This is a genomic window from Leptospira sp. B5-022, assembly GCF_000347035.1.
GTDB classification, from domain to species: Bacteria; Spirochaetota; Leptospiria; order Leptospirales; family Leptospiraceae; genus Leptospira_B; species Leptospira_B cinconiae.
Window position 1 is genome coordinate 1 of record NZ_ANIJ01000040.1, and the last position, 50905, is coordinate 50905.

Genomic DNA, 50905 nt, shown 5'->3' on the forward strand with positions numbered 1-50905 from the left:
ACGAAATCATAACTTTAACGATAACACACTCGTAGACGAGTGGAATTACCAATATTCCAACCACCAAGTCACACATATAGATTCCACACAAAGTGGAAACAATCGTCTGGTCATGAGTTACGATTCCTCCGGGAACATGACCTACCAGAGAGATAACTTCAAAGATCTCACTAAAACAATCACAGTAGATTCTCAAAACAGGATTACCCAGGTCCAAGATGCACTGAGCACAACGATTGGAAATTACTGGTATGATGAAGGTGGATTTAGGGTTCGTAAGAAAGCATTAGTACCAAGTGGAGCTTCCTTCAAAAACCAAGAGATCCTATATCCAAGTAAATTCTACGGACTCGAATACTCGGAAGAAACAAATATCTTAAGTTCGATCAACAACGTTTATCTAAACGGAGTCCGGATCGCTGCTCTGAATGAAGATGGAGTCACTGCGTATTTCTTAACAGACCAAGTAGATTCAGTAGCTCATGTATTGGATGAAGGAGCTCATACTCTCTCAAGGATGCAGTATGAGCCTTATGGAGAGACTCTTGTCCAGAGAGGAACTCTGGACTTTGCTCCGAAATATAACTCTCAGGAGTTGGACAGAGAGACGAATTTCTATTTTTATAATGCAAGGTATTATGATCCGCAGATTGCGAGGTTTACAAGCGCGGATACGCTTATTGACGGGGCGCGGAGCACGCAGGGGTGGAATCGGTTCTCGTATGTAGCAGGGAATCCGATTCGGTATAAAGATCCGACTGGGCATGAAGCTATAGATGCTTGGAATGCCTTCATTGATCAAGAAGGCCAGTTTCTGAAAAACACAGCCGAATCTCTTAAAGGACCTGCTACTGCAGCTCTTTTTGGAATGCCAGGTGTAATGGTTTGGTCTGGAATGCAAACTGCTTCAGCTGCAAAAGGTACTTATGATATATACCAAGAGGGCTGGGATGTAGCGAAAAAGAGATTTTCAGATGTTACTATAAATTATCAAAATCTGCTTAGTGATAACGATTCCAAACGAGATGATGCTATAGGAAGAGTAAGTGGGGATGTAGTTAATACAATTGCGACTTTCGCTTTGACAAGGAAAATTCCAATAGGAGGTGAACTCCCTTCAAAGGTTGCAAAAACCTTCGCGAACGGAGAGTATACAAGCACTATATTAACAAAGGATACTCTTCTTTATAGATATCATGGTGGAGTATCGAGAATTGCTGGACCTTTTTTGAGTTTTAATAGGTTTATAAATAGGGGGCGCGCTATAAACTCATTGGCTATTAAACCTGAATGGGGAAATAAAATATCAAAAGTTTCTGTTATGCGAGTTCCTAAAGGAACAAAAGTCTATATAGGTAAAGCGGCTTCACAAACAGCAAAAAATGGGCAAGTGTATAGTGGAGGAGGAAGCCAAGTTTACATACCAAAAGTCAAAGAGTCTTGGGTAGTAAAAACTAAGGGGATAAAAAATTGAATAAAGCAGAGAAAATAGTGGGGCAAATCCGCGATGAGCTTAATAAATTACGAAATAAGGAATATCAAAGTCAGCAAAATATAGAGTTAAACAAAGAGCAGCTTCTTTTTTTACAGGAATTGCTCGATAAAATTTCGCCAAAATTTGAATCAGGTGATGTTTTTAATTTTTGTAGAGTATTGACTGATTGCAATGTTTATGGGTCAAAGATCGATAAATTATCTGATGATTTATTTGTTTTAGTTGAAAAAATGTAAGACAAAATCAGCCTATCCCCTGCCAAATTGCAATGTACAGCTAATAAACGCACCCCTGCGCTTCCCTAAATTGAAGTTCTTGGAAAATATCCGTTTCAACTGTCACAAATTAAATCGCCATAATAAAATTTCCGTCGTATAAAATCCGTGGATTCGATGAGCGTTGTCAAAATGAAGTAGTGGGTTTGTGTTTGGGTGGGAACTTTGCTGTTGAGCTGGAGGTGGATGGGCATTTTTCAATTTGGAAATAAATTATTTCATACTACGGCGATTCTGGGCGTTCTCGAATGATCAGTGGAGTTGTAGTTTTCGCTTAAATGAGATCGTATTATAGAAAATTGATATTCCTGTCGACGATGCTGGGTGTTTTGCTGTAGGAGCTCCTACGGATGGGAAGGTTAGTTTTGTGGGCGGTTTTGCGCATGTTCGCCCATGCAGGCGGAGAACGAAAAAACTTATCCCAAAACCGGTAAGCCCCAACTAGACTTTGCTAAATAAAATCACCGCTTCCCCTTCTCTGTGAACTCCGTGCCCTCTGTGGGAAAAGAATAGCTTAAGGTAAATCCGGTCCGGGGTTCGAAGCAGAGGATTCCTGGAGATATGGAGCTTGATTTAATTGCAGGTTGTTTGATTGCAAATTTGACTTCACTTTCCTTGCATAGAATATCCGCAGATTCCCCAAAATGCTAATCAAGTTCACTTGGAATGATTACTGAAACGTCTCTGCAATTCCGTTGGATCAAAAAATGCCTTTCTTTCCAAAGCTTTTCCATTAGCTAACAAAAACCGATCAATGTTATCCCAAGCGAATGATTCACCCGCGATGGTCGCCTTGAAAGTCATCTCTATGAATAATATATCGTCTCTAAATGCATAACGATGTATAGTTGCGTGCAGGTCAGGCATCTCTTGGAATGTTTTTTCAAACAACATTAGCGCACACCTCAACCCGCGCACTGTTGGTGTTCCTGGTGCAATCAATTTGATATTTTCTGCAAATAGGGAACGCAATAATTCAAACCGGCTTTGAGGCGCCGCCCAAAACCGAATAAAATTTTCCAACCATTCTTTTTCCAGGGTATTCATATAGCCTCGAACACTCCAATATGTGTATATACACACTTTTATTCTACACTCAGATAGTCAACAAAAAATACACATTTCTTAAATCCTTAGTATTCTTAATAATATGGAGAAACGCTTTCATTCCACCCAGGATTGTAATCCCAAATGTGGCCCTCCCCCCTTTAGACCTGAGAGCTGTGAGACTCTTCTAATTGATTTTACTGCGGTCCGGGATTAGAAAATTAGTTCCTTTATAAGAGTTTCAGCAAAATTCCTGCCTTGTTTCGGCCGATTATCCTTTCTTAAATGTATAAAATGAATGAATTATACTTCTCTTACATAAGCAACAAAAACATCTAAAGTAAAGATCATGAAGTATTAACACCAAAATTGTAAGCAAATAAAAACCATCTGATGTAAATACTAACTTTAAAGAAAAAATCCCGTATCACAAAAAAATAATTTTGAATCGGAACCACCCAAGCTTCATTCTATTTGAACTTTAGCAATCACTGATTGTTCTCGCTTGGCGGTTTTTGCACATGTTTTCCCAAACAGAAGCAGGCTCCACACATCAGCCGCTCACCATAGTCCAAATTTTAAAATCACTACTCCATCATAATTCACGACTGAAATAATCCTCTTACAATTCACTTATCTCTCTCGATTAATAAAAAATAACGAGATGAATAAATAAGTTCGTCTTTTTTAAATTAATTTCCACTTCATTAAAAATTTCTTTCCATTCGAAATTTTTCATCTCAGATCGCTACACATGACTCCTAAGCTCTATATGAAAATACTAATGGCATTGATGATTGTTTGTTTCTCTTCTTGTGGGAACGTAGGCTCAGGCAATATCGATAATTCCGTTTTTTCTTTGTTAAACATATCCGAATCGGAAGGACAAACAAACAAATACGAAGTAAATGCCGCAACAGACTCCGCAACCGTTTCTCACTCTCTGGATTATATAGGTTCCGAATCCGATCGGAAAATTCTACTGGGAACAAAATCTTATTCCGGGTCAACGGATCGGATCTTCGTGGATGGTTTAGGAAGGGAAACGTATTTCAGAGGGTTTAATTTAGCTGGGAATACGAAACTTCTTTCCGATGGATTTAAGCCATTTCGAAATACTGCGGATGCGGAGAATGCTTTCTCTCTTCTTGGTCAATCTGCAGGCTCCAATATGGTTCGATATTTAATCGCTTGGGAAGGAGTCCATCCTTCCGTGGATACGATCGACTATGCATATCTGGATGCTGTCATCCTTCAACTTAAAGCGGCCGCAGCGCGCAGAATGTACATCTTATTGGATTATCACCAGGACTTATTCTCCAGATATTTATTTAATAAAGGTTCTTGGTATACCGGAAACGGAGCTCCTGCGTGGATAATTTCAGGCGGATCTTACCCTCAGGAATCCTGCGGGATCTGTTTTACTTGGGGCCAAAATCTTTTTACCAACGAAGCGGTCCGCCGAGGATTCCGTAATTTTTGGAATAACGCCCCGATCTCGGTTCCCAATGGTACTAGGAACATGCAAACGGAATATATCTGGCAGATCGGAAAAGTTTTATCCTATATTAAAAATAACTTATCTAGTCAAGAGTTCGATTATGTTCTCGGACTGGATCCATTCAACGAACCGGCAGACGGAGGTATGGAAGGCCTTTCGCCCGCTCAATGGGACAACCAGAAACTTTGGCCTTTCTATTATAAGGTAAGACAATCCTTGGACCAAAACGGTTGGGAAAACAAATGGGTGTACGCGGAGCCGATGGTATTCTGGAATACCAACTTCGGCGGAATTGCGACAGGCGGAGGTTATTTGACTTCTAAACCTGGCCAAGGTTTTGTTTTTAATTCTCACTTTTACGATGCAGGTAGATTGAGTTTGGATCTAACGGGGATCGATAATGGAACGTACTTCAAAGCATTGGATGAGATAAGAAAAGAAGCTAGATTTTTGGATATTCCCGTTTTCTTAAGCGAGTTCGGAATGAAATTGAAAGGAGTAGGAGCTCAGGACACTGCACGTTTAATCAGCGGAGTCTACCAAGCCATGGAAATCTCCGACCAGCAACAGTCTAAGAAAACTCGATTCGCCGATTTCTATAACCCTGTCGTGTCCGGTACGGAATGGCATTGGGACTATTATTACGATAATCATAAAGAATACATGAATGGTAATACTTCCAAACTTCTGACCGCTAAGGATGCTTGGAACGACGAGGACTTCTCCGTAATCGGAAATTATGGAACCAAATCCAATATGGACTATCACGTCCTACAAAGAGGTTATCCAAGAAAGATCCAAGGTTCTCTCATGAGTTTCTATTATAATACGATCGGATATGATACATGGAATAATGTCTTTAAATGGGGAGCGGTTCGGACTACAGATACCGGCACAAATCATTTCGAAGATAGAAGATTTATCGTAGTGATCTGGACAGGTAAACGTTCCGATGCCCCTACGGAAGTATACATTCCTCCTCATTTTTCCGGTTCCGATCTAGTTCTGATCACCGACAAAGTAATCTATAATAAAGGAATTCCCACAAGCCCCCAAAATAGATCCAACGAAGCCGTTTTTTTCCCTGATCCGAGTAGAGTGAACGGTTCCGGAAATATTTTAGCGGTTTGGGACGATCTGGATGCGGATGAAGATCCGGAGAACTCGGTTCACTTCCTAGTAGCAGTAGATGCGGCAGGGACCAGCTATTCGGATACTCTTCTATCATCCATCCAAAACGAGCTCAAAACAAGAGTTTTGGTACAAAAGAAGAGTCCGATCTATATGATCGGAAAAATGACCTACGGAGGTTATCCTTCTAAATAATCGTTAGAAACGGTCGTATTCCGAATTTTGGTTACAAAACGGAATCAATTAAAACTCCAAAAAATGGAATGCGACCCTTACGCTCCCAAACTAACCAACCCGTAACCGCTTCGTAATAAATATGTAACTCAAATCTCGTAAAAATGTCTCATTACTTCTTATGGAGCTTCCGAAAGCTATGCATAATCGATATACTAATCTCTCTCTACGTCAATGGATCGCCATTGCACTTGTAGGAGGATTCGTTCTTACTGCAACTCTACCTACTTTCTCTCAAGATGCTGCGCCTACCGACGCAAATAAAACCGAACAACCGTCCGCAGAAAAACCTGCCGAACAACCTGCCCCGGTCGAAAAAAGCGGAACATGGGGATTTGTGGATCTGTTCAATAAGGGTGGATGGACGATGTATCCATTGGCTCTCTCTTCCATCATCGCTCTCGGAATTATTTTCGAAAGGATCTACTTTCTCACTACTTCCAAACTTCTTCCGAAAGGATTTAATATAGATTTAGGGGAGAAGGTGGATGAAAAAGGTTTCGAAGGTGCGAAAGAATTTATCGAAGCGAATCCTTCTTATAAAATTTCCGACATTCTGAAAAACGGTATCGATGTTTCCGCGGGTAACGCTGAAATTTTCGCAAAAGGTATCGAAAGAGAAGCTGCGGAAGTGATCGTGGTCCTGGAAAGAGGTCTTGTGATCTTAGCGGCTGTTTCGACTATCGCTCCTCTCATCGGGTTCTTAGGAACTGTTTCCGGTATGATCAACGCATTCGATGCGATCGCAAACGCGGACCAAGTGAACGCAAAAGTGGTAGCGGGCGGTATCAAAGAAGCTCTTATCACCACCGCGGCCGGTTTGATCATCGCGATCCCAGCGATGACTTTCCACCAATACCTGACTTCCAGGATCGACGGATTTACTTCCGAAGTAGAAGAAGCTGCAAACAGAATTTATAAAGAATTCCTGAAACGTAACGCAAGAGCTTAAGCTTAGTATTTCCAATTTATTAGGACAGGAATATGATTCAGCTTAGGAAAAAAAGAGGTTTGGAGGAAATTTCCGCCTCTTCCATGTCGGATATCGCGTTTCTTCTTCTCGTATTTTTTATGGTGACCGCGGTGTTTTTCGTGAAGGAGGGACTAAATATCCAACTTCCCCGAAAAAACTCCAACCCTACCTTAGTATTACGCGAGAATATCTACGAGATATTGGTGGCCGGCGAAACGATCAAGATGAGGAATAAAGTCCTCGGAACTCGTGATTACAAGGATCTGAAGGAATTCAGAAAAGATCTGAACGATCTGGAGATCCCGAACATCGATGAAAAAGTCGCTCTGATCAAAACGACCGGTGAAACAAAATACGGAAATATGCTGGATGCTCTTTCTGCCGTGCAGTTGAGAGGATTTAAACAAGTCTCCGTAAAAAGATTAAAATAAGATATGGCACTTAAAAAGAAAAAAGCTCCACCTTCTATTCCGGTCAGCTCCATGGCCGATATCGCCTTTCTTCTTTTGGTATTCTTCATGGTGACTTCGGTCCTGGATACGGACCCCGATCTTCCCATCGCTCTTCCGGATGTACCCGGTGGAGAGCAGCTTAATAAAAAAATCGCAAATTTATATTTAAGCGCGGATAAGGAGAAGTCCATATACTTCAACCAAGTAAGGATGCCCTTGAATGAAGCGATCAATAATGTTCGTGCAAAACTTGCAACAACTCCGGATCTGAAAGTTCTGATCCACGCGGATAAAGAATTGGATTACGCGGACCTGGACAATGTATTCGAACTTTTGAAAGAAGCAGGCGCTTTAAAAATTTCTCTAGTTACTAAAACCACACAAGGAGGAGGTCTAAAATGAACCAAGTTGTTTCTCCTCCTCCTTCTTCCAAAAAAAAGTCCGGTCTCCGCAGATTTGTGGACCGTTACAGAATGGAAACCTTCTTAGGTTCTTCCGCTGTTCTACAAATCGCAGCACTTCTTTTCTGGTACACTCCTCCTACTACGTATGATCACCTGGATAAGCTGATCGACGAAGTCGCTTTCGTGGAGAATCTTGTGATCCAGGATCCGAATGTGGGAGAAGCTCCAGATGATGGAGAATTCGAAGTTACAGATACTATCAAGAAAAAAGAGGATTCTCGGATCGCAGGAGCTCAGGATGCACTCTTACTAGGCGCTACGGAGCCGATAGATCTTACTCCGAATCTTACTCCTAAATATCCGGATGAAGCTCGATCTGCTGGTATTACCGGAAGAGTCACTCTTGAAGTAATTATTGCAGATACCGGAGAGGTTCTAAGAGTTAAACCCGTCGGAAAATCCTTAGGTTACGGATTAGAAGATGCAGCAGTTGAGGCTTTTTATAAGAAAAGATATTCCCCTTCCAAAGCGGACGGAAAATCGATTACAGTAAAAGTTTATATTCCGGTAAATTTCTCTCTCTATTAACACGATCGATCTTCTTCTTTCTTCTCCGTAAGAAGAAGATCCCTTTTCCCTTTACACTCCATTTATTTTCCCAAAAAGAATGAGTGAATTTATATATTCCGACTTTTAAATGAACGACTTCATGTTTCGTTTTCCGATCCTTTTGCTTACGGCAAGAATGCTCTTCCTTCTATCCGACCTTCATCGATACGAAGAAAAGTTTTGATTTGGAACCGAAGGACTTATCATACGATTAGATAATTTGGTATTATTTCTGTAACTTAAATGATACCTAAATTGCATAAAACCTCCAAAAACACGGCTTGTAACAAAATCCTTGCCTTTATGTAATCATTTTGTAACATAAAGAGGTCATTCTGTTACCTAAACGTAAAAAAGAATTCGCTCGAGCAAAAAACCTAGAAGCGAATCGAAAGGTAACTCTGAATGAAGCAGAAATCTAAAAAAAGAAAGAACTTAGAGGGGAAAAAACCCCATTTTCTTATTCTAGGACTTGTAATCTATTCCCAGGCGATCTTCTCCCAGGGAAGCTCTCCAGGAACGGAACTTGCGCAAGCAAGCGAACCTCCTAAAGTGGAAAAACCGAAGCCGGATGAATTCACTCTCTATGAAGACCAAGACGGACAATTATTCACCAAACCAGGTCCCGGTCGTTTTAAGAGCAAAATGGATAAGGCAATCAACAAGAACGATCCTAAATTCAACCCATATCCGAATCATTTAACAAACAGACCGGAAGAAATCCAAAAGGAAAGACTTACCGTTACTGGAAGAATGCAATTCAGGGGTATTTCGGCACAAACAGGGTCCAACTATAATAACGGAAGCGAGGATTTCAATTCAGTAGATTGGCATTTCAGACGTCTTCGTTTAGGGATCCAATACCAAGGCGGGTCTTGGTGGGGAATGATGATCAACCTCAGGGGAGAAAATATGCTGAACGCCCCTTATATCACTCAATCCAGGAACTCTACAGGAGAAGTAACCAATGTTTCCTTGAAAGAAGGGAGAGGTTATATCCAAGAAGCATTCCTTTTTGTGAATATTCCGATATTAGGAGCACGGTTGAGTTTCGGTCAATTACCTACTCAATTCCACAGAGAATATCTGATGTCTTCCGCAAACTTCATCGCATTAGAACGTTCTTATATGACTAACGCTTATCCCCAGTTCGATATGGGTGTGAATCTAAGACTTTCCCCTTTGAAAGATTTTTTCGAAGGGAAATACGAAAAATATCTGACCATCGATCTAATGGCAGGTAATGGACACGGTGCAGGGGGTGACTATGGAACAGGTAGACGCCAGGACCTAACGGTTGCAGGAAGACCACACCAGCCTATCTTAAATTCTCCTCTATATTTTGCGAGAGTCCAATGGAATGTTCTCGGAGGTCTTGTTAAGGAAAACGGAAGTAATGTCGGTTGGCAGGAAGGGGAAGAGATCTTCCAAAAAGATCTGAAAATTTCCCTGGGTGCCGCCGCCATGCAGACTAAGAACGCAAGCTTTAGTTCCGGTCCTGCGTCCACTCTTGCAGTGGACGGAGCAATCCCAAGAGGAGCTCCAACTCAATATCTTTTTACGACTCAAACGACTGCGGACAATAGCACTTACGATTGCACTGTTGCCAGCTACCAAACCAGTTACTGCCAAAAAAATCTGGACCTAAGAGGCTATACCTACGACGGAACCATGTCTTGGAACGGCATCTATTTGAGCGGAGCCTATACTACTTATACGGGAGCGGCTTCTAACAATCTTTCCGGATGGCAAGCGACCGTCGGTTATAATATTCAAATATTCGATAAGTATTATATTATGCCCGTTTTCAGATATGATCTCCTAAAAGGGGATTTTAATCGTAACGGTAAGATAGAAGAAACGGATATGAAAAAATACTATTGGGTCGGTTTGAACCTGTTCGGGGACAAACACTTGTTCAAGGCCCAATTGTTCTACCAGATCCCTATTTTAAAATTAGGAGTGGATCCGGTAACTCGTGAACCTGAGGTTATAAATAACCAAACCGTCTATTTCCAACTTCAGGCAACTTTCTGGACCGGAACAGTTTCACCGGACCACTTGAACACCAGGTTAGATTAAGAAGAGGAGAAGGTAAATTTTATGAAATCTAAACTTAAATTCATACTTCCACTTTTGGGATTATTGGCGATTTCTTGCTCTTCAGAGACAAAGGATGATTCGGCTTTATTAGGAGCCTTAGTTGGAACTCCCGACGATGGGAACCAATCCATAGTAGTGGTGGAGGCCGCGGGAAATTTCACGGACTATACCGGAGAATGTTACGATCATTTTACCGTATTAGGAACTTCCAATTCCACAATCTCTCCCACAAATTATTATCTTTACGTAATGTTCGGACATTCTCTGGATACGGAACTTAGGAAATCCGCTCTTTCCACTTCGACTTGCGGTAGTTTAGGCTTCTTGGGCTCAGGGATCCCTACAAATGCGAGTCCTGTGAATTTTAGGTATTATACCTGTGATCCAAACCTGGGGCAAGCCGGGGGAGATTGTGGTACTAAGATCAAAGCGGCGGTAGGATTTCCTAACAACTAATCCTAAAAAGTCCCTGTACTTTCTTGCAGGCAGGGACTTACTTTCGTAGAATGCGTTAGAATGCCAAATCTATGCAATAGAACAGAGTGTATCAGGATTGTAATATTTGAGAAATCCTTTCGTAACGGTTCTCGTTTACGATCCAAAAATATTTCAGGAGAAATATCAAATAGATGAAAAAGATAGGTTTAAGACTTATTGTCTTATTAGTATTCGTTCTTTCTTCATTTTCCGTATCCGGGGAAGAGAAAAAGACAATCACAATTAAAGGATCCGACACAATGGTTATCCTGGTCCAAAAATGGACCGAAACCTTCCCTGACAAATCCGTTCAATTCCAAGTAACCGGAGGAGGTTCCGGAACCGGGATTGCGGCTCTGATCAACGGGACCACGGATATTTGTTCCGCTTCTCGTCCTCTCAAACCTCAAGAAATCCAACAGTTAAAGGAAAAATATAAATCCAACGGCGTGGAAATCAAGGTTGCAATCGACGGTATTTCTCTTTATGTAAACAAAAAGAATCCACTTGCGAAACTTTCCGTAGAAGAGATCCGTAAAATTTTCACGGGAAAGATCACCAATTGGAAAGAAGTTGGCGGAGAAGATCACAAAATCGTACTCTATAGCCGTGAGAACAACTCCGGGACTTATGAGTATTTCAAAGAGCATGTTTTGGAAAAACAAGACTTTGATCCCTCTGCACAACATATGGTAGGAACTGCGGCATTAGTGAACGCGATCTCCAAAGATAAATGGGGCATCGGTTACGGCGGTGCGGCTTACGCTTCCGGAGTCAAAGATCTAGCGGTCTCTGCGGATGCAAATTCTAAAGCGGAACTTCCGACCGAAGCGAATATTTTGACCAACAAGTATCCGATCTCCAGATATCTTTATTTTTATCTAAGAGAAACACCAAAAGACCAAACCAAAAAGTTTATCGATTGGGTGATCGGAAAAGACGGACAAAAAGTAGTGAAGGACGTAGGTTACTTCCCTCTTAAGAAAAAGTAATATTGTGAGATCGTCTCCCGGAAACGGGAGCCGATCTTAAATCCAGAAATCGGAATATTCAATGAGCAAACTCGATCCTCTGCTGAGATATCTTTTACATCCGAGCAGAAGAAAAATAGACGTTTTCGCGGAAACCTTGGTAAAAGGAACCGCCGCAACCTCCATCCTTATTATTCTTCTCATATTTTTCTTCGTCTTTAGAGAAGCTTCTTCCTTATTCTTCTCGGATTCTCCGCAAGCCAGCTCTACTACACAAAGCTCCGAGGCCCCTACGGAATATAACCCTGATTCCAGTTCGGATACTCCTACGGAATACAATCCGGACGGAGATACATTGGAGTTGAATAAAACGGTAGCTGTCCCCTCTCCTGAGCCTGAAAAACTTTCCCTTTTCGAAAATCTTTTCAGCAAGGTTTGGCAGCCTGTTTCTTCCGTTCCTAAATTCGGTATTTTACCTTTGATCGTAGGGACTGCAAAAACTACGATCATAGCGATCTTACTCGGAGCACCTTTGGCTATTCTAGCTGCATTGAATATTACGTTTTTCGTACCTAGAAAAGTAAGAGAGATCGTTAAACCTGCCATCGAAATGCTTGCTAACTTCCCTTCCGTAGTGATCGGATTTTTCTGCTTAATGGACGTAGCCACCGTGGTAAAAGCAACCTTCGATATAGATTTCAGATTGAACGCTCTCACCGGAGGGATAGGCCTTGCGATAGCGGTTACTCCGATCATTTTTACGGTGGCAGAAGACGCATTAAGCACAGTGCCTCAATCGTATAGACAGGCCTCCTTGGCATTAGGAGCTACGGAATGGCAGACCGCTTATAGAGTGATGCTTCCTGCTGCATTGCCTGGGGTTTTCGCCGCTGTACTTTTGGGCGTCGGAAGAGCATTCGGAGAGACGATGATCGCCCTTATGGCTACTGGCAACGCTCCTATGATGAGTTTCGGCATATTTGATCCGAGCAGGACTTTTGCCGCCACGATCGGTGCGGAGATGGGAGAAGTTATCTGGGGATCGGAACATTATAATATTCTGTTCTTCCTGGGAGTACTTCTGTTCCTATTCACTTTTTCCTTGAACGCCATCACTGAGCTGTACGTCAAAAAGCGGCTTATGAGAAAGTTCCAAGGCTCCTAAGAACAAAATTTGGTAAACTTCTTTGAAATGGAAAAAAGTCAGACTCAAAAGAAAAAGAGTCATCCGAGATAAAATATATTCCATATTAGCTCTCGGAGCTCCCATGCTTGCTACGGGACTGATTCTATCAGCTGTCCTACTCATGCTCGGGAATATATTCTATAAGGGATTTTCAGGAGTCAGTTGGGAATTCCTGACCGAAGCTCCTAGGAATAATAACTTAGAAGGCGGGATCTTTCCGGCTATCTATGGAACAGTATATCTAGTTTTTATAATGGTCCTATGTAGTATTCCGATAGGAACAGCTACCGGCATCTTTCTTTCCGAATACACTGCAAGAGATTCCAGGTTCGCTATGACGGTCAGGTTTGCCATCAATACCTTGGCGGGAGTTCCTTCCATCGTATTCGGTTTGTTCGGTGTCGGTTTTTTCATCCAGTTTATCGGAAAAGGAATGGATTATGTTGCGAACAATACCACTCCTGTTTGGGGCAAACCGGCTCTAATCTGGGCTGCAGCTACACTAGCAATTCTCACCTTACCCGTAGTTATTATTTCCGTAGAAGAAACTATGAGAAGTATTCCGAGAGAAATGAGAGAGTCCAGTCTCGCGTTAGGCGCAACTAAGTGGCAGACTATCTGGAAATTGATCTTACCGAATTCTTTGACCGGGATCTTAACGGGAGCAATCCTTGCGATCGGACGAGGAGCTGGAGAAGTGGCTCCGATCCTATTCGTAGGAGTTGTGTATTCCTTGCCGGAATTACCTTCTCACCTTTCCGATCAATTTATGCAATTAGGCTACCATTTGTTCGTATTGGCGACCCAATCGCCGGACGTGGATGCTGCGATGCCGAAACAATATGCAACAACGGTCGTATTATTAACTCTTACCTTCGGGATGAGTTTTTTCGCAACATTCTTAAGATACAGAATCAGAAAATCCAGGGGTAAGACCCATGTATAACGTTTTTATTGGAGATGCGAGGAGTTAATCTCAGATGAAAGATACAAAAGTAAAAATAAAATCCCGCCATTTCAACTTTTTCTACGGTGAAAACCAGGCATTACATGATATCTCCTTGGAAATTCATGCGAAGAAGGTCACTGCGTTCATAGGACCTTCCGGTTGCGGAAAATCCACTTTTTTAAGATCGATCAATCGTATGAACGACGTGATCGACGGTTCCAAAGTGAACGGTAAATTGGAAATTGACGGTATCAACATTTATGATCCCCTCATGAACGTTGTGGAACTTAGAAAAAGGGTCGGAATGGTTTTCCAAAAGTCCTTCCCTTTTCCTAAATCTATTTATGAAAATATCGCCTACGGTCTGAAACTGAACGGCAGAGTCTCCAAGGACGAAATGGACCATATAGTCGAGGAAAGTCTGAGAAAGTCCGCACTTTGGAAAGAGGTCAAGGACAGGTTGAATGATAGCGCACTTGGGCTATCCGGAGGACAACAACAAAGATTATGTATCGCAAGAGCGATCGCAATGAATCCGGAGGTGATCTTAATGGATGAGCCTTGCTCCGCATTGGATCCGATCTCCACTAAAAAAGTGGAAGAGTTTATCTCCGAGTTCAAGGACTCTTATACGATAGTGATTGTTACTCATAATATGCAACAAGCAGCTAGGGTAAGCGATTATACCGGTTTTTTCTATATGGGCCGTTTGGTGGAATTCGATACTACCAAAAAGATGTTCCATGATCCTTCTAAAAAGGAAACGGAAGATTATATTTCAGGAAAATTCGGCTGATCCGAAGGTATATGTTTCCCGAGCAAAAGCGCCCGCATTCTGTGGGCGTTTTTTTATCCTATACTGTAACTTAAATCGTTACTATTCGAAGTTTCCCTCAATGAGGCAGACGAAATCAGATTTAATAGATTCTCTCGAGATCATCTTTTTAAGATTCGCAGAATTACTCCTTAGGCTCCCGGAAAGAAATTATGCTCGCCCTTTACATTTACTGTCCGGGGCGAGTATAGGTAAACAGGTCCGACATTGTTTAGAATTTGCGGAAGCTTTATTAAACGGATATGATATAAGGTTTGTTACCTACGACCAAAGAAAAAGAAATCCTATCTACGAAAATTCCCCCGAAGCAGCCGCTTATCGATTTCAAGAATTAGTAAGAGAATTCAAGCTAAAAGATTGGGAGGGAGAAGTTGAAGTTTCTTATTTAGTCCATTCTTCTTCCGGTTCGGAAAATGTGGTAAAATCTTCCTGGGATAGAGAATTACTTTATGTACAAGAGCATACGATCCACCATGAAGCGATCGTAAGAGTTGCGCTTGAGCACGATCTCGGGTTCGACGATATTCCGGAAAGTTTCGGTTTTGCGATCTCCACACTACAATACAAAGCGAATCTTTCTATTCTCGCTTGGGATCCGGTCATCTAAATGTTAGAGATACAAACCGAGCAAGATTTACTCGAACAATCCGATCCGATGGAATTTTGGCCCACTTGGAAGTTGTATCTACCTTTGATCCCATATATCGTTTTTGAATCCATTCGATCTATTCGATACGGTTCATTTTCCTCCTTAGGATTCGGGTCAATTGCAGCCGTCAATCCAGGCATTCCGTTAGGAGGTCTCGTAGGAGAATCGAAATATCAGATCTTAAAAAATTTGGATCCTCAGCACGTATTAAAATTTTTCCTAGTTCCAAAAGGTTCCAAAGACGTAAATTCTATTTTAGAAAAAATGAATACTTTTGGATTAGGATTTCCCATCATACTCAAGCCGGATTCCGGGCAAAGAGGACAAGGTGTCCGAAAGATCTTAAGTCAAAAACATTTGGAAGATTGTTTGTTAGAATCGAATGTGGATCTACTTATCCAAGAATACCACCCTGGTCCTTTCGAGGTTGGAGTTTTTTATTATAGATATCCGAACGAGACCAAAGGTAATATATTCTCCATCACTAGAAAAGTATTTCCAAAGTTGATCGGAGACGGGACCTCATCTCTTTCCAAATTAGTGGAAACCCATCCCAGATTTAAAATACAAAAGGAAAAATTCCGAAAAAGATTTTCAGAAGTTTGGGAACGAATCCCTGGACTAGGAGAAAATATACTTCTTACGGAAGCCGGAAATCATTGCCAAGGAACTTTATTTTTGGACGGATCTGAATGGATCACTCCTGAATTGGAAAACAAGATCCACGAGATCTCTTCCTCTTTTTCGGGTTTTTATTTTGGAAGATACGATATCCGATTTTCGTCTCTCAAAGATTTTTTGGAAGGAAAAGATCTGAAGGTAGTGGAACTGAACGGGGTCACTTCGGAATCCACCAACTTATACGATCCCAGATTTTCCATCAAAGAACGATATTCCATACTAATCTCCCAATGGAAGATATTATTTGAGATTTCCAGACAATCAAAAGCGAAAGGTGCGGGTCTATTTTCTATACTAAAAGTTTTGTACAATTTTTATTTCGGAGACAGGATTGTGTCCGATCTCTCCAGTTGAGACTTGCAATTTTTTCCGATTTATGAAAATTTTAGCCCTGCTCCGAATATTCAGACTTCTCAAGTTCCGGACAATCTTATGAAACAAAAGTTAATCCAGCTTATTTATTTGATCTTTGGGGACCCAAAGAAGAATTCGTTAGAGCATAGATTGTTCAATGCAATTTCCCTTGTAAACGGAAGTTTGAATATATTAGGCTCCTTCTTCGAAGAGAAAACAGAATATTCACATCGGGTCATTCTTCTAAATTTAATATCCGGTTCCATCCTCCTTATTATGTACTATTTTTCCAGATTTAGGAATATTTATTACGTTCTGTTCTGGCCTCTAAATCTGACAATACTAGTATATTTATCTTCTCTTTGGTTTTTACATGGGGGATCTAACGGAGGCAATCATTATTATTTTATTCCTGCATTAGTGATCGCCACTATTCTTTTAAAAAACCATAATATATTTCTTATTTATGGATTTTACGCATTTGTTACGGGATTTCTATATATATTCGAATACTTTTATCCGAATTTTATCGTTCCGCAGAAAGATAGAGACTCCGAATATATGGATCTCGGAGGAAACTATATTTTCGTTCAGATCCTGACCGGTATACTGATCTTCATACTCAGCAGGAACCTGAATATAGAGAGAAAAAAATCGGACAACCTGCTTCGGAATATTCTTCCCGAATCGATAGCGGACGAATTAAAAATGAACGACCGTGTCCAACCAAAACGTTATGATAGTGTTACGGTATTATTCACGGACATGGCGGGTTTCACGCAAATTGCCGAAAAAATGAGTCCCGAAGAACTTGTGAAAGAACTACACTTCTTCTTTGCGGAATTCGATAGGATCGCTAAAAAATACGGCTTGGAGAAGATCAAAACCATCGGAGATGCTTACATGGCGGTGGGTGGACTTCCTACTCCGAATCGTACTCATCCAAGAGATGCAGTGTTCTGCGGTTTGGAATTCCAACAATTTATGAAAAAGCAAAAGGAAGAAAGAATGAGATTAGGCCTTCCTACCTGGGAATTACGTTTAGGGATCCATACGGGAAGTGTGGTCGCCGGCGTCATAGGGACCGAAAAATTCGCCTACGATATTTGGGGAGACACGGTCAATACCGCAAGTCGTATGGAAAGTTCCGGAGTAGCAGGAGAAGTGAATATCTCCTTGGATACGTTCCATTTTGTGAGAGAGGATTTTATCTGCGAGTCCAGAGGATTGATAAAAGCCAAGAACAAGGGAGAGATCGAAATGTTTTTGGTAAAGGGAGCCAGAGAAGTATAATAGGTTCTTGACCTAAGGATTCCAGGAAAGAATTTGAACCAGTCAGATTTTCTTTCCTATGAATTTTAATAGTTTTGGATTTTTTTTATTCCTACTCATTACCTTTACTATTTATTATATCCCCTTATTAAAAAGATTTCAACTTCTGACAGTAGTCGCCGCGAGTTTTTACTTTTACGCATACACGGATCCTTGGTTACTCATCTTACTTTTATTCTCTATCTTTTGGAATGCGAGTATCGTATATCTGATCCAGTCCCCGGAATTTAGATCCAAAAAAGGGGTTTTAGCATTAGGTGTAGTCCTGAACCTAACCGTATTATTTTTCTTTAAATATAGCGGGCTATTCGCCAAAACTTTCTTGGGAAATTCGGGGACCTCGGATCTACATTGGATCTTTCTAATCCCGCTTCCGATCGGTATTTCCTTTTATACCTTCCATGGGATCAGCATGGTGGTGGATTTTTATAGGATAGGTCCGGAAATTTTCAAAGAGAAGGTTCCCTACCCTAAACTGATCCTGCAATCTTCTCTCTATATCAATTTTTTTCCCCAGTTGGTAGCAGGGCCTATCGTTAAGGCAAAGGAATTTTTTCCGCAGATCAAAACAAAATACTTCAAAGATATTCCATGGATCCAGGCTGCAAAAATATTGATCCTAGGTTATTTTTTAAAAACGGTGATCGCGGACAACCTGAACGATCTTACTTTCGTTATCGATTTTCCTTATAATTCCCATCATTCTACTCTTACTTTAATACTATTGATTTTCGGTTATTCCGCTCAGATCTTTGCGGACTTTGCGGGATATTCATTGATCGCGATCGGAACCGCATTCCTATTCGGTTATAAACTTCCTACAAATTTCAATTTTCCTTATATATCCTCCACCTTTTCGGAATTTTGGAGAAGATGGCATATTTCTCTTTCTACTTGGCTTAGGGATTATTTGTATATTCCCTTGGGAGGAAATAGAAAAGGAAATGTAAGGACCTATATAAATCTATTTTTGGTCATGGCATTGGGCGGACTTTGGCACGGAGCTGAATGGAGATATATGGTTTGGGGAATCGGTCACGGACTCTTGTTATTGATCGAAAGATTTTTAGAACAGAATTTTCCCTTCAAACTACCCGAGAATCGTTTTTTCTCCTTTATAAAGGCCGGATTCGTATTCTTAAGCGTTTCTCTTTTGTGGCTACTATTCCGGTTGCCTGATTTTGGAACAGCGGTGAAATATTTAAAATTATTAGGAACGAATTTAAGTTTGGGAACAGACTGGGAACTTTGCACATTCTTAATATTCTTTTCCATTCCGGTATTTTTATATCATCTATACGGATGGTTTAAGAGCCGGTCGGCTCTGGAAGCCCAGAACCGGATACATATCGATAACCTAACTTCTAGGACGGACTATAAAGAGAAGTATTCGGAAGAAACGATCGAAAAAGTTTCGATAATAGGTTATGCATTCCTACTCTTTCTGATCGTTTTAAACAAAGGACCATCTGCGGCATTTATCTATTTTCAGTTTTAACTATGAAATTTTTTATCCGACTCATTACTATTTTTCTGATTTTCTTAGGGTTGTATTCCGGTTTTGTGCATTTTTTTTCACCCTATAAAATACCCAAGCAGAGTTGGTGGCAGCATAATCGGGTCCGGGTGGAAAGTTTTTTAACGGAAGGAAAAGATTCCAAATTTGTGATCGTTGGATCTTCCATGTCGGATAGAATGTTACCAAAACCCGGCACTGGCTGGTTTAATCTTTCTCTAGTGGGAGAAGGTGCATTAACAGGATTATCTATATTAAAATATTCGGATACTTCTCCCAAATTCGTTTTGATTGAAGTAAATCAACTTTCCGTAAAAGAGAACGAAAAATTCTCCTTAGAGAATACCGATCCCTTTTTCGTTTTTACCAGACGGAATTTCCCGGTCCTCAGATCGGAAAAACAACCCTTAAACTATGCAGTCGGATTTGTGCTCCAATTTACGGATCGCCTTTTTGCCGCCGAAGCAAAACAAAATCCCGAAGCGGAAAAACAAGCTCTTGAAATTTCCAATCGACTAAAAGAAGAACATCTGCAAGAAGTAAAACGTTGGTATGGAGCTGCGGTAGAACAGAAAAAATTAGATGATAGAATGACGTATCTATCTTCCGTCTTAAAAGAATTAGAATCCAAAGGTGTCCGGCCCATTTTTTTCGAAATGCCTATGCATCCCGAAATCCTGGTCTCCGCAAAAGAAACAAGGACCAGAGAGACTGTTCAGAAATATTTTCCTCTTTCTCAATATCTTTGGTTTATCGATCATAAAGATGTCTACGAAGACAGCGATGCTCTACATTTGTCCTATCCGGAAGCAGATCGGTTCTTATCCAAATTGAAAGAATACGCAGAATCCTTACCTTAGAGAAGTTCCAATTGCTCCGTTAGAACGGTCACTTGTTGGATTGTACACATTCTAATGAGCATTCTTATATAAAAAGAATCCGCAAGGGTCCCTGCGGATCAAGTGCTGTGGTAATGAAAGCGGGATCTTCTCGTATTGCTGAAAACCGAGAAGATCCCGACCATTGCATATTCAAAAATATTAATTATCAAATGCACCCAGGGAAACCCATTCACTTCCTTCTTTTTTATATCTTAGAACTCCTTTTAAAGGAATGATCTGTCCGCTTTTTGCATCGTACCAGCGAGAAGAAGAAAGGTTCGCTAATAGCGAAAAATGTAATAACTTTTCCGTTCCGGATTTGTTTACGGAATTTTGCATTACCCAACCCACATATTCCCTGTGATACCTTCCTTCTTGGGCATGATGAACATAATTGCGAACATCTTCCTTTAGTCTTACTTTTGCGGAGAAGGGGACGTAGAGAAGATCCTTACTTCCCGAAGAGATGGATTCTTTTACTGAGACAGGTTTATCCGCCTGAATATCTTCCACAGTCCCAAACAAAGAGAGTCCTTTTTCCAGATCCGATTTACATCTGGAATCGCTGATCTCGGATCTGCAAAAAACCAAGGAGAGGGACAAAATCAAAAGGATCCCTAAAAACAAACTAGATCGGATCATATTCATTTCCCCTAATGTTTTCCCGGAGCCAAGACCGAGTTCCTTCTTTCATACATAATATATGCTTCCAGAGCGATCATCTTAGGATCGTCATACGCCAAAGGTTTTCCTTGCAAAGGGTTTTGGATACACCAGTTGATCATTTCCCTCAATGTGGAAACCTTTCCGATCTGTTTTTGGAACTTAGGATAAGTTTCCGGATGAGTATTCGTCGCATTCGGATGACACATGGCACATTGGACCGTATTTCCTCCCAATTGAGGCCCATGAAAAAGTTTTTCTCCGTGTGCAACCGTTTCCATAAAAGCTGCATTCCATTTATCTTCGTTCGATTTATCCCAATCGTCTCCGAAGACTAAGGATACCGTCCCGAAAATCAAAAAGAATACGGAAACACTGATCCCGACTAAAATTTTGGATTTAGATCGATCTCTAAAAATATGCGGATGGTCCATAAGATTCTCCTAATAGTGAGTCTGAGGAAGGATTCTAGATTCCGGTTTTTGGTATTCAGAATCCACCGGATGACCTGCAGAATCGTCGTATTTTACGATCCGATCCTTGTTTTCCCAAAGTTTATAATGCATTTCCTCTCTTGCATTATCCATGTTCACGAACGCCCAACCCGTTCCGTCTCTTTCATGAAATGGATCTTGACGGTTCATAAAAACAGTCATCTTTGGGATATAATTCGGTGACTGAGTATAACTCTCCGGATAAGGCCATGACCAAGCAGTGGACATCAATGCATAAAAACTAATATTTTTGATTTGGTTGTATAAAACTTGGTGAACATGCCCGTGAAAAACGGTTACATTATCAAATCTACTCAAAATAGATTGAATCGTTTCCGCATCGTCCGTCCAGAAATTCCAAGGTTTATAAATTTTATATAAAGGGGAATGAGAAAGAACCACTAACGGAGTTCCACTTTTTACGTTTTCCAGATCCTTTTTCAACCAGGTAATCTGGTCGTCACCCACCATAAACGGAGAACCGTTCGGATTATCCAAACGGGCCATCTCGTTCATTCTTTCTTCCGGAGTCTTCCAACGTTTGATCCATGTATCATAGGTTAAAATACTGTTCAAAACCACAAAATGAACCCCTTTATGATCGAAAGAATAATTGAGTTTGCTGATCTTATCCTGCCAATAATTTCCCAAATCTAAATAATAATCATGCTCTCCGATCACGTATTTAACAGGAACCTTAAGTTTGGAAAGAAGTTCCATACCGTGATCCAATTCTTCTCTTTTTCCTAACTGCGCCAGATCTCCTCCAAATACGACAAAGTCGGGCCTAGGGAACATCAGGTTGACCGTTTCGATCGCCTTATTCAGACCGCTATCGAAATTCCGAACAAAATTCGTTCCTTTAATATGCGTTAGGTGAGGATCCGATATAAAAGCGAAAGTAAATTTTTCATGAGTACCTTTCCCTCTTCCCCCGCAAGCAATCTCCACCAAACTCATCGGTACGATACTCGCAGCGAGTAGACCACCCGTTCTGCGTAAAAAATCTTTCCTACTTAGCTTTCCTTCTTCCATAACTCCCTCCTCGTGAAAACGTATAAGGTCCGTTTATTTCGGCATTTTAGGCAAAACCGGACTTGTTAAGGATTTTAAAAAAGACACCAGATCCGCTTTCTCTTGACCGGTCAGCCCCAACGGACGAATACCGCTGCTTAAAAACGGATTTGTTTCTCCGCCTCTATCATACAGATCAATGACCTGTTCTAAGCTCGCTAGACTTCCGTCATGCATATAAGGAGAAGTTAATGCGATATTTCGTAGACCGGGAGTTTTAAACGCTCCCAGATCCTCATTAATTCCCGTAACGGCAAATCTACCTAGCTCGGAAGATTCTAGATTCGTAAGTATTTCTTCGTCGGAAGTCGGACCGGTCTTGGATTCCGCTTTTTTTTGAAGGATCTCTTCCAGCTTAGGTTGGATCCTTTTAAAACCCACTCCCAGGTTATGGAATTTATCATCCGTAAAAATTGCGTTCGTTTCGCCTATCGTATGACAGTCTTGGCATCGTGCCTTTCCCATATACAAAGCTAAACCCCGGATCGCGGACTCGGAGAGAGCCTTCTCTTCTTTTCCGAACCTATAACGATCGAATGGAGAATTTCCCGAAATGATCGTCCTTTCGAAAGAAGCGATTGCTAAGGCTACATGATCTATATGGATCGAATCCGAATCGACCCCAAATACTGTCTTGAACCTTGCAGAATAATCCGGATCCGCTTTTACGATCTTTATTAGATCATCATGACTGGATAAGCCGTGTTCTACGGGATTTAAAAGAGGATCTTTGGATTGTCCCTCCAGATCTTTCCTTCTTCCGTCCCAAAACTGTGTTTTGTAATAGGCAGCGTTCAATACGGTAGGAGCATTTCTCGTTCCGGTAAAATTTTTAATCCCCTTAGAGACCTTCAATTTGTCTACAAATGCCTGTTCCGGATTATGACAGGTGGCGCAAGAGACTGTTCCATCCAAGCTAAATCGTTTGTCTGAGTATAATTTGGCGCCTAACGAAACTTTATCGGCGGATTGAGGATTATTTTTAGGGACAGGTAAATCCGGCAGTCCTAAAATCCCGCTCGGAACATAAGTCAGTTCGGTAAGATCTATCTCTTTTTTCTTCTGAGAATCACAACCTATACAATAAAATATGAATATAATAAATATATATCCTAAAAATTTGGAACGGGTTTGTGGAAACATAAGAACTTTCATTCGAAATGGCCGATAAAATTTTCGCTTAGAATAGTTCTAGAATTAAAATAGGTCAAGGCCCTAAGGCAGAAAAAACGATGTTTCTAAGAATTTTTTATCTTCCAACTTGAGAGCAAATGTCAAAATACATTAGCAAGTTAAAACATTCGTTTTATTTAAAGTATGTTTTATAATAAAAGACTAAACATTCTTACAGTAGAATTCAAGTAAAGCGACGTATCCCAAGCCGTTCCAATATATTAATAAGGAACTAATTTATTTCTTATTTATTTTCCAGTTTGCCAGGCTTTATCTTTCTTAAAAATTTTCTGAAGGTCCGCCAAGAGGTGATTGTGGCGAACCGGAAATACACTTCTAGTATCGAAGCCTAATGCAAGGCGCTTAACCTTTCATCAAATCTAAACCTTGTGCCACACTGACTACAGGTTTGTATCCTAATTCTCGCTTGGCCTTGTCTATGCGGATGGTACATTCTTTTCCCATAATATCCACAGGAAACCTCATCATCGGAGGTTCTTTACGAATTCCTAAAATTCTCCAGATCCCCTCAACTATCATCGCTAAAAATCCTGCTATAAAAGAAGGTATGGAAGCCTTAGGAAGTGTAATCCCTTGGGTTTGCATCATCTCGGTCAAAAAAGTTTTTACGGTTCTGACTTCGTCGTCTGTGATAAAATAGATTTGGCCCGGTGTTCCCTTGGTTAACGCAAGTTCGGTTGCATGCACTAAATTCGGGATGCAGGTCACGGAAGTTTTGGCTCTTCCCTGATCCAGCCACATAAACTTTCCTTCCGCCACCATCTTTTTCAAAACTGGGAGAACGGATGTATCTCCTGGTCCCCAAACAAGCCTAGGTCTTAAAACAATCGTTTCGAACCCGGGACGATTAGCAGAGACTACTCTTTTTTCCGCTTCCGCTTTAGTACGGCTATAATAGTAAGGAGTTTTTTTAGGATAAGGATAAGTCTCGTCTATCTGAATCATATCCTGCCCAAAAAATAAAGCCGCTTCCGTTCCCATATGAATAAACCGTTTGACCCCTGCTTTTTGAGAAGCCTCTAACAATCGAGTAGTTCCTTCCACATTTCCTTTCCAAAAATCTTGGTATGTTCCCCAAGGACCTACGAAAGCAGCACAATGGATTACGATATCGGTTCCTGCCAAATTTTGAGGAGTAATAGATTCCAAACTTCCGCTTACAATTTCAAAACCCTGTTCAGACAAACTAGAGTCCGTCTTTGGAGATCTGGACAATACTTTTATCTTATGTTTTTCCTTTAGATGGCGGGCAATTGCACCGCCTACGAAGCCGGACGCGCCAGTGATAAATAGATTCATATCTTCTCCAAAATCCAATTCTCCAAGAAAAAGTTTGGGAAGTATACTAGAAAATCCGAAGATCGGTCTTGCTGAAATTAGGACGGAGTATAACTGCAAGTATTGTTCCTTCTTCCTGTCCTTTGCATCGAATTAATGTTTCAGGTTGTACTTTTTTGAATTTATAGGGTCGCTATCTTGAAGGTTGATTCCGCAGAATATTGATTCCAGAGCATATTTTTACTTTGCAAGTAAACGAATAAATCTTCACCGACCTTTCATGATTTTGGGAAGAGCATATATCCATTGTTTTGGTTTTTACGTTTTTTAGTCGTGAAAACTTTGATAAAAATTATAAATCGGATCTTTCCACAATACTTCAACCTACTCATGAAATGATTTATATCAGGTAACTCGGCGTTAAATGGATCCGCCTTACGGTTTTTCGTTTTTTTTAAAAAAAATCTTATACAATTTTCTATACAGGTTTCTAGCGAAGAATAAACTGGAGACCAGATATCGGAATGAGGCCATCTATCTTTCATTTGCTATTCCTCTTGGCATTTATGGGATGCTCTCAAGAAGCCGAGATCTACTCTCCACAAGCAAAGGAAGGAATTTTAGATCTGAGAGATTGGGATAGAGATCGTTTCTCAACCGTTGCCTTAAACGGACATTGGGAATTTGCTGACAGGATCCTAACTCCGGAAACTTTCATAAAAGACGGATTTATCCCCGTTCCCGGCGCCTGGAACTCGTTTATAAAGAACGGCAAAAGACACGAGGGAGAAGGACTCGGGACTTATAAACTCACCGTCCTATTGGACAGACCGGTAAAAGACTTGGCTTTTCAAATAGGAGACGTCTCCACCGCATTTAAACTATTTCTGAACGGAAAATTATTGATCGAGAATGGAAGGATCGGAAGTTCCAGAACGGAAATGATCCCTTCGTATAAACATCCTATCGTTCTAATAGACGAAGGGTCCAAAGAATTAAAACTTACCTTACAAATATCAAATTTTTATCATATTACCGGTGGACTTCGTAAGCCCATCAAGTTAGGAAATACCTTAGCCGTATTCGAAGAGAAAAAAAGGCAGGTCGCTCTCGGCTGGGTGGTTTTTGGCGCCACATTCTTTATGGGATTATATCATTTGATCCTATTCCTGATGAGAAGAGTCGACAAATCAGCGCTTTGGTTCGGATTATTCTGCATAGATCTGAGTATCAGAGGATTTTTTACCGGATCGGTATTCATATACGAGGTCACACCGGATTCTTTTTGGGTGTATATCCATAAACTGGATATCCTAACTTTTGTCTTGGCACTTCCCTTATTTTCCGTCTTTCTAAAAGCAGTCTTTCCTGACGAACAATTCCATCGCTACTTCAACAATATATCCATAGGTGTCAGTGCCATATTCTTCGTCCTAGTCCTTGCACTTCCGTCCACGGAGTATATGGACTATATTCGAATATTCCAAGGTTTCGTGGGTGTAAGCATACTTTACTTTTTCGTAATGATCACCATTTGTATCGTGAGAAGAAGGGAAGGCTCAATCTTATTTACCGTTGGCTCATTAATCTTATTTTTAACCACATTAAACGATATTTTAAACCAAAGCCTGCTAATAAATGCGGAATATCTGGCAAGCTGGGGACTTCTCGCATTCCTATTCTCCCAAACCATAATGCTTTCGGTTAGATTCTCGAACGCTTTTGTAAGACTGGAAGAACTCCAAAAATCGCTGGAACAAAAGGTCACGGAAAGAACCAAACAATTAGCGGAAGCGAAACACGTCGCTGAAGAAGCGAATTCACTCAAGGACACTTTTTTATCTTTAGTAACCCATGACTTAAGATCCCCTATCACGACAGTGATCGGCATATTACAATTGATCCGGAACGATTACAAACAATTGGATGACAAGTCCTTATTAGAATGGATCTCAAGAGCGGAGAATACTTCGTCCCAATCATTAGAAATGATCTCGACACTTTTGGATCTAAATAGACTAAAATCAGGTTCTTTTCCTTTGGACAATAACCTAATTTATGTGTATCCGGAGGTAGAAGGAGTATTGGCAAAACTTCTTCCTCAAGCGGAAGCAAAAAAGATCCGGATCATTAACAAAATCCCGGATGACGTTAAGTTAAACGTAGATAGGACCTTATTTTCGGAAATATTCATCAATCTAGTTTCCAATTCCATAAAGTTCTGCAAAGAGAATGATACGATCAGTATAGGATTTTCCAACGAGAAGAATGATCCGGAATTTTTCGTAGAAGATACGGGGATCGGAATACCGAAAGATATGATCCCGAATCTGTTCTCCACGGAGATCAAATCCACTCGTCTAGGAACCAAAAACGAATCCGGGACCGGCCTAGGTTTACCTTTGGTCTATAGTATTATAAAAGCGTATAACGGGAGAATTTCAGTCGAATCGGAAGAGAAAAAAGGATGCAAATTTACGTTCTGTATCCCAAGAGTTTAAGAACAAATATCACAATTTCCGCAAGAATGAAAAGTTGCACCGAAATATCCGTATAAAAATTCCCTTCTACATTTCTCCGATTTCAAATACATGAGCATTTGATACAGACGGTTTAAACTCGCTTTCTTTCGCTCCTCCAATATTTTCGGATCCGTCAAAACTTCCGGTAATTCTCCACGTAACACCAGCGATCCCCTTTCTAATTCTCCGGAAGTAACTCCATGTCTTTCGAAAAGACTAAGCACCGTTTGCAGACGATGATCCCCTCTGTTTTTATGTACCACCATTGATTGCAATTCTTCGTAACCCAGGGAGGATAATTTTTCTCCCACTGATCTTAAAACCTGATAAACTCGGCTGATAAAATTTTTGTCCGGGTTCTGCCATTCGATAAAATCCATAAGAACGGACAGATCATCCTGATTATAAAACAGAAGACAATCCGATAAATTACCGTCCCTCCCCGCTCTTCCTATTTCCTGATAATAGGATTCCAAAGAAGAAGGTAATTCTGCATGGATAATTGTCCGAATATTCGCCTTATCCACTCCCATTCCGAACGCATTCGTAGCTAAAAGTAACGTATCTTTCGAATGTAGAAAATCGTTTTGTATTTTTTTTCTTTTATCGGCAGGAAGCATGCCATGATATACTTTATAACGGATCTTTTCCATATCTAAAGCTTCCGAAAAACTTTCTATATTTTTGATCAGATTAAAATATACGATCGTATTTCCTTTTAGATTTTTTAGATAAGAGATGAGTCCCTTCGATTTGGAAGAAGAATCCACAAAAGTTCTTACTTCTAAATAAAGATTCGGTCTAGAGATCCCTTCATTATAAATTTCAATCTCGGATTCGGATAATCCGATCTGTCGGATCATATCCTTTTGTATATCCTTAGTCGCCGTGGCAGTCAAAGCGATGATCGTAGGATATTTTAATATCTTTCTGAATTCGGAGATTTTTGTATAATCAGGTCTAAAATCATGTCCCCATTGACTGATACAATGCGCTTCATCCACCACCAACAAAGAGACTTTTCTGGTTTTGAAAATTTCCAAAAATGAGGATTTGCGAAATCTTTCAGGAGAAACATAAAGAATTTTGTATTTTCCCTTCTTTATATTTTCATAACGAAGTGTACGTTCCTCCTTTGAAATTGATGAATTCACAAATTCCGCGTCTATCCCCAAAGATTTTAATTTATCCACTTGGTCCTGCATGAGAGCGATCAATGGAGAAATTACTACAGTCAATTCTTCCAAGGCCAGAGCAGGCAATTGGTAACATAAGGATTTTCCCATCCCTGTCGGCATGATCACTAAACAGTTTTTGCCTTCTAAAACGTCTCTGATGATTTTTTCTTGAGAGGATCTGAATTCGGAGACACCGAACTTCTTTTTTAATTCTTGTAAATCGGGCATTCGGACTGGTTTCCTTTTTGGATCCGATCCACTTTTTGCCAATCCTGTTTTTTATTCTTTTCTAGAACAAAAAAGTTCCCGTCTTTAAATTTCTCTCGCGCTCCTTACAAAAATCCCGATCCTTTGCTAATAACTTTCAACTAAGGGAACGAAAATGAATCTTTCCACATTTAGAATTCTGCTGATCCTATTAGGCTCCCTATTTACCGCGGGCTTTTTGTATTTAGTGCTTCCACCTTTATCGCAAAACTTCGATATTATCGGCGCGTTTTTAGGAGGATTTGTGAATCCTTTCTCCAGCGCTTATGCACTGGATATCATTTTTACCTGGTTAGTATTAGCGGTTTGGATCGTATACGAAGCAAAAACAAAAGGGATCAAAAATGGATGGATCGCACTTTTACTAGGTGTGGTTCCCGGTGTGGCAGTGGGAGCGGCTTACTATATTTATCTCCGAGCAAAACAAGATCGAAATTGATACGGTTCTCTCCATTTGTAAGAATTCCAACATTCGGTTTCCGATTTACGGGAACCGACCCTTTTCCACTAAATCACAAAACCTTTCTTTCTTCTAAAATTGGTGTGGGCCAATCCATTCCCGTTTAATATTTTGGATAATCTCATAGCCCGTTCAAAAACTTAGGTTATCGATCAGTATTCGACCTCGGGCTTCAAGAGCCTGAACCTTTAGGATAGGCTCTTATAATTTATTGAACGGTTTGAAGGAATCGTATGAAGTCCAACTCCCCCATTGTTTCGATACAAAATCTCTCCAAATCCTATTCGAATGGATTCCAAGCCTTAAAAAACATAAACTTGGATATTGAAAAAGGAGAGATCATCGCCCTTTTAGGTCCCAACGGCGCCGGAAAAACCACTTTGATTTCCGTAATTTGCGGGATCGTTACTCCTAGTTCCGGTTCTGTTTCCGTAGGCGGTTACGATATTATCAAAAATTATAGGCAAACAAGATCCATGATCGGTCTTGTTCCCCAAGAACTCACCGTCCATGCATTTGAATCCGTTTTGACTACCGTAAATTTCAGCAGGGGACTATTCGGAAAATCGCCTAACAAAGAATATATCGAAGAACTCCTAACGTCTCTTTCTCTTTTGGAAAAGAGGGACCAGATGATTATGACCTTATCCGGAGGAATGAAGAGAAGGGTGCTTATCGCAAAGGCTTTATCACATGAACCGACAGTCTTATTTTTAGATGAACCCACCGCAGGAGTGGATGTAGAACTCAGAAAGGACATGTGGAATGTAGTAAGGGCCTTAAGAGACAAAGGTGTCACTATTATTCTCACGACACACTATATCGAAGAGGCGGAAGAGATCGCTGACAGGGTCGGGATCATGAATAAGGGAGAGTTAGTCCTGGTAGAAAAGAAAACAGAACTCATGCATAAACTCGGGAAAAAACAGATCTTATTGGATCTTGTTTCTCCTCTCCAAAGTTTACCGAACAACTTTAACGGTTACGAACTGGAATTAAAGAACGATGGAAAACAATTATTGTATACCTACGACGGCCAGGAAAAACAAACCGGGATCGCAAGTTTCTTGGAACAATTGAAAAAATCCGGAATTGAATTCAGGGATTTGAATACCACCCAAAGCAGTTTGGAAGAAATTTTCGTACAATTAGTGAAGGAATCCAAATGAATTTGAATGCAATCAAAGCCATCTATTTTTTCGAAATGGCAAGGACAAGAAGGACGTTGATGCAAAGTATTGCGTCACCGGTTCTTTCTACTTCTTTGTATTTTATCGTTTTCGGTTCCGCAATCGGATCAAGGATACAAGAAGTAAACGGAGTACCCTACGGTTCTTTTATTGTTCCGGGACTCATTATGCTTTCATTATTGACGGAAAGTATTTCAAATGCGTCATTCGGTATCTATTTTCCTAAATTTACCGGGACCATTTACGAAATTCTCTCAGCGCCGGTTTCCAGTATGGAAGCTGTCATAGGTTTTGTAGGTGCTGCCGCCACTAAGTCTCTGATATTAGGGTCCATCATGCTTGCGACCGCTTCTTTATTTGTGGAAATCAAGATCGCTCATCCGTTTCTGATGGTGTTCTTCCTGATACTGACTTGCGTTTCATTCAGTTTATTCGGTTTTATCATAGGGATATGGGCGGATAATTTCGAAAAACTACAAGTGATCCCGATGCTTGTCATCACACCTTTGGTATTTTTGGGAGGAAGTTTCTATTCCGCAAATATGCTTCCTCCTTTTTGGCAAACGGTTACTCTATTCAATCCTATCCTATATTTAGTCAGCGGATTCAGATGGAGCTTTTACGAAATCGGCGATGTTAGCCTGGAAATCAGCTTAACAATGATATTATTCTTCCTGATTTCTTGTCTTTGCGTTATCGCTTGGATGTTCAAAACCGGATATCATATTAAGAAATAATAAATTTATTTGCCGAAGGTCCTCTTATTTAGATTCCTTCGGCTGTCCACTCCCGTTCTCCAATCGACTAGAATACTTTTTAAGAAGTGCTTCCACCTTTAAAATGGATTCGTTGTGCGGATCCAAACGTAATGCGTCTTTCAAGATAGATTCCGCTCTGTCGAAATTTTTGACAGCTATGTAGATCTCGGCAAGATTTGTCAGATTTTTAATATGGGAAGGCTCCCTTAAACGTAGACGTTCGCTAAAATCCAAGGCCTTTCTGATCTGACCGGCCTTCCTTGCCGCAAAAGAAGCCACGTATAGGATCTCGCTGTCGATCGGATTCATCTTAAAATAATCCTCGGCGTATCTGGCAGCTTTCTGGTAATCCTTCAGTTTCAGGAATAATTTAATAAAATTCTTTTTCACCTCGGGAACCCTGCTATCCAAAGATTCCGCCTCTTCCAAATAACTAAGCGCTTCTTGAGTATCCTTATTCAAGAAGGTTTCCTTTGCATTCCTAAGCAGCTCCTTGATCCTCTGCCTCTTTTCATCCTGAGGGATCTGTTGTTTTCCGTTCCCTATAAATGACAATCGGATGAGGGATAGGTCGTCGCTCAATTTCCCATTATTTATAATAACATTATATATTTCCTGAAGATCCCCTCTTCCTTTTTCAACGGAGTCTAAGAATAACTTTTCGTCATCGTTTATGATCCTGTCCCCATCCGAATCAGTACCTACGATAATATCGTCCCGACCGTCGGACCCAACAAAGATAGAATCTCCGGGTTCCAATTGGAAAGTTTTGATAAAAATAGTCCCTTCTATCCCCGTAGTCCCCAATTTGCGGAACATGAACTCGTTCTCAATAAAACTTGCGATCCCGTCCCTATACAACACTGTCCAAGGGTGTTCCGCATTAATGTAATACAATATTCCAAGTTCATCATCTACTAATCCCATCACGGAAGAAACAAGCATTGAACCGTCAAAACTCTCGAATACTTTGTGCAATTCTATAAATGCGTTTTTTAACCATCGTTCCGGAGATTGTTTTTTGATCGTGTCCACTACTCTAGTTCGTTCTATGATCGATTCAAAAACGGATCCCAGAACCAAAGCGCCGCCTGCACCTTGCATGGATTTACCCATCGCATCCCCGTTCAGAAAAACGGTGTAAGATCTCCCTTGCAAATCTATATGATTGGAAATATTCAGGTCCCCGCCGATCTCATCCTCATGTTTCCTAAAAGTGAACCTTTTCTTTTGTTTCAAAAGAAATTCCACCTTTACGTTTTCCTGATTTGCTTTATTCGAACCTAACGGTTTGATCAGAAGAGAAGTTAAGAAATAATCCGCATCCTGTTGTTGTTTTAATTCCTGCACCTCGTTTAAGGTCTGTTCCAATTCTTTGGTTCTATCCTTTACTTTTTCCTCCAATTCGTTAGCATATTGTTCCAATCTTTTTCTAGCGGCCTGAATGGACCTTGCCATTCTGTTGAAAGAACGAGCGATAAATCCGATCTCATCCTCCACTCTCGGAACCAATCTATATTCCAAATTTCCCGAATTCACCTCGGTCAATCCTACCACAACCTCTTCCATCGGCTTTACGATCGCGTTTTGAAAGAAAAATCTGAATCCGAAACTGATAGTGACAACCATGGCCAAAAGACAGATCACCAATATTAAGGAAGGTGAATGTAGATATTCTCGGAAGGATTTATAAGTGAATCCGACTTCGTAAATTTTCCCGTTTTGAGGGTGGATTACCAAATAGGCCAAATAGAATTCAGGAGTTTTTTCGTTGGCCTTATTAAATTTGGCTCCTCTATACATTCTCTCACCTACTTCTCTTAAAGAAGTTAACGGAAGAATAAACGAAGTTCTGACTTCCAACTCGGATTTTCCGGAAGAAATATCCTTCTCCACTTTTTTGCGGACCTGCTCTAGGACCGACTTTAAACCGATCTCTTCCGAATTTAGAAGTTTGGATACGGCGGCCTGATCCGTTTTAGAAGGAAGATTGGAAAATTTATTTTTAACAATATTCAATTTTCGATTCAGAAACCTAAAAAAATCGACCAGCTCCGCATCTGATACTTTTGCATTGCCCTTTGATCCGTAAAAATCCTTTATCCCTTCGGAATAGGCGTAAAATTCCTTCGGAGAATCGGAAAGGATTACCTTGGATCTCTCCCATCTATCCTTTGCACTCAATGTCCCTAGATCGGTAAGTTTCCGAGTCAGATTGAAAAACTTGATCTCCAATCGATCTTCCGAATCGAATCGAGAGTCCTTCTCCCCCTTTTCCATGATGAATTCTTTGGATTCGGGATCGAAGGAGAGAAGATAGGCAAATCCTTCCGGCTTTTTTCCTTGGACGGCTGCAAGTTCGGAAGCTTGTCCTTTCAAGGAATCAAAAGCCGTATCGTAACCGTTTAATATCGCATAACCAACCAACTGAAACGCCAAAAGAAAAGTAGCCATAGTCACGGCTACGATCTTACTTAAGATGGTGGTCCTTTCTTTGGTGGCATTGGCATAAATGATCAGGACCAAAAAGAGACCGACTACGAGCGCGATGTCCGTAGTATGCTGGAAAACTTTCCTAGAAATGGACCCATCCCTGCTCATCACATTCAGGATACCCGGAATGATGGTGATCGTAGAATAAGCGATCGCAATATAAATGATCCATCTTCTTTCTTTTCCTTTTTCCACGACTGCCCTCCAAGTGGCGGAAGCTAAAAAGGAAAAGTTATATATCAAAATTATAATGGAAAAAATTTTATAGAACTTATGGGATTCGAAATCCCAATAATTACTTCCTATATTAAAACGATGATCCGATTGTAATGTCACTGCAATAAATGTAGCAGTTACGATCGCAAGCCCTGCATATAAAATAGAATAAACGGTTAAACCGAACTTAACGTTACGAGGATTCGGAAAATAAAAGAAGAATATGAAACATTGCGTAAATCCCATCATAGGAGAAGGAATTGCCAGCCAACGATGTATGATGGTCCATTGATCGAAAGAAATGAACGCGATAATATAAGCGAAATGAAAAAGGGTCATCGCCAAAGTGGAAAGACCCAAATGGAACGCGGCCTTACTTCTGTCCTTGATACTTAAAAAGAAGAAGGTAACGTAAATGGAAAAAAGACAGGCTAATAATGAACCGAAAAAGTAAAAATTGAAATAGAATTGATCCATATCGGAAGCCTAAAAAGAATCTTGAAACCGGTTTCCGTCAAGAAGATTGTTTGTAGATTAGAACCGGTTATAGGAGATCCCGTATTTAGACGATCCTATACGGAAGAAATCGACTATGCCCCCAATCTCTCCTGCTCGGAATTTCGAGGAGAAAGACCGTGGATCCTTTTGTAAGCTTTCGAAAAAGCAAATGCGGATGAATAACCGACAGTCCTCGCAATCTCTTCCAGAGTAAAATTCTCCTTCTCCATCAGAGTTTTCCCCTTCTCTATTCTTAATTTTGCCAAATAATCCATGGGAGTACATCCCAAAACTTCCTTAAATCGATTTGCAACGGAAGCCCGAGAAACTCCCACCGCTCTGGATAATTTTTCCAAGGTCCAAGGATAAGAAACCTTTCCGTGTAATGCCTCCAATGCTCTTAAGATCTTTTCGTCCTTAAAAACGTTTCTCCAACCGGGAGAAGTAGTAGGATGTGTTTCGAGCCAATGTCGGATTACGTAATAAAGAAGAATGTCGGTTAACCTCTGTAGTATTAGATCGGAACCGATACCCGAATCCAATTCTTGGGAAACCAATACTTGAGTGGTGTGTAATGGATGATGCGCCAGAACATCGGAAGACTTTACTAAAATATAATCCGGAAGTTCCAAGAAGAACGGATGCTGTGCCGATCCCGGGACCTCGTACCTAACGGAAACGAACGTAGTTAAGGGAAGTTTTTCGGACTTCTTTTGTTTTTCGGACATATCTCGAAATTTAGAAATATCCACAACCTTATCCTTTGGGGAATACACTAACTCATGATCTAAACCTTTCGCAACGAACAGAATATCCCCCTTTTCTAGAGGGATGAGTTTTTGTTTGATCCTAACATAACAGGAACCTTGGGAAAGAATGTGGAATCCACCACTCCTCTCGCATGGAAAACGAAATCCCCAGGGTTTATAAAGAGAAGTCCTGGCGAGTAAATCAGCCTTCCAACCCGCATTGGTCAATATTTCGGAGAGAATATCCATATTTTAAAAATAGACTAGCATATCTAAAAGTCGATTCATTTATACTCTTGGATATGTTTTTTAGTTCCTGAGACATAGCCTAATTTACAAACATCTTGTATCATCAAAAGTTACAGGAGAACAGATCGAATGAAAATTTTCGTTTATGGCGGAGCAGGACAGATCTCCGGTTCCGTAATTTCTAAACTACTGGACTTAGAACATGAAGTGTATGCGGGCACAAGAAAACCAGAAGCAGGCAAAGAAGTTCCCGGACTACATTGGGTATTTGCGGATGCAACCCAACCTACAAAAGGGGTAGAGATATTGGAAAAAGTGGAGAGAGCCTTCTTCCTTTCTCCCCCAGGATATACGGACCAATATGCGGTATTAAACCCTTGGTTCGAAAAAGCAAAGGAGCTTTCTCTAAAAAAGGTTGTCTTGATGAGTGCCATGGGAGTGGACTTCGCTCCACCTGAAGCTCCATTCAGAAAATTGGAAATAAGTTTGGAAAACTCGGGAGTTCCTTACACGATCTTAAGGCCGAATTGGTTCATGCAGAATTTCCAAACATACTGGCTCCCCGGAATCTTAAAGGATAAGAAGATATCTTTCCCGGCAGGAAATGCCAAGACCAGCTTTATCCATACGGAGGATATATCCTCTTCCGTGGTTTCCGCGCTTTTGAACGACCAATTTAACGGAAAAGGGATCACATTGACCGGAAAAGAAGCGCTCACGCACGAAGAAGTTGCCGAAAAAATTTCCAAACATACCGGTATAAAGGTCAGTTACTCTGATATTAGTCCGGAAACATTCAAGACAAACCTTTTACAAGCGGGTGTTCCAGAAGACTATGCAAGTTTTATGGTATTCATCGCAGGTGCTTTAAAAGAAGGCCATTCTTCTCCCATACTAAATACCGTTCGGGAGATTACAGGAAAGGATCCTATCTCTTTTGATGAGTATGCAAATCAAAACAAAAAGGTTTGGTTGAATTAAAACCGATTTTCTTGTTCGACCTTGATCGAATCCACGGTTCGTTTAAGGTCGAGCGCTTGCAAAATCTTCAATCACCTAATCTTAAAAAGACGAATGAAGAAAATAGTACGAAAGATTTAGTGCGCTCCGCAATTTAGCATAAATTCTGAAACAAATTTGAACTGATTTTCTAATATCTCTCGTTTTCACTTCATAAAAATCTTTTTGTCGATCAAACGATCGATAAAAATCCGAAATTACAATTTCGCTGCCTGCTATTTATCCAGTATTCCGGAATCCTCTTGACATTTAGTCATTTAATCAAAATCTAACAAGTCCGATATGGAAGCCTCCATTCTATTTTCTCATCATGCAAGCGGAGTTTTCTCCTTATTCCTTTTAACATTCGTTCTCAGCGGATTTTTGGTGTTCAAGAAGAACAGGACCCTGCCTACATATTATTTAATTATAATGTACATGGGATATGGGATCATGTTTTTGGGATACTTTCTTTCCTATTCCATATTTCATCCAGTAGCTGCATATCATAGATACTTAACCGTTTTTGTGATCTTCGGGATCGTCGGATTTATCGGTTTCTGTTATAATTTTCCAAGAAACATTCATCCGAAAGAATCCAAGGTTGTCATTCCGTTATCCTTAGTGATCGCCTTAGCAGCCTGGATACACTTTATCGTAAAAACCGCGGGGAAAGAGAAAATTTATCTTTTTTCTGCACACCATTATAGCTTCGATTTCGGAAAGGAAGCTAGCCTTGCCATCCTCCTTTGTTTTATCATCAGTACCGTTATTTTGATTAGAAAAACGATCCATTTCTCCCATTATTCCGGAATATTCCATAAATGGAATACTTCGGCGGATTTATTGGCTCTTCCCGCCCGCATTCTTGTAAAATCGTTTATTTTTCTGCCGCTCTATTTCATGAAACTCGCACTCCCGGCAAGAAAAGAAGGGATCGCCCTAAGGGCATTTTTACTTACCGTCACCCTAAACCTATTGAATGCTTACAATAACATACTAAATAAGTCCGGAGTTTTATCCTATGATACTTATGCGATAGCATACTTTATCCTATCGGTAATTACGATATTTTCCATTCAAAGTGCGTATCTGAACCATTCTCCGGAACCGACAAGCTTCATGGGCAAGATACTTTCCAGCGCCGTGGTTACAGTTGTGTTAGCCTTAGGAGCGATCAGCTACATTACGTTATTCTCAACAGACAAATCCATCGAAAAAGAGGATTTAGTGGAGATGAACGCGGTCAAAACGGAAATCCGAAACGGTCACACGAACTTTCCTCCCAATGTAAGATACGTTCTATCGCGTCCGATCGGGCCGGGGATTTTCGATCATAAATATGAGATCCTTTTTTCGAAAGACGGTTTAAACCAGACTATTCTAGAAGAAGGAGAAAAATATTATAAAACCCAACAACTCAAAGAAGGAGTAGAAAAGAATAAAAAGATCCATAAAGGAAAATCGGAATCCGAATTAGAGACAATCACCCTTAAAGAAATGAAAGAAACGGATCTCCCTTTAAGCTCCAGGCTTTTCAGGGTCGCTGGAGATTTTTATATCCATTATGATTTTGTAATCGGACAGACCAGATACGAGGTAGGGTTCGCCTATGTAGAATTCAGACAAGTGATCCACGATGTCGCTCGTTGGTTGATACTGATCATTTTCGGAACGACTATCTTTATATTGATAGCATTCCCTATCCTACTCAGAGTCAGCTTAATACATCCTCTCAATAATTTATTATCCGGTGTTGAGAAGGTCAACCATGGAGATCTGAACGTAAATGTTCCGATTAAAGCTATGGATGAGATCGGTTTTTTATCTCTGTCATTCAATTCGATGGTGGACTCTATCCGAGGCGCTCGGGAGCAACTGCAGGAACATGCTGACCATCTGGAAGAAAAAGTAGAAGAACGTACGAAAGAAGTTCAGGAAAAAATGGAAGAGGTCCAAAGACTTAAGATCCAACAAGATGGGGACTACTTCTTAACTTCTCTACTTGCAAAACCGCTCTTTTATAACGCAAACAAGTCTTCCAAAGTTAACACGAACTTCATCATCAGACAAAAGAAATATTTCGAATTCCGCAACAAACAAGGAGAACTCGGTGGAGATATCTGCTTAACCGGAAATCTCAGATTGGGAACCCCTGATAATTATAGAAAATTTACTATGGCAATGAACGGAGACGCCATGGGAAAATCGATGCAAGGAGCGGGAGGTTCTTTGGTCATGGGGGTCGTGATGAATTCCATCATGGCAAGATCCGCCGCTAACAAGCGAATATTAGCAAAAACTCCGGAAGAATGGTTGGCCGAAACTTATACGGAAGTCCATTCGGTATTCAAAAGTTTCGACGGGACAATGGTAATCTCCGCGACCGTGATATTGATCGACGATGATACAGGAGAAATGTATTATTGGAATGCAGAACACCCGTTTTCGGTATTATATAGGGACGGGAAGGCATCCTTTATAGAAAATACATTAGAACTTCGTAAATTAGGATTGGACTCGGAGTTCGAATTTAAGGTGAAAAAATTCCAACTGCATCCCGGAGACCTGATCATACTCGCGTCGGACGGTAGAGACGATCTTTTACTTTCCGAACATAATAACAAGAGGGTCATAAACGAAGACGAGAATGTATTCTTAGATGTTGTGGAAAGATCTCAAGGAGATATAAAAACGATCGAGAAGAATATCAGAAGTATCGGGGAAGTCATAGACGATCTCTCCATCCTTAGGATCGGCTTCCAAGAAGTGAACGCTCCTGCGATAGAACAGAATGAAGATCGAAACGATTTTGCTGATAAAGTAGTTCTACAAAGCCTTTATAAAGAAGGAAAAGAATTATACCGCAACGGAGAGGCACAAAAGGCGATCTCCATTCTACTAGACGCATACGCAACGGATAATAATAATCAAAAATTGAATAAACTACTAGGTCTGATCAGCTTTAAAGAAAAAGACTATCCTTTAGCAGTCAAAGTTTTAAGTAAATATTTGAGTCAAGACCCTGATACGGCTGAACTTTGGTATTATCTTTCCATCGCGGAAAAACGGATCGGGAACTTAGCTCAATCTTTGGAAGCGGCTATGATGGTAAACCAAATGCAGCCTATGAACGTACAAAACCTAGTCCACTTATCCGATCTAAATAGACTATTAGGAAACAGAGAAGAAGCAATCGGTTTCACAAAAACAGCGGAAGAGATAGATCCGGAAAATAAGAATATTCGTAAGTTGAAAAGATTATTAGATATGGAATCTTGAATTTTACCACATTTCATTCCATGGTTTTCTGAAAACCGCAAAAGGCATCGAAAGAAATGTCAGACACTAAAGGTAAATAAATACGAGTCGAATCGATCTAAAAGACCTCCATGCCCCGGTAGAATCGAGATCTTTCCGGATCTAAATATTTCATGAAAACAGGGAAGAAAAACAAATTTTGAAAGAACCAAATCAGTTATTCCCCTCGCACGATAATGCACTCTTTTATGAAGATCCCGAATATATTTAAATGCGAATATTCAATGGAACCGATCAACTTTATCTCGGCGCTTTGAGCTGCGTCCCTAACACTTCCACCTTTTATAAAAACGTACGCGTCCAAATAGGCAACGGAAGAAGAACATGAACGACCTTCTTTAATTAACCTTGCCTGGCCGATTATATTCGAATTTTGGTCCGGGCGAGAAGGATAGAATAAATTAGATTCTCCTCGGGAAGTGTGTTTGGCGCTAATGATTAAAGCGCTATAGGGAACTCTATATTCCGGAAAACAGGAGCAAAATAAAAGAAGGACTAAGAAAAAAACGGGAATCCTCATAAATTATTCTCCATACACATACGTACAATATCGTCCGTAGAAGATGAAAAAATCCGTCACACTATGATCTATATATGATATTTTTGTGATCAATTCTCTCCAAGCAATGGATCCCGCTGCCGCATCTCCCCAAGAATAGATCCTAAAAATATGATGTACACATCCTTTCCCGAATCTGAGAGGACGAACCGTATTCTGAGGATTAAAATCACCGTCGAAAGATACACTATTATATAGAAGCCCGGGGATCGGACGATAAGAATCTCCTAAACTCATACAGTTTAATCCGAGAAAGAAGGGAAGTAACACGAACAAAACTTTAAAAGATGTTCCGACAGAATTTTTGTAAAAAACTCCAGGATCCATACTCAATCTCCCGTTAAGATCAAACAATGACGTCTAAAAAAAATAAAAAAGAAAGAAGAGACTTCAATTTCAATGGAATGGATCCGAGAGATCTCTCCCTGTCGTTTCGCTTCCGTTATACTCGCATCTCCGGCGGAAACCAAAAATAGAAAATTATATGCGCACACTTTTGCACTTTTTAAACCTTCCACATTTCCGATTTTCCCTGGGATCTTTTCCTGACGATAGACGATACCTTTACAAGTATATAAAGCAAATACCGTAAAAATAGAAAATAAAATTCGATTCAAGCAGGTTTACCTTTCGGAATATTTAGCAATATTTTCGAAATTGAATAAAAATCCCATTTGGATCTGAACGGATTCCAAAGTAGTATTTCCGATAATATCCGATTTAAGCCATTTTTTTTGACCCGAAATTTCCAATTGTAAGCCGAACTCAGGCGTTAAGAAAAAATTTACACCTGCTCCCGCTCTCGCACCGTATCCCGTTCCTGTGGAAGTAATCGGTTCGAATACGGAACTCGGATGTATATTTCTCGAACTGGTCGAATATTGAACAAGCCCGGCTTCCAAATTTATGAAGGGATCTACCCTAGATCTAGATACTGGATGGAAGGAAACTACCAAAGAATACATTACATCATTATAAAATCTTTTAGTATAGGGAAAAGCCTCTACGTATGTCGGGTTCGGTTGGCTTGAGGATAAACGGGGAAGATCTAAATATTCCCTATTATTAGTCGCATCCATGGAGAAAGAACTAGCCGCAAATCCCAATCCGATCTTATCAGTAACTCCATATTCGAAAAAAAACCGAAAAGAAGTCGGAGTGGAAAATTGAGAATTAGGAAGGCCCAACGGAGGAGAAACGTCCTGACCAAGAAGACGAAGAGGAGTCTGACCGGAAGTTGTCTCCGTTTTCAGATTTTTTTGTATCTCTTTTTCTCTCGAGATGATGCTTCCTCCCGTATGGAAAGAATTTCCGGTAGTGCCCGAAAGAAGAAAGATCCCTTTATAAAATCCGTAAGGATGCTCCGCTTGTCCTGGATTCGGTTCCGCTAATAAAAACACAGGGATAAAATATAAAAATAGATAGAAGAAAGAACGAAAACTTAGCATCCAAAGCCTGCCCGATTAAGTTTAGCTACGGAAGCTATACATTCTTTCCCCAATTGGGCCAGAAAAAAGTTATTCAGATCGGAATTTTTTACGGTTTTTTGACCAGAATGGGGTTCGTTAGCCGTTTTGCGAAATTATTTTCGCGAAAATCAGGATGAAAATCCTATTTTGAGCAAAAAACAACCTTCGATTTGAGATCAATGTACAAAGTAGAAAATTCGAATTTTCTTCCTGGGATTAAAAGTGCGGAAGAGAAAAATTGTTTTACAGGATATTTAGAAAATACGCTTTCATCGAGATAGTTAGAAAGTAATCGGAAGAAAGCGTACGATAATTATTCTAGAACATCCTCATTCAATGCGAAATTTTCGACAGCAGCTGAAATTACATTAAATATCTCTTGCCTAAATTATCTCTTTTTTCCGTGTCTGCGCCATTGGAAATCAGAAGTTCGGTAATTTCAGAGAGACCGTCGTAACTATAAGAAATATGTAATGGAGTCACTCCTTTCGGATCGGCAACATTCGGATCCGCCCCATGCTCCAACAATATCTGAACAGGCTCCAACTTACCGTTTTCCACCGCTTTATGAATTGGGAAAATCCCGTTTCCATCCGGAAGGTTCGGGTCCAGGCCTACGTTCAGCAAAGTTTCCAAATAAAACGGATCTTGGATCTCGGATGCGCAAAAACCCAAAAGCCCTTTAGTACATTCTTTCAGCTCGCCATTGTTGGGAATAAGATCCAAAATTTTTCTGAAACCTTGTTTGTCTCCGGTTTGGATCTTAGAGAATAATTCTTTTCCCCTTTGTGTCGCCTTGTAATTTTCCATCCAATTTTTAATCCAATCTAACATATAATTTCCCGATCTATATTTAGAAAATAGACTGTTCGTATCCGGATTTTGATCTTATCTTCACGGAGAATCCAGAAAATCTTGTATCAAGGCGGATGTCAATTCAGGATATCGATCCTTTCCTTGGGACATGATAGCTTCTCCTAAATAATCACCATGCCCGCCAGGTAAGACCAAAAGCCTTGCCTTGGGAATCATCCGGACCATCTCAACCGCATGCTCCAATTTTGGAACATCTCTATCCCCGAGTAGGATCAAAGTAGGAATTCCGACAGTTCTTATTTCTTTATCGCTAAGATCTTTGAAGTTACGCATTCTAGCAGCATCTTTCTCGTACATCGTATACAATTTTTGAGGGTCCGGATTAACTTTTAGAAAGGCCTCCTTAAGGGCCTGAGGCATATTCTCGAAAGTTGCGTTCTTCATAAAATTCCAAAACATAGGATAAGCTCCGTTTCTCTTTGTAATGGAAGAGGCAAATACAAGTTTGCGCACAAGTTTCGGATATTTTATCGCTATTTGTAAAGCCACGCTTGCACCGTTACTAAACCCGAAAATATCCGCCTGTTCAACTTTAAGAAATTTGAGAAGAGCGACTACATCTTCCGCAGAAGTATCAAAACTGACTGGAGCATTTCTATCGGTTGTTCTTCCATGACCCTGCTCATCCAAAGCGATTACCTTTCGATTTTGAGCGAAAATCGGAAGAATTCTACTATAAGTCACTTCTATCGTTGAACCACCGCCATTCAGCAGGACTAGAGGGATTCCATCCTTTTCGCCATGGATCTCGTAATACATCTGGATACCTCTGATCGGAGCCAGACCTTTTTCAATAGGTTCAGATCCTATCTTAGGAGGAGTCTCCCGGAGTTGAAACGGCCTACTAACCGAACAAGCTGCCAGAAAAAACAGTATAAAAACATAATGTATTAAATTATAAACTTTCATCTTAGTACACCTTATTTTACTTTTTCAAGATAATCGGTTAATCTTATCAAATGTGCTAAGGTTCCTTCTCTTCTGGAAGCCATACCTTCCCGACCAAAGGTCCCGTCTAAAAATGCAACCTGTTCCGTAAACGTGAGTTTCGTATCAGAAGAATCTACTTTTTCGATCTCCACGGAAGCGATGGATACTGAATGGATCTTTCCGCTCAAGATCATATCATACGTGAAAACGATCCTTTGGTTCTCGATTAGATCGGAAAACCTAGCTTTGTATAAGGTTTCCCTTCCGTTAGGAAAACGACCATGTAGAGTTTCTTCTCCCCCCACGCGAAAATCCAATTTTCTCTGTACTACCGACCATTCACCTGGTCCAATGAACCAGTTTGATTTTGCTTCCACATTACTCCATGCGGAATACACGGACTCCGGGGAGGATTGATACACTCTTTCTATACTAAAAATTTCGTGAGCAACTTTCAATTTTTCCATGATTCCTTACTTCTTTTCCTTCTCCTTTTTTTCTAAAAATTCTCCCAATCGATCCAAATTTCTTTCCCAGAATTTTCTGCGCTGGTAGACCCAGTTTTCGATCAGCTCCAATGAATTCGTTTCAACCTTACAAGAACGCACCCGACCTATTTTTTGCGTTTTGATCAAACCGCTTTCTTCCAATATTTGTATATGCTGCACAACCGCAGCCAAGCTCATGGATAAGGGACTGGCAAGCTCGCTTACAGAAGCTGGCTTCTTAGTTAATCTTTCTACTATATCACGGCGAGTTGGATCTGACAAAGCATAGAAGATCCTGTCCAAAGATGAATTGTTAAGCATTTACTTGAGTATAAGCTATCCATCGAAATAGTCAAGCGTTTACTTGAGTATTTTAAAGCATTTCAAAGGCGAAATTCTCAACCGATCTCCCTTTTTGAAGTGACCGTAGGACCGCAAACAGGCTTGATGTTTTAGAAGATAGATCATATTCGAGCGTTCGAAGGCAAATTTTATAAATGAAAACCGCACCTTGTTATTCTCATAAAGATTATTACGGTTATTTCCATATCGATCTGACTGGAAAAAAAGTGTTAGATATAGGCAGTTCCATAGGATCGTTTATGAAGTCTAAAAAATTTCAACTTTCTAAGGAAGAGTTAGGAAAGGCAAAAAAATATACTTCGATGGATATCAACCCCGCCTCAGGAGCGGATATCATAGGGGACGCTCACACTCTTCCTTTCAAAAACCAGGAAATAGATATTGTTTTAGCGAATAATGTCATCGAACATTTTTACGATCCGAAAAGGGCCGTTTCCGAAATGTATAGAGTATTAAAGAAAGGTGGAGAACTTTATTTCACAATTCCTTTCATGTATCCAATTCATGAAGCACCTCACGATTACGTTCGTTTTACCAAATACGGCTTACGAAACCTGTTTTCAGAATTTAAGAATGTAGAAATCCATGAGCGGGGGGGCTGGTTTTCAACCACTGCGAATTTTCTATATAAACTTTCTCATATTCTAGATAAGGTCCGTCTGGGCTCTTTTGTGCGAATTGTGCTATATCCAATCTTGATAGTTTGGGTCCAACTGGATAGATTCGATAATTCTGGAGCATTTGTCCGGGCATATTTCGGAAAAATGAAGAAATAGCATGCTGTATCGAAAACCAGCATATAAGAAATCTTCGGAAGAGTCCGGAGATTTTAGATCGTAGTTCGATCAATTGCAGATTTTCTTTTCGAATTATGCGGGGTAGACGTCGGCACTTTATCCGAGAAGTATAAGTTTTTCTTGCATCTCCACATATCCCATGTTTGCCCTTTAAAAGGGGGCGAATCCGCTTTTTGAAAAATTGGCATCAATAACAAAGTAGGTATTACTACAGATATATCCCCGTAGTATAGGTATTAGTACCAATAGATATTCTCAAAGAATCTAGATACTATTACCTAATACCTAACACTTGGGATGTCTCCATGACCCTCCTTAAACAAATTCGAAAAAACATATATGCCGTTTTCTTTCTATTCTTCTTATTCTCTTGTTCGAATGGAAGCGGCGGAAATAGCGCTCTTGCTTTGCTGGCATTATTAGGAGGATCTTCCGATTTACCTGCCGAATGGACCTGGATAAGTGGTCGATCCTTTGATGCACTCGGAGGTGGATACGGCTTAGGTGTATATGGAACAAAAGGAGTGGCTGATCCTGCGAACTTTCCCGGAGGACGCCAAGACGCAATGCAATGGATAGATTCCTCGAATCAATTATGGTTATTCGGCGGAATCGGTAGAGATCCTGGCACAGGTTTCGGAAGATTAAACGATCTCTGGAAATTCGACGGTACGAATTGGACTTGGGTAAAAGGAGCGAATACAGTCAACTCCGCCGGAGCTTATGGAACGAAAGGTGTAGCTGATCCAGCGAATGAACCTGGAGCAAGAGTAAGCGGAACCACTTGGGTCGATTCCTCCGGAAACCTTTGGCTTTTTGGAGGTTGCGCGGGTATAAACAGTGGGGATTGTTTTAGCGATCTTTGGAAATTTGATGGGATCAATTGGACCTGGGTAGCGGGTCCGAATACCAAAAATACAAACGGAGTTTATGGCACCAAGGGTATAGCTAATGCTGCCAATTTTCCGGGAGGACGGCAAGGAGCAGCAGGATGGATAGACTCAGCAGATAATTTATGGATATTCGGAGCAAATGCCGGTTTAGAAGAATCCTTTGGCACTCCATCTACGCTGAACGATCTATGGAAATTTGATGGGACCAATTGGACTTGGGTGGCAGGACCAAAAACGATAGGAGGCCCTGGGGATGGAAATTGGGGAACGATCAACGTTCCTGCAGCTAGTAATATTCCTTCCTCTCGGGGAAAGTCCATATCTTGGGTCGACTCTTCCGACAATTTATGGTTATTCGGCGGCTCTAGTTACGACGGTGAATTTAACGATCTCTGGAAATTCGATGGAACCAATTGGACCTGGAAAGGAGGTTCCAACTCGGCGAACCAGACTGGAATATATGGGAAAAAGAATATTGCCGGTTCTCAGAATCGAATCGGATCTAGGGGAAACGGTATAGGAGGAAAACTTCCGAATGGTAGGATCTGGATTTTCGGAGGATTCGGAGTGGACGCGAACGGGGACTCCGGACAGTTGAATGATCTTTGGATCTTCGATGGGAAGAACTGGACTTGGAAAGGAGGAACGAATCTTGTTACCCAGGCAGGCAACTTCGGCCCCAAAGGAAAAGCAGGAACTAGCTATTATCCGGGCGGTCGCTTTGGACCAAGCGGATGGACCGACTCCAGGGGAAATATCTGGATCTTCGGCGGACAAGGAATAGATGCAAATGGAAACAATGAATTTCAAAATGACCTATGGAAAGTCCGCCTTTAATATATTCAACAATATTCAGAAATATTAAAATAGAAGAAGCTGAAAATAGGACTTTTCAGCTTTTTATAATAACACTATGGCCATGTCGCCACTCCGATCCTTTTCAAACTCGACTACGGCAGAAAAAATATCCAAACTCATAAAAATAGAATTATAAATATTTAATATTAAAACAGAAAACAATACTCCTTCCCATAAAGAAGAAAGAGAGCACATCCCAACAAACATTTTAATCGTAATATATCCGCAAACTCGAATAATATACTGCCAGAATCCTAAATTAGGATTTTCTTTTCGCAAAGCACCAAAGCTTCGCATTCGAATTATTTAAAGTTTTTGCACCGCGCAAGAGACTGCTAAATTGTTATGCGAACTAAAACAAAAATCTTATCAATTAAGATCGACTAACACAAACGTTCCAAATAAAATAGATTCCGCAGGATTGAATAAAATATTTATTGACTAACTTACCTCCGCAACTAACGTCTCCCGAATCCCCAAAAAACATTCAAAAAAGGTTTCAACTGATGATTCATCAAGAGCAAAGTTTCAGGCGATTTGTCTGGGCCCTCGAAAAAAAATGGATCCAAACCGTCTGTATCCTAGGTTTCACCCTGGTCCCTATATTCGGAGGTTTAGATTATTTTATCATTCCGAAAGAATATTTGGACGAGAACCTCGGCTATTTTCTATCGTTAAGAGCCTTCGCTTCCTTTTTCGTATTGATACAATATATAATATTACGTTTTTCCAAACCAAACGCTTGGAATACGGTGCATGCGTTTGTCTTTACCTTTGTTGTCGGTGGAATAATCACCTTAATGACGGCACGTTTAGGAGGATTCGAATCCTCGTATTATGCCGGATTAAATTTAGTTTTGATCGCCGTGAACCTATTCCTACCTTGGAATGCCGTAAAAGGAGCCTTAAATAGCGGGATCATTCTCGTTCAATATCTAGTAGTAAATCTGATTTTCGATCATGACTACAAATTGATCTCGATAATCAATAACCTGTATTTTTTAGCTGGGACCATGATCATTTCGGTTACCATAGCTCATTTCAAATTCAATCTCACAAAATCCGAATTCGAAAAGATGGATGTAATCAGCACCTTGAAGTCCCAGCAGGACGGGGATTATTTCCTCACCTCTCTGGTATTGCAACCTTTAAGTTTGAATCTTTCCAAAAGTGAGATCGTTCCTGTGGAATTCTTCACTAGCCAAAAGAAGAAATTCACCTTTAAAAATTGGACCCAAGAGATTGGTGGAGATATAAGCGTTTCGAACGTTATCACTCTCAAGGGGAGAAGGTACGTCGTTTTTGTAAATGCAGACGCTATGGGAAAATCCCTGCAAGGTGCAGGTGGGGCGATCGTTTTCGGCGCTGTATTTCATGCAATGATCCAAAGGACCAAAATGTTGGAAACGAACCAAAACCAATATCCGGAGCGTTGGTTAAGAAACGCAGTGATTGAACTGCAAAAGACCTTCGAAAGTTTCGACGGAGCGATGATGATCTCTCTTGTGATCGGACTCGTGGACGAAGAATCCGGTCTGGTATACTACATAAATGCAGAACATCCTTTCCCGGTATTATACAGAGACGGAAGAGCCTCGTTTATCGATTCTCAGATATATTTCAGAAAGATCGGCATGCTGGAGATCAAAAGCAGATTTTTCGTAAGTTTATTCCAGCTCCAACCGGGAGATAAACTGATCCTCGGATCAGACGGAAGAGAAGACCTGATGGTGTTCGATCCAACCATAGGCGGCAAAAGTATGGTGGAAGACGAAAACTTCTTCCTACATATCGTAGAACAAGGAAAAGGTGAATTAAAGGAAATAGTCTCCATCTTAAAAGACTCGGGAGATATAATCGACGACCTTTCCTTAGTAAAAATCTCCTTCGATCCGGCAAGAAGGGAGAATGGACCGGGTAATTCCTTACGAGCCCCATCTCAATATTCCGAAAACGGAACGCACACAAACGGTTATAAACACGCTGAAGATCTAGAAGTTCTCAAGGAATTAGTATCTTCCTCTTCTAAAAACGGAGATATAGAAGAGTCTATTCAAGCCGCAATACGATTAGTGGAAATCTATCCTGGTGAAAGTAATTATCTCTACTTTCTTGCCAAAACTTTCAACAGACATAGGGATTACAAAGAATCCGTGGAGCAAGGGGAACGTTTTCGTTACCGCCAACCGGATCACGTGAATAATCTTCTGGTACTTTCCGATTCGTATCGCCGTCTCGGGAACAGAAGAAGGGCGGAACTTCTACTTAAAGAGGTCTTCTCTTTCGAACCCCAAAATCAAACGGCGATAAATCTTTTAGGTAAATTAAGAAATCATAATGGAAAATACCTCATCAAATCAAATTGATAAAAGTTACGAAAAACTCCTCCCTAAAGAAGAAGTTTTTATTCCGACATATAGCTGCTTCTATAAAATTCACTCAGTGAATAAAGAGGAAAGTTCCGCGAAAGCCTCGCTGGGGGATATTTCCAAATACGGCACGAGGATCATCTGCGAAAAACGGATCTCGGGAGAAGCCGTACTCGGCTCGGTGTTGGACATGAGCATATTTACCGATGTTCTACAATACAGTCGCAAACTAAGCGGAGTGATTCGCTGGGAAAAAAGATCTGAAAAAGGGTGGGAATACGGGATTCAGTTTGACGAGCCGATCCATTTAGACCTATTTCGCGCCATTCACGATTCCTTAACCGGGATAAAGATCCGAGTAGAATCTGCAGAACCGAAAACTCCCCATCAGAAAGCCTTATCCATAGTATTTCAAACCAAGGAGAAAATCCAAAGTATCCAACCTTTATTGTCTCAACTCGAATCCAGCCTAAACGATCATGAATACGCTGTGGGATACAATCTGAAAGAAGAAATTTATAAATCCGTATTTCTTCTTTTGAGCCCGATTTATAATTTCTTAAAGGAAAAAACAAACGAACTCTACCACGAGCTGGATCCGGTCGAGATCAACTACAACTTCTCTTATCTTAGGGAAGAACTACAATGTTATCTTTTCTTGGATCCTTTCGTAAAAAGAGCCACAACAAAGCCATTAGGCTACGCAGGCGATTTCGAGATGATGGATGCGATCTATCGGGATACAAACGAAGGAACCAACCTTTTAGGAAAAAGTCTTCATAAATGTACCTTGAATCTGAAATCCGCACAGGCGGTATTTCATAGGCAGAATTTCTTTTACAGAACGATCTTAGATAGACTGAGGAATAAAGAAGGAAAACTCTGCGTTCTATCCGTGGCATGCGGTCCCGCAAGAGAAATGGTTACGCTGATCAACGAGGCGGATCAAAGTACATTGGATAAATTAACGATCTATTTATTGGACCAGGATCCGAGAGCGATTACCGAGGCTAAACACGGAATCCGAATTGCTTTATTAAAAAATCATAAACAAGTTGATTTTCATTGTCTAAACGTCGAAATCGCTAGATTCGCTGCGAATCCGGGAAAATTTGTCCAGCATACCGGGATCGATTTGATCTATTCGGCGGGACTTTTCGATTATATTAAGATGAAAACGGCTCAGAAGATTTGTTCTCACCTGTATTCCATACTGAATCCTACGGGAGAGATCTTTTTAGGAAATTTCTCCGACGCTTCCGATGAGATCGGAATCATGGAAGTTATGGATTGGAGCCTGATATATAGGAGCGACGAAGAACTCCTAAAATTCGCGGATTCAGTCCAAGGTCCTAAAACGACCGGAGTCATCGATGATGTTCTTCCGCAGAAGTTTTTCTATCTATTGAAGTCAGCCGATTCTAAAAATTAACCTCATCTATGACCAGTCGGAGCGCAGAGGAGCAACAGTGTTGCTCCGAACGCGAGACTGGGAATCATGCGTAGCGAAGGCGAAGCATGAAGTCCCGATAGGTCACTATTACTGTAAAAATAAAAAAGCCGAAGATTTCTCTCCGGCTTTAAGTGTAGAATATCTTCTACGAACGATATAACTGCGAATATTACACACTGTTGCTGATCATCT

Annotated in this window: 46 protein-coding genes; 28 read left to right on the top strand and 18 right to left on the bottom strand. The window is 40.6% G+C overall.

What is annotated here, in order from left to right:
* The coding region (locus LEP1GSC192_RS20110; protein WP_232421068.1) for an RHS repeat-associated core domain-containing protein at positions 1–1474 on the top strand (1474 nt) is incomplete at its 5' end.
* Positions 1471–1731, top strand: coding sequence for a hypothetical protein (locus tag LEP1GSC192_RS15925; RefSeq protein WP_036090617.1), 261 nt, complete (start codon positions 1471–1473; stop codon positions 1729–1731). The genes LEP1GSC192_RS20110 and LEP1GSC192_RS15925, both read left to right, overlap by 4 nt.
* Positions 1732–2427: 696 nt before the next feature.
* Here the strand turns inward: LEP1GSC192_RS15925 and LEP1GSC192_RS15930 are convergent.
* Positions 2428–2817, bottom strand: a complete 390-nt coding sequence (locus LEP1GSC192_RS15930; protein WP_036090620.1) for a nuclear transport factor 2 family protein — start codon at positions 2815–2817, stop codon at positions 2428–2430.
* Between the two features lie 772 nt (positions 2818–3589).
* Here LEP1GSC192_RS15930 and LEP1GSC192_RS15935 point away from each other — a divergent pair.
* The 16 genes from LEP1GSC192_RS15935 (at position 3590) to LEP1GSC192_RS16010 (ending at position 20034) form a co-directional block, all read left to right on the top strand.
* Entirely contained in the window at positions 3590–5644 is a 2055-nt protein-coding gene (locus LEP1GSC192_RS15935) for a hypothetical protein (RefSeq protein ID WP_036090643.1), read from the top strand.
* A gap of 178 nt (positions 5645–5822) precedes the next feature.
* Positions 5823–6635 carry a MotA/TolQ/ExbB proton channel family protein gene (locus tag LEP1GSC192_RS15940; protein WP_020771039.1) on the top strand — a complete coding sequence of 271 codons (813 nt, stop codon included), beginning with the start codon at positions 5823–5825 and terminating at the stop codon, positions 6633–6635.
* A 32-nt stretch (positions 6636–6667) separates the two neighbouring features.
* A complete protein-coding gene (locus LEP1GSC192_RS15945) occupies positions 6668–7087 on the top strand; it encodes a biopolymer transporter ExbD (RefSeq protein ID WP_036090623.1) in 420 nt (139 codons plus the stop codon).
* 3 nt (positions 7088–7090) lie between these two features.
* Positions 7091–7510 carry a biopolymer transporter ExbD gene (locus tag LEP1GSC192_RS15950; protein ID WP_020771021.1) on the top strand — a complete coding sequence of 140 codons (420 nt, stop codon included), beginning with the start codon at positions 7091–7093 and terminating at the stop codon, positions 7508–7510.
* Positions 7507–8100 (top strand): energy transducer TonB, encoded by a 594-nt coding sequence (locus LEP1GSC192_RS15955; RefSeq protein ID WP_020771049.1) that lies wholly within the window; start codon positions 7507–7509, stop codon positions 8098–8100. Before LEP1GSC192_RS15950 ends, LEP1GSC192_RS15955 begins: the two co-directional genes overlap by 4 nt.
* A gap of 426 nt (positions 8101–8526) precedes the next feature.
* On the top strand, positions 8527–10203 hold the full coding sequence (locus LEP1GSC192_RS15960) for a hypothetical protein (protein ID WP_020771058.1): 1677 nt from the start codon (positions 8527–8529) through the stop codon (positions 10201–10203).
* A 21-nt stretch (positions 10204–10224) separates the two neighbouring features.
* Complete coding sequence (locus LEP1GSC192_RS15965; protein WP_020771032.1) at positions 10225–10680, top strand: hypothetical protein; 456 nt, start codon at positions 10225–10227, stop codon at positions 10678–10680.
* A 173-nt stretch (positions 10681–10853) separates the two neighbouring features.
* Positions 10854–11693 (top strand): phosphate ABC transporter substrate-binding protein, encoded by an 840-nt coding sequence (locus LEP1GSC192_RS15970; RefSeq protein ID WP_036090626.1) that lies wholly within the window; start codon positions 10854–10856, stop codon positions 11691–11693.
* Between the two features lie 61 nt (positions 11694–11754).
* On the top strand, positions 11755–12837 hold the full coding sequence (gene pstC / locus LEP1GSC192_RS15975) for a phosphate ABC transporter permease subunit PstC (protein WP_020771040.1): 1083 nt from the start codon (positions 11755–11757) through the stop codon (positions 12835–12837).
* Positions 12838–12859: 22 nt separating this feature from the next.
* Positions 12860–13804, top strand: a complete 945-nt coding sequence (gene pstA / locus LEP1GSC192_RS15980) for a phosphate ABC transporter permease PstA (RefSeq protein ID WP_020771041.1) — start codon at positions 12860–12862, stop codon at positions 13802–13804.
* A 34-nt stretch (positions 13805–13838) separates the two neighbouring features.
* Complete coding sequence (gene pstB, locus LEP1GSC192_RS15985) at positions 13839–14603, top strand: phosphate ABC transporter ATP-binding protein PstB (protein ID WP_020771022.1); 765 nt, start codon at positions 13839–13841, stop codon at positions 14601–14603.
* A gap of 100 nt (positions 14604–14703) precedes the next feature.
* A complete protein-coding gene (locus tag LEP1GSC192_RS15990) occupies positions 14704–15249 on the top strand; it encodes a hypothetical protein (protein ID WP_020771050.1) in 546 nt (181 codons plus the stop codon).
* A complete protein-coding gene (locus LEP1GSC192_RS15995) occupies positions 15250–16326 on the top strand; it encodes a hypothetical protein (protein WP_020771023.1) in 1077 nt (358 codons plus the stop codon). It abuts the gene before it with no gap.
* A 78-nt stretch (positions 16327–16404) separates the two neighbouring features.
* A complete protein-coding gene (locus LEP1GSC192_RS16000) occupies positions 16405–17619 on the top strand; it encodes an adenylate/guanylate cyclase domain-containing protein (RefSeq protein WP_036090647.1) in 1215 nt (404 codons plus the stop codon).
* 58 nt (positions 17620–17677) lie between these two features.
* Complete coding sequence (locus tag LEP1GSC192_RS16005) at positions 17678–19156, top strand: MBOAT family protein (protein WP_020771020.1); 1479 nt, start codon at positions 17678–17680, stop codon at positions 19154–19156.
* A 128-nt stretch (positions 19157–19284) separates the two neighbouring features.
* Complete coding sequence (locus LEP1GSC192_RS16010) at positions 19285–20034, top strand: hypothetical protein (RefSeq protein WP_232421071.1); 750 nt, start codon at positions 19285–19287, stop codon at positions 20032–20034.
* A gap of 180 nt (positions 20035–20214) precedes the next feature.
* Here the strand turns inward: LEP1GSC192_RS16010 and LEP1GSC192_RS16015 are convergent, their stop codons facing one another.
* The 5 genes from LEP1GSC192_RS16015 to LEP1GSC192_RS16035 form a co-directional block, all read right to left on the bottom strand.
* Positions 20215–20697 (bottom strand): hypothetical protein, encoded by a 483-nt coding sequence (locus LEP1GSC192_RS16015; RefSeq protein WP_020771066.1) that lies wholly within the window; start codon positions 20695–20697, stop codon positions 20215–20217.
* 11 nt (positions 20698–20708) lie between these two features.
* Positions 20709–21152 (bottom strand): c-type cytochrome, encoded by a 444-nt coding sequence (locus LEP1GSC192_RS16020; protein WP_020771059.1) that lies wholly within the window; start codon positions 21150–21152, stop codon positions 20709–20711.
* 9 nt (positions 21153–21161) lie between these two features.
* Positions 21162–22247: a metallophosphoesterase gene (locus LEP1GSC192_RS16025; RefSeq protein ID WP_020771024.1), complete on the bottom strand. Its 1086-nt coding sequence runs from the start codon at positions 22245–22247 to the stop codon at positions 21162–21164.
* Between the two features lie 33 nt (positions 22248–22280).
* Positions 22281–23429: a cytochrome-c peroxidase gene (locus LEP1GSC192_RS16030; protein ID WP_020771042.1), complete on the bottom strand. Its 1149-nt coding sequence runs from the start codon at positions 23427–23429 to the stop codon at positions 22281–22283.
* A 393-nt stretch (positions 23430–23822) separates the two neighbouring features.
* The gene (locus LEP1GSC192_RS16035) at positions 23823–24779 is read right to left on the bottom strand and encodes an NAD(P)-dependent oxidoreductase (RefSeq protein ID WP_036090653.1); all 957 of its coding nucleotides are present in this window, start codon (positions 24777–24779) and stop codon (positions 23823–23825) included.
* Positions 24780–25282: 503 nt separating this feature from the next.
* On the opposite strand from LEP1GSC192_RS16035, the gene LEP1GSC192_RS16040 reads away from it, so the two are divergent.
* The gene (locus tag LEP1GSC192_RS16040) at positions 25283–27259 is read left to right on the top strand and encodes a sensor histidine kinase (RefSeq protein WP_036090632.1); all 1977 of its coding nucleotides are present in this window, start codon (positions 25283–25285) and stop codon (positions 27257–27259) included.
* On the opposite strand, the gene LEP1GSC192_RS16045 is transcribed toward LEP1GSC192_RS16040, so the two are convergent.
* The gene (locus LEP1GSC192_RS16045) at positions 27256–28686 is read right to left on the bottom strand and encodes an ATP-dependent DNA helicase RecQ (protein WP_020771057.1); all 1431 of its coding nucleotides are present in this window, start codon (positions 28684–28686) and stop codon (positions 27256–27258) included. The two genes, LEP1GSC192_RS16040 and LEP1GSC192_RS16045, sit on opposite strands and share 4 nt — an antisense overlap.
* Before the next feature lie 154 nt (positions 28687–28840).
* Here LEP1GSC192_RS16045 and LEP1GSC192_RS16050 point away from each other — a divergent pair, with 154 nt between their 5' ends.
* The 3 genes from LEP1GSC192_RS16050 to LEP1GSC192_RS16060 all read left to right on the top strand — a co-directional run bounded on the left by LEP1GSC192_RS16050 (position 28841) and on the right by LEP1GSC192_RS16060 (position 31112).
* The gene (locus LEP1GSC192_RS16050) at positions 28841–29164 is read left to right on the top strand and encodes a DUF2834 domain-containing protein (protein ID WP_020771046.1); all 324 of its coding nucleotides are present in this window, start codon (positions 28841–28843) and stop codon (positions 29162–29164) included.
* Between the two features lie 254 nt (positions 29165–29418).
* Positions 29419–30354, top strand: a complete 936-nt coding sequence (locus tag LEP1GSC192_RS16055) for an ABC transporter ATP-binding protein (RefSeq protein ID WP_020771055.1) — start codon at positions 29419–29421, stop codon at positions 30352–30354.
* Positions 30351–31112, top strand: coding sequence for an ABC transporter permease (locus LEP1GSC192_RS16060; RefSeq protein WP_020771029.1), 762 nt, complete (start codon positions 30351–30353; stop codon positions 31110–31112). Before LEP1GSC192_RS16055 ends, LEP1GSC192_RS16060 begins: the two co-directional genes overlap by 4 nt.
* A 24-nt stretch (positions 31113–31136) precedes the next feature.
* On the opposite strand, the gene LEP1GSC192_RS16065 is transcribed toward LEP1GSC192_RS16060, so the two are convergent.
* Together LEP1GSC192_RS16065 and LEP1GSC192_RS16070 are read right to left on the bottom strand one after the other, a co-directional pair.
* A complete protein-coding gene (locus LEP1GSC192_RS16065) occupies positions 31137–34319 on the bottom strand; it encodes a SpoIIE family protein phosphatase (RefSeq protein WP_020771064.1) in 3183 nt (1060 codons plus the stop codon).
* A 113-nt stretch (positions 34320–34432) separates the two neighbouring features.
* A complete protein-coding gene (locus tag LEP1GSC192_RS16070; protein ID WP_020771044.1) occupies positions 34433–35338 on the bottom strand; it encodes an AraC family transcriptional regulator in 906 nt (301 codons plus the stop codon).
* 129 nt (positions 35339–35467) lie between these two features.
* Here LEP1GSC192_RS16070 and LEP1GSC192_RS16075 point away from each other — a divergent pair, with 129 nt between their 5' ends.
* Both LEP1GSC192_RS16075 and LEP1GSC192_RS16080 read left to right on the top strand, forming a co-directional pair.
* Entirely contained in the window at positions 35468–36319 is an 852-nt protein-coding gene (locus tag LEP1GSC192_RS16075) for an NmrA family NAD(P)-binding protein (RefSeq protein WP_020771062.1), read from the top strand.
* Positions 36320–36640: 321 nt separating this feature from the next.
* Complete coding sequence (locus LEP1GSC192_RS16080) at positions 36641–39619, top strand: PP2C family protein-serine/threonine phosphatase (protein ID WP_020771019.1); 2979 nt, start codon at positions 36641–36643, stop codon at positions 39617–39619.
* Positions 39620–39678: 59 nt separating this feature from the next.
* Here LEP1GSC192_RS16080 and LEP1GSC192_RS20230 read toward each other — a convergent pair whose 3' ends face one another.
* The 9 genes from LEP1GSC192_RS20230 to LEP1GSC192_RS16115 form a co-directional block, all read right to left on the bottom strand.
* Entirely contained in the window at positions 39679–39840 is a 162-nt protein-coding gene (locus LEP1GSC192_RS20230; RefSeq protein WP_369750245.1) for a phosphatidate cytidylyltransferase, read from the bottom strand.
* Positions 39816–40178, bottom strand: coding sequence for a TRL-like family protein (locus LEP1GSC192_RS19310; RefSeq protein WP_020771031.1), 363 nt, complete (start codon positions 40176–40178; stop codon positions 39816–39818). Before LEP1GSC192_RS19310 ends, LEP1GSC192_RS20230 begins: the two co-directional genes overlap by 25 nt.
* A 3-nt stretch (positions 40179–40181) precedes the next feature.
* A complete protein-coding gene (locus tag LEP1GSC192_RS16090; RefSeq protein ID WP_020771038.1) occupies positions 40182–40544 on the bottom strand; it encodes a TRL-like family protein in 363 nt (120 codons plus the stop codon).
* 2 nt (positions 40545–40546) lie between these two features.
* Complete coding sequence (locus LEP1GSC192_RS16095; protein WP_020771028.1) at positions 40547–40834, bottom strand: TRL-like family protein; 288 nt, start codon at positions 40832–40834, stop codon at positions 40547–40549.
* Positions 40835–40840: 6 nt separating this feature from the next.
* Positions 40841–41665, bottom strand: coding sequence for an outer membrane protein beta-barrel domain protein (locus tag LEP1GSC192_RS19315; protein ID WP_020771061.1), 825 nt, complete (start codon positions 41663–41665; stop codon positions 40841–40843).
* Between the two features lie 384 nt (positions 41666–42049).
* The gene (locus tag LEP1GSC192_RS16100) at positions 42050–42520 is read right to left on the bottom strand and encodes an ankyrin repeat domain-containing protein (protein ID WP_020771045.1); all 471 of its coding nucleotides are present in this window, start codon (positions 42518–42520) and stop codon (positions 42050–42052) included.
* Positions 42521–42580: 60 nt separating this feature from the next.
* Positions 42581–43471 carry an alpha/beta fold hydrolase gene (locus LEP1GSC192_RS16105; protein ID WP_020771060.1) on the bottom strand — a complete coding sequence of 297 codons (891 nt, stop codon included), beginning with the start codon at positions 43469–43471 and terminating at the stop codon, positions 42581–42583.
* 11 nt (positions 43472–43482) lie between these two features.
* Positions 43483–43959 (bottom strand): SRPBCC domain-containing protein, encoded by a 477-nt coding sequence (locus LEP1GSC192_RS16110; RefSeq protein ID WP_020771027.1) that lies wholly within the window; start codon positions 43957–43959, stop codon positions 43483–43485.
* Positions 43960–43965: 6 nt separating this feature from the next.
* Positions 43966–44301, bottom strand: coding sequence for a metalloregulator ArsR/SmtB family transcription factor (locus LEP1GSC192_RS16115; RefSeq protein ID WP_036090637.1), 336 nt, complete (start codon positions 44299–44301; stop codon positions 43966–43968).
* Between the two features lie 176 nt (positions 44302–44477).
* On the opposite strand from LEP1GSC192_RS16115, the gene LEP1GSC192_RS19320 reads away from it, so the two are divergent.
* The 4 genes from LEP1GSC192_RS19320 to LEP1GSC192_RS16135 all read left to right on the top strand — a co-directional run bounded on the left by LEP1GSC192_RS19320 (position 44478) and on the right by LEP1GSC192_RS16135 (position 50692).
* Positions 44478–45119: a class I SAM-dependent methyltransferase gene (locus LEP1GSC192_RS19320; RefSeq protein WP_020771052.1), complete on the top strand. Its 642-nt coding sequence runs from the start codon at positions 44478–44480 to the stop codon at positions 45117–45119.
* 326 nt (positions 45120–45445) lie between these two features.
* Positions 45446–46870 carry a kelch repeat-containing protein gene (locus LEP1GSC192_RS16125; RefSeq protein WP_020771034.1) on the top strand — a complete coding sequence of 475 codons (1425 nt, stop codon included), beginning with the start codon at positions 45446–45448 and terminating at the stop codon, positions 46868–46870.
* Positions 46871–47397: 527 nt separating this feature from the next.
* Entirely contained in the window at positions 47398–49257 is a 1860-nt protein-coding gene (locus LEP1GSC192_RS16130; RefSeq protein ID WP_020771047.1) for a PP2C family protein-serine/threonine phosphatase, read from the top strand.
* On the top strand, positions 49229–50692 hold the full coding sequence (locus tag LEP1GSC192_RS16135) for a PilZ domain-containing protein (protein ID WP_020771025.1): 1464 nt from the start codon (positions 49229–49231) through the stop codon (positions 50690–50692). Before LEP1GSC192_RS16130 ends, LEP1GSC192_RS16135 begins: the two co-directional genes overlap by 29 nt.
* Positions 50693–50905: the final 213 nt, after the last annotated feature.

Bases quoted from the DNA above. Each gene is read 5' to 3' on its own strand.
- LEP1GSC192_RS15930 (WP_036090620.1), bottom strand. From the start codon at position 2,817: ATGAATACCCTGGAAAAAGAATGGTTGGAAAATTTTATTCGGTTTTGG.
- LEP1GSC192_RS15935 (WP_036090643.1), top strand. From the start codon at position 3,590: ATGAAAATACTAATGGCATTGATGATTGTTTGTTTCTCTTCTTGTGGG.
- LEP1GSC192_RS15940 (WP_020771039.1), top strand. From the start codon at position 5,823: ATGCATAATCGATATACTAATCTCTCTCTACGTCAATGGATCGCCATT.
- LEP1GSC192_RS15945 (WP_036090623.1), top strand. From the start codon at position 6,668: ATGATTCAGCTTAGGAAAAAAAGAGGTTTGGAGGAAATTTCCGCCTCT.
- LEP1GSC192_RS15950 (WP_020771021.1), top strand. From the start codon at position 7,091: ATGGCACTTAAAAAGAAAAAAGCTCCACCTTCTATTCCGGTCAGCTCC.
- LEP1GSC192_RS15955 (WP_020771049.1), top strand. From the start codon at position 7,507: ATGAACCAAGTTGTTTCTCCTCCTCCTTCTTCCAAAAAAAAGTCCGGT.
- LEP1GSC192_RS15960 (WP_020771058.1), top strand. From the start codon at position 8,527: ATGAAGCAGAAATCTAAAAAAAGAAAGAACTTAGAGGGGAAAAAACCC.
- LEP1GSC192_RS15965 (WP_020771032.1), top strand. From the start codon at position 10,225: ATGAAATCTAAACTTAAATTCATACTTCCACTTTTGGGATTATTGGCG.
- LEP1GSC192_RS15970 (WP_036090626.1), top strand. From the start codon at position 10,854: ATGAAAAAGATAGGTTTAAGACTTATTGTCTTATTAGTATTCGTTCTT.
- pstC (WP_020771040.1), top strand. From the start codon at position 11,755: ATGAGCAAACTCGATCCTCTGCTGAGATATCTTTTACATCCGAGCAGA.
- pstB (WP_020771022.1), top strand. From the start codon at position 13,839: ATGAAAGATACAAAAGTAAAAATAAAATCCCGCCATTTCAACTTTTTC.
- LEP1GSC192_RS15990 (WP_020771050.1), top strand. From the start codon at position 14,704: ATGAGGCAGACGAAATCAGATTTAATAGATTCTCTCGAGATCATCTTT.
- LEP1GSC192_RS15995 (WP_020771023.1), top strand. From the start codon at position 15,250: ATGTTAGAGATACAAACCGAGCAAGATTTACTCGAACAATCCGATCCG.
- LEP1GSC192_RS16000 (WP_036090647.1), top strand. From the start codon at position 16,405: ATGAAACAAAAGTTAATCCAGCTTATTTATTTGATCTTTGGGGACCCA.
- LEP1GSC192_RS16005 (WP_020771020.1), top strand. From the start codon at position 17,678: ATGAATTTTAATAGTTTTGGATTTTTTTTATTCCTACTCATTACCTTT.
- LEP1GSC192_RS16015 (WP_020771066.1), bottom strand. From the start codon at position 20,697: ATGATCCGATCTAGTTTGTTTTTAGGGATCCTTTTGATTTTGTCCCTC.
- LEP1GSC192_RS16020 (WP_020771059.1), bottom strand. From the start codon at position 21,152: ATGGACCATCCGCATATTTTTAGAGATCGATCTAAATCCAAAATTTTA.
- LEP1GSC192_RS16025 (WP_020771024.1), bottom strand. From the start codon at position 22,247: ATGGAAGAAGGAAAGCTAAGTAGGAAAGATTTTTTACGCAGAACGGGT.
- LEP1GSC192_RS16030 (WP_020771042.1), bottom strand. From the start codon at position 23,429: ATGTTTCCACAAACCCGTTCCAAATTTTTAGGATATATATTTATTATA.
- LEP1GSC192_RS16035 (WP_036090653.1), bottom strand. From the start codon at position 24,779: ATGAATCTATTTATCACTGGCGCGTCCGGCTTCGTAGGCGGTGCAATT.
- LEP1GSC192_RS16040 (WP_036090632.1), top strand. From the start codon at position 25,283: ATGAGGCCATCTATCTTTCATTTGCTATTCCTCTTGGCATTTATGGGA.
- LEP1GSC192_RS16045 (WP_020771057.1), bottom strand. From the start codon at position 28,686: ATGCCCGATTTACAAGAATTAAAAAAGAAGTTCGGTGTCTCCGAATTC.
- LEP1GSC192_RS16050 (WP_020771046.1), top strand. From the start codon at position 28,841: ATGAATCTTTCCACATTTAGAATTCTGCTGATCCTATTAGGCTCCCTA.
- LEP1GSC192_RS16055 (WP_020771055.1), top strand. From the start codon at position 29,419: ATGAAGTCCAACTCCCCCATTGTTTCGATACAAAATCTCTCCAAATCC.
- LEP1GSC192_RS16060 (WP_020771029.1), top strand. From the start codon at position 30,351: ATGAATTTGAATGCAATCAAAGCCATCTATTTTTTCGAAATGGCAAGG.
- LEP1GSC192_RS16065 (WP_020771064.1), bottom strand. From the start codon at position 34,319: ATGGATCAATTCTATTTCAATTTTTACTTTTTCGGTTCATTATTAGCC.
- LEP1GSC192_RS16070 (WP_020771044.1), bottom strand. From the start codon at position 35,338: ATGGATATTCTCTCCGAAATATTGACCAATGCGGGTTGGAAGGCTGAT.
- LEP1GSC192_RS16075 (WP_020771062.1), top strand. From the start codon at position 35,468: ATGAAAATTTTCGTTTATGGCGGAGCAGGACAGATCTCCGGTTCCGTA.
- LEP1GSC192_RS16080 (WP_020771019.1), top strand. From the start codon at position 36,641: ATGGAAGCCTCCATTCTATTTTCTCATCATGCAAGCGGAGTTTTCTCC.
- LEP1GSC192_RS19310 (WP_020771031.1), bottom strand. From the start codon at position 40,178: ATGAGGATTCCCGTTTTTTTCTTAGTCCTTCTTTTATTTTGCTCCTGT.
- LEP1GSC192_RS16090 (WP_020771038.1), bottom strand. From the start codon at position 40,544: ATGGATCCTGGAGTTTTTTACAAAAATTCTGTCGGAACATCTTTTAAA.
- LEP1GSC192_RS19315 (WP_020771061.1), bottom strand. From the start codon at position 41,665: ATGCTAAGTTTTCGTTCTTTCTTCTATCTATTTTTATATTTTATCCCT.
- LEP1GSC192_RS16100 (WP_020771045.1), bottom strand. From the start codon at position 42,520: ATGTTAGATTGGATTAAAAATTGGATGGAAAATTACAAGGCGACACAA.
- LEP1GSC192_RS16105 (WP_020771060.1), bottom strand. From the start codon at position 43,471: ATGAAAGTTTATAATTTAATACATTATGTTTTTATACTGTTTTTTCTG.
- LEP1GSC192_RS16110 (WP_020771027.1), bottom strand. From the start codon at position 43,959: ATGGAAAAATTGAAAGTTGCTCACGAAATTTTTAGTATAGAAAGAGTG.
- LEP1GSC192_RS16115 (WP_036090637.1), bottom strand. From the start codon at position 44,301: ATGCTTAACAATTCATCTTTGGACAGGATCTTCTATGCTTTGTCAGAT.
- LEP1GSC192_RS19320 (WP_020771052.1), top strand. From the start codon at position 44,478: ATGAAAACCGCACCTTGTTATTCTCATAAAGATTATTACGGTTATTTC.
- LEP1GSC192_RS16125 (WP_020771034.1), top strand. From the start codon at position 45,446: ATGACCCTCCTTAAACAAATTCGAAAAAACATATATGCCGTTTTCTTT.
- LEP1GSC192_RS16130 (WP_020771047.1), top strand. From the start codon at position 47,398: ATGATTCATCAAGAGCAAAGTTTCAGGCGATTTGTCTGGGCCCTCGAA.
- LEP1GSC192_RS16135 (WP_020771025.1), top strand. From the start codon at position 49,229: ATGGAAAATACCTCATCAAATCAAATTGATAAAAGTTACGAAAAACTC.